This is a genomic window from Paraburkholderia humisilvae (genome assembly GCF_902859855.1).
GTDB classification, from domain to species: Bacteria; Pseudomonadota; Gammaproteobacteria; order Burkholderiales; family Burkholderiaceae; genus Paraburkholderia; species Paraburkholderia humisilvae.
Window position 1 is genome coordinate 1 of record NZ_CADIKH010000017.1, and the last position, 57,671, is coordinate 57,671.

Here is a 57,671-nt window from a genome sequence, read left to right on the forward strand (position 1 = left end):
GGCCCCAAGACCATCGTGCGCCGCCATCAAGCGCCCACACTTATCGACTGTGTATTGTTAAAGATCGCTTCACGCAAAAAGGCCGGATCGCTCAACCACCGCACCCCACCATCACCTTCCTGCGTGTCCGCCGCGCGTTGCAGCAGAGAAGCGAGATTATGCAGACTATCTCCCGCCTCGTCAACACCTATTTCGCTCGCGCTTAAAAACCACGTGCATCGCCATCCCAGACATATGCACCATCAAGGGCAGCAACCATAAGCCCTCGTTCACGAACGAAGACGCGAATAGTAGGCGAGCCAGCGCCATATGACAAGTCGATGACGCGGTATTTTTTCCTTTACCTAGCGGGCTGCGCCCGTCAGCACCGGAAGCGCAATAGCGTCCGCCATCGCGGCGTAGCCAGCGTCGTTAGGATGAATGTGATCCCCGCTGTCGAAGGTTCGACGCAGTTCTGACGGATGCGCCGGGTCGCGCAGCGCGGCGTCGAAATCGACGACGCCGTCATAGGCGCGGCCCGTCCTGATCCATTGGTTCACCGCAAGCCGGATACTCTCCCGCTGCGGCGGCAGCGCGGCCGGCGTCAGCGTCGCGCCAAGCACCCGGATACCACGCGCGTGCGCAGCGGCAATCACACGCTGATACCCGTCGATGAGGCTCGCGGCCGTCACCTGCGTATGCGGCGCGTCGCAGTCGAGTCCCATCCGCGGCGGCATTGACGCGAAGTTGATATCGTTGATGCCGATCAGCAGAATCACGGTCCTGACGCCCGGCCAATCGAGCACGTCCCGACGAAAGCGCGACTGAAGCGCGTCGCCATAGCAAGCCGAATCACTCAACAAACGGTTGCCGCTGATCCCGAGGTTGATCACCGCGATCGACCGGTCGCCCGCTTGCGTCACCCTGTGGGCGAACGCATCCGGCCAGCGGCGATTCTGATTCAGGCTCGAGCGCATGCCATCGGTGATCGAATCGCCAATCGCCGCAATAGTCGTCGCCGTCGGCGCCTCGACCATCAGCCCGGTTACCCAGACATACTGCGTGAAGCGCTGACGGTACGCGTCGTCGGACGCATCATCGGCGTGATTGCCTGGTACGGACACATAGTTGACCTGATTGGCCACGCGATGCCATGCGACCACCCGCTGCTCAGGCCCCATATAGGTGCTGATCGCATACGGCACGCCCGCAGCCACGGCGGCGCGGATGGCATCGCTATCCACTTCGGCGCCTGCCGGCACGACGACCGATATCTTTCCGCCGAAGCTGACGCGAGTGACGTTGTCTTGCGTTCTCGCACCCGACGTCGCTCGCGCTAGCGTCATTGCCTCGATCACGAGCGGCGTACGTCCGTACGCATTGCTGACATGCACGCGCACGGTGTCGCCGGACAGCGTCGGATAGACGATTTGCCGCACCGTGCGACCGGCGACGTCCGGCGCACGATACAGCGCCGGCAGTTGCGCAGCCTGCGGAATGGGCTGTAGTGCCGTCGCCCATGCGGTGACCCATTGACCGCCCGGTGACGTTTCGGCGGCAAAGGCCGAAGCCGGCCCCGTGAAGAGAAATGCAGCGCCACAGGCGATGGCCAACGTGCGAACGATCATGTTCATCACACAGCGGAGAGAAAAAAGAGCGCACATTGTGCACGAACTCATGCGACCAGATGGGGGCAATGCCCGGGCGAATTCATCGCATTCAGAGGGAGCTCCGCACCGCGGGCGTCACGTAGAGCCCCCACCTCATCGCGCGGCCGCCTACCTTTTTGATCGCCAGATACGCGCGACTCACGAGTGGGCGGCCATGCACCCACACCGTGCTGGCGAGTCAGGCAGCGGGCCTGTCTCGCACCCCCAGCCGCCTGATCGTACCGCGCGACTCATCTCCAAATTATTGATTTCATTGTGAAATTTTGTCTCCCCTCGAACCGGCGACGGCCACTGGAACGACGCGCCGGCGGCATGCTTGATACTCACCCGCAAAAATTTATTAACCGACCGGTCGGTTGGTTTATAATGCCGAACACAGCAACCCCCGCTCGCGAGCGCCCGCCATGTACACGCAATCCCTCGACATCCCTGGCAACGCGTTGCCGCAAGACCCCGCCGGCGCCTCGCCCGAACAACAGCGCTTTGACTCGGTGATCGCTGCGGACGGCAAGATCGAGCCGCAAGACTGGGTGCCCGATGCGTACCGCAAAACGCTCGTGCGGCAGATCTCGCAGCACGCGCACTCGGAGGTCGTCGGCATGCTGCCGGAAGGCAACTGGATCACCCGTGCGCCGAGCCTGAAGCGCAAGGCCATCCTGCTCGCGAAGGTGCAGGACGAAGCCGGCCACGGGCTTTATCTGTATAGCGCATGCGAAACGCTCGGCGTGTCGCGCGATCAGCTGATCGATGCGCTGCACGCCGGAAAAGCCAGGTACTCAAGCATCTTCAACTATCCGACGCCGAGCTGGGCGGACGTCGGCGTGATCGGCTGGCTCGTCGACGGCGCCGCGATCATGAACCAGATTCCGCTGTGCCGGTGCACGTACGGCCCCTACGCGCGCGCGATGATCCGCATCTGCAAGGAAGAGTCGTTCCATCAGCGGCAAGGCTTCGACGCGCTGCTCACGATGATGAAGGGAACCGACGCGCAGCGCGCGCTCGTGCAACAGGCGGTCAACCGCTGGTGGTGGCCGGTATTGATGATGTTCGGCCCAAGCGACAAGGACTCGGTGCATAGCAACCAGTCGGCGCAGTGGGGCATCAAACGGATTTCCAACGATGACTTGCGCCAGAAGTTCGTCGACGCAACCGTCGAGCAGGCGAAAGTGCTTGGCGTCACGCTGCCGGACGACCAGCTGAAATGGAACGAAGCGCGCGGCCACTATGACTACGGCGCGATCGACTGGGACGAGTTCTGGCGCGTGGTCAACGGCGACGGCCCGTGCAACCGGGAGCGGCTCGCGACGCGCGTGAAGGCGCACGACGACGGCGCGTGGGTGCGCGAAGCCGCGCTCGCGCACGCGGAAAAGCAGTGCCGGCGCGCGCCGCAACGGGCAGCGTGATGCTGTGGCGCGCGACAGCACAGCCACCGCATTCGACGCAAAGACGCATCAGCAACGAAGCATGGAAGCAAGGAGAGCGACGGTGAACAAGGAATGGCCAATTTGGGAAGTGTTCGTGCGCAGCAAGCAGGGGCTTGACCACAAGCATTGCGGCAGCCTGCACGCGGCGGACGCATCGATGGCGCTGCGCATGGCGCGCGACGTCTATACGCGACGCCAGGAAGGGGTGAGCATCTGGGTCGTGCCGTCGGCGGCGATCACGGCCTCCGCACCCGACGAAAAGGGCGAACTGTTCGAGCCGGCGGCCGACAAGATTTACCGTCACCCGACGTTCTTCACACTGCCCGACGAAGTCAACCACATGTGAGCGCACCGGACAGTGCAATCGACACGCGATATGAAAACCACGCCTGAACATCTCTCGTACGTGCTGCGGCTCGCCGATACAGCGTTGATTCTCGGCCAGCGCAACGCTGAGTGGTGCGGCCACGGCCCGGTACTCGAAGAGGACATTGCGCTCGCGAACATGAGCCTCGATCTGATCGGACAGGCGCGGCTGCTGTACACGCACGCGGCGTCGCTCGAACAGACGCTCACCGGTCGACTGCGCACCGAAGACGACTACGCGTACTGCCGCACCGAACGCGAATTTGCGAACTACACGCTCGTCGAGCTGCCGCACTACGGACCGCTCGCCGGCACCGCGCACGCGAACAAGGACTACGCGGTGACGATCGTGCGCAACTTCCTCTACTCGACGTTAATGGTGCATCTGTGGGCCGCGCTTGCCGCATCGTCCGATGCGCAGCTCGCGGCCATCGCGGCGAAGTCGATCAAGGAAGTGCGCTACCACGCGCATCACGCGCGCGAGTGGCTGGTTCGCTTCGGCGACGGCACTGACGAATCGCATCGCCGCGCGCAAGCCGCGCTCGACTATCTGATGCCGTACACGCGCGAGTTCTTCAGTGCCGATGCGATCGACGCAGCGGCCGCTGCTGCCGGCATCGGCCCGAACCCGGCGGAGCTCGAATCGGCGTGGCGCGCCGACGTACACGCGACGCTTGACGAAGCAACGCTCACGCTTGCCGAACCCGTCACGCATGTGAGCACGGGCAAGCACGGTGAGCATTCGGAACACATGGGCTACCTGCTCGCGGAAATGCAAAGCGTCGCGCGGCAGCACCCGGGCGCGACGTGGTAATCGCCGATCGAAGCGCACAGAAGCGCGCACAGCGGCGCGCACAACGACACAGGAAGCACCTCGATGACCCCCACCCACGCAAGCCGAATCGCCACCGACCCTGCACTGGCCCGCGCATGGACGGTGCTCGAGGCGGTACCCGATCCGGAAATTCCGGTCGTCTCAATCCGTGAACTGGGTATCTTGCGCGACGTGCGCCGCGCGACCGACGGCACGCTCGAGGTGGTCATTACGCCGACCTACTCCGGCTGCCCGGCGATGTCGCAAATCGCCGAGGACATCGGCCGCGCGCTCGACGCCGCGCAACTGACACCGCATCGAATCGAGACTGTGCTTGCGCCCGCATGGACCACCGACTGGATCGACGCACCCGCGCGGGAAAAGCTACGCGCGTACGGCATCGCCCCGCCCACCGGCCGATGCGCCGAAGGCAGCGCAAACGGCCACACTGACGCGCGCGAAAAAGTGATCCGCTTCGTTGCGCACACCCCAGTGACGCCCACCTGCCCCCGCTGCGGCTCCATGCACACCGAGCGTCTCGCGCAATTCGGCTCGACCGCCTGCAAGGCGCTCTACCGCTGCATCGACTGCCGCGAACCCTTCGACTATTTCAAACCCTACTGACATGGCCTCCTCGACCCCGCAATTCCACTCGCTGCGTATTCGGGAAGTCCGCCCCGAAACGGCCGACGCGGTCTCGGTCGCATTCGAAGTGCCGCGCGAATTACGCGAGCAGTATCGATTCACGCAGGGCCAATTCGTCACTCTGAAGGCGCACATCGACGGCGAGGAGACGCGCCGCTCGTATTCGATCTGCGTCGGCGTCACCGACTACGATCGTGATGGCGAGTTGCGCATCGGCATCAAGCGCGTGCGTGGCGGCCGCTTCTCGAACTTCGCGTTCGACATGCTGCAGGCCGGCCACACGATCGACGTGATGACACCCGACGGCCGCTTTTTCACGCATCTGAACGCGGAGCAAGGCCGGCAATACGTTGCGTTCGCAGGCGGCTCCGGCATCACGCCGGTGCTCGGCATCATCAAGACGACGCTCGAGGTGGAGCCGCGCAGCGCCTTCACGCTGATCTACGGCAATCGCAGTGCCGATTCGATCATGTTCGCCGAAGCGCTCGAAGACCTGAAAAACCGCTTCATGGATCGCTTCGTGCTGTATCACGTACTCTCGGACGACCTGCAGGACGTCGATCTGTTCAATGGCGTGCTCGACGAAGCAAAGTGTGCCGCGTTCCTTGCGGCGCTGGTGCCCGCGGCATCGATCGACGAAGCCTTCATTTGCGGACCCGCGCCGATGATGGACGCCGCCGAAGCAGCGCTTAAGGCCGCCGGGCTCGGCCAACAAAACATTCATGTCGAACGTTTCGGTTCGCCGCTGCCGCAAGCAGGCGTGCCGCCCGCCGATATCACCCGCGACACGCCGGCCGCCGACCTCGAAATCGTGCTCGACGGCAAGCGGCGCAAGCTGCGCCTGCCCTACGCGGGCCTGAGCCTCCTCGACGTCGGCCTGCGCGCCGGACTGGCGCTGCCTTACGCGTGCAAGGGCGGCGTCTGCTGCACGTGCCGCGCGAAAGTGCTGGAAGGCGAAGTCAAAATGGACAGGAACTACACGCTCGAAGCGCACGAAATTAACGATGGCTTCGTACTGACCTGCCAGTGCCATCCGGTGACGGACAAGGTGGTGGTGAGCTACGACGAACGGTAACGCCAGCACCACGCGGAACCCGTGCCGGAGCGCTTTCGGCACGAGCGCGATCCGCTTACACTAGGGCCGCTCGCGCACGGGTTGAACACGGCGCGCGAGCGGCCCTTTCAGCTTTCGAGACAACAACAACCATGGCCCGCACCCGAGCGCCCGACCACGAAACGCAACGCGATCAGATTCTCGACCTCGCCGCGGAAAAATTCGCGCAGACCAGCTACCCGAGCACGTCGATGGCGGATCTTGCCGCCGCAAGCGGTACGTCGAAAGCGCGCCTCTACCACTACTACGAGAGCAAGGAAGCGATCCTGTTCGATCTGCTCGACCGCTATACGAAGCGCTTGATGCTGATCATCGCCGAGGTCGAAGGGTCGAGTCAGCGGCGCGGGCTAACCGAACGCGAGGCATTCGCCGACCTGATCCGCGCGTTTCTCGCCGAATACGAAACGTCGCACAGCAAGCATGTCGCGCTACTCAACGACGTCAAATACCTGGACGAAGCGCAACGCGAAGTGATCCTGAACCGTCAGCGCGATGTGGTGGCCGCGTTCGCGCGCCAGCTTGCACGCGCGTATCCGGAGCGCGTCGCGCGCGACAACCAGACTGCGTTGACGATGATGGTGTTCGGCATGATCAACTGGACGTTTACGTGGCTCAAGCCGGGCGGCCGGATGGGATATCGGGAGTTCGCCGAGCAGGTGATCGATATGGTTGATCACGGACTGAGCGCGGCGCAGTGATATTGCATAGCAGCATGCAGCGTGGTTAATGCGCGACAGACTGACGCACGAATCGCGAACGCTCATTCTTAATTAAATTGTTAAAAATCAATTATTTGGGCGAATAGGATCCTCCGCGCCGGCTCGGACTAGTCTGAAATACGGGTTTTCCCCAGTGATGAATGTAGCTTTCAGCTAAAATCACTGCTGCGGCGCATCATGCCGCCGGATGAATAGGAGAACCCGCCATGAGCAAGACGACTGCCCGAGCCAAAGAGCCGATCGCGCTACCCGATCGCGTACTGAGCGCGGCCGGCCTTGCGCCCGTGCTGGTTCGGGAACTCAGCGAGAACGACCGCGAGCGCCTGCTGGCGCACTTTCTCTGCCTCGAAGAAGACGACCGGTTGCTGCGTTTCGGGCAGGTCGTGCCGGACCACGTGATCGAAAACTATGTCCGGACAATCGACTTCAACCGCGACACGGTCTTCGGCGTATTCAACCGTAAACTCGAACTGGTTGGCGTCGCGCACCTCGCGTACCTGCCGGCCGAAGACGGCCAGCGCACGGCTGAATTCGGCGTATCGGTGGTCGAAAGCGCGCGTGGCGAGGGCATCGGTACGAAGCTCTTCGAACGCGCGGCCATCCGCAGCCGCAACACCCATGTGTCGACGCTCTACATGCATTGCCTGTCGCGCAACAAGACAATGATGCATATCGCGAGGAAGGCGGGCATGAGGATCGAACACGCGTACGGTGAGGCCGACGCATACCTGACGCTCGCACCGGCCGATCAGTCCAGCATCCTCAAGGAAATGCTCGAAGAGCAGGCGGCCGCGTTCGACTACGCGCTCAAGCGCCAGGCGCAGCAGACGTCGACGTTGCTCGAATCGTTGCTCCCGGCGGCGGAGCTCGCTGCTTAAGCTGCTCGCTGCTTAGGGCGCGTGCCGCGCAGCGCCTGTCAAGCGAGCAAGGGCGGCCACGCCGCCCTATTCATTTCACTACGCATTTCACCGCGCATCTCACCTGATCGGTAGCGCAGTCGTTTCCTTGAACGTCTCCAGCGAGAAGCTCGACTTCACGTCGATCACCGACGGATGATGCAGCAGCACGTCCTGCACGAAGTGCGAAAAGTGCGCCATATCCGCGACTTGCACCCGCAGCAGGTAATCCATTTCCCCGGTCATCGCGTGGCATGCAACAACTTCAGGCCACGTCTGCACCGCCGCACGAAAGAGTTCCGAATGCGTCGCGCCCGCGCGCGCGTGGGCCGCATCGCCGCGTGCGCCGCCCGTTGGGCCGCCGCGCTTTTCGAGCCGCACGTTGACGAACGCAAGCAGGTCGAGACCGAGCTGCTGCGCGTCGAGCAGCGCAACATAGCCGCGAATCACACCGCTTTCCTCGAGCCGCCGAATCCGCCGCAAGCAAGGGCTCGGCGACAGATTGACCCGCTCCGCGATCTCCTGATTCGACAGCCTGCCCTCCTGCTGGAGGATTGCGAGAATACGGCGATCGATTGCATCCAATTCAATCAAAGCCATCTTCTGCCACCTTGGCGAGATTTGACGCTACGAAATAGCGAAAGCGTAGCCATCGACGATTAAATTCGCAAGCTTCCATCGCGGTCGGCCCGATACACTCGCGTCATGACATTCGCGCACCGGCGCGCCGCATTCTGGAGACACGCATGAAGGTCCAAACCTGGGACAATCCCGTCGGCACCGACGGCTTCGAGTTCATCGAATACACGGCCCCCGACCCCAAAGCGCTCGGCAAGCTGTTCGAACAGATGGGCTTTACCGCGATCGCGCGTCACCGGCACAAGGACGTCATGCTGTACCGCCAGGGTGGCATCAACTTCATCGTCAACGCGGAACCCGACTCGTTCGCGCAGCGCTTCGCACGCATGCACGGTCCGTCGATATGCGCCATTGCATTTCGCGTGCAGGACGCCGCGAAAGCGTATCGCCGTGCGCTCGAACTGGGCGCCTGGGGCTTTGACAACAAAACGGGTCCAATGGAGTTGAACATTCCCGCGATCAAGGGTGTCGGCGATTCACTGATCTATTTCGTCGACCGCTGGCGCGGCAAGAACGGCGCGACACCGGGCAGCATCGGCGACATCGGCATCTATGACGTCGATTTCGAGCCGATTGCCGGCGCCGATCCGAACCCGGCTGGCCACGGCCTGACGTACATCGACCATTTAACGCACAACGTGCACCGCGGCCGGATGCGCGAATGGGCCGAATTCTATGAGCGTCTTTTCAACTTTCGCGAGATTCGTTATTTCGACATCGAGGGCAAGGTCACGGGTGTGAAGTCCAAGGCGATGACCTCGCCATGCGGCAAAATCCGCATCCCGATCAACGAAGAAGGCTTGGAGACGGCCGGGCAGATTACCGAATATCTCGACGCGTACCACGGTGAAGGCATCCAGCACATCGCACTCGGCACGAACGATATCTATCGGACCGTCGACGGCCTGCGCGCGTCGAACATCGCGCTGCTCGATACGACCGATACCTACTACGAACTGGTCAACCGCCGTGTGCCGGATCACGGTGAGCCGCTCGAAGCACTACGCGAGCGCAAGATCCTGATCGACGGCGCACGCGACGATCTGCTGCTGCAGATCTTCACTGAAAATCAAATCGGACCGATCTTCTTCGAGATCATCCAGCGAAAGGGCAATCAGGGCTTCGGCGAGGGCAACTTCAAGGCGTTGTTCGAATCGATCGAACTGGATCAGATCCGCCGGGGCGTGGTGAGAAACGACGCGTAACAGAACGTACTACAAGAACGTACTACGAGAACCTACCGCGAGCACGTGGTGTGAGGACATACCACGGGCGCAACAGGCGAATGATGTCATTCGCCTGACGCTGTTCGCAACGACGCTCCAGAACGGTCCGACGCGGACGTCTTCGACACCGTTTGCGTTGCGCGAACCACACCGTTCGGCGCCGCATTCGATGCGGTTTGCGCGCTATTCGAGCGCACCGGCGCGCTCATCGCGAAAAATGCGGCTGAGACCATCAGGAAGGTCTGGACATGCTTGCTGTTCATGCTTGCTCCTCGTTCTGATTGCCTGCGCCGCGAAGCTCCGCCCGATGCGGAACGTTGCGGGAAAGCGCAGGTGCGGAGTTAGACAAGCGCTCGACCGCCGGTTCCGGACGCAGACGGCTTTTACAGCTTGTTACACCAGCGAACGACGCGTCATACAGGAGGTCATACCTGTATCGTCGTACGCGGTGTCCGGCAACCCGCATTCCGACACGGAAGACGCGATGCGGCGGGTTTTTCCGGGTGCTACCATCGGCTAAAACCCGTCATGATGGCGCCTTCGGCCAACGCATCCACAAGATGCCGCGGCCACCACACCGTTTTTGGTGATCCCAAAGCCGCTGGAGGAGTACACATAATGAATGCCCCACTGGACGCAGGCCAACGAGCGTCGCTCGAAGCCGCGTTATCGTCCGTCACGCTCGACGACAAATACACACTCGAACGCGGCCGCGCGTACATGAGCGGCATTCAGGCGCTCGTGCGGCTGCCGATGCTGCAGCAGGAGCGCGACAAGGCCGCCGGGCTCAACACAGCCGGCTTTATCTCCGGCTATCGCGGTTCGCCGCTCGGCGCCCTCGATCTCTCGCTATGGAAAGCGAAGAAGCATCTCGCCGCGCATCAGATCGTCTTTCAGCCGGGCGTCAACGAAGACCTGGCCGCGACCGCGGTCTGGGGCACACAGCAGGTCAATCTGTACCCGAGCGCCAAATACGACGGCGTATTTTCGATGTGGTACGGCAAGGGCCCCGGCGTCGACCGTTCGGGCGACGTATTCAAGCATGGGAATTCGGCGGGCTCGTCGCGGCACGGCGGCGTGCTGGTACTGGCGGGCGACGACCACGCGGCCAAATCGTCGACACTCGCGCATCAGTCCGAGCACATCTTCAAGGCCTGCGGGCTGCCGGTGCTGTTCCCGTCGAACGTGCAGGAATATCTCGACTTCGGCCTGCACGGCTGGGCAATGAGCCGTTATTCAGGGCTGTGGGTCGCGATGAAGTGTGTGACCGACGTCGTGGAATCGTCCGCGTCGGTCGATATCGACCCGCATCGCACGCAGATCATTTTGCCGACCGACTTCGCGATGCCCGACGGCGGTCTCAACATCCGCTGGCCCGACCCGCCGCTCGTGCAGGAAGCGCGGCTGCTCGACTACAAGTGGTACGCCGGCCTCGCGTATGTGCGCGCGAACAAACTGGATCGCGTCGAAATCGACTCGCCGCATGCGCGCTTTGGCATCATCACCGGCGGCAAAGCGTATCTCGATGTGCGGCAGGCGCTATGCGACCTCGGTCTCGACGACGAAACCTGCGCGCGCATCGGCATTCGGCTCTATAAGGTCGGCTGCGTGTGGCCGCTCGAAGCACAAGGCGCGCAAGCGTTCGCGCGTGGACTTCAGGAGATTCTGGTCGTCGAAGAGAAACGCCAGATTCTCGAATACGCGATCAAGGAAGAGCTGTATAACTGGCCCGACGCGCAGCGTCCGCGCGTGTTCGGCAAGTTCGACGAGAAAGACGGCGCAGGCGGAGAGTGGTCGGTGCCGATGGGCAACTGGCTGCTACCCGCGCACTATGAACTGTCGCCGGCGATCATCGCCAAAGCGATCGCCACGCGCCTCGACAAGTTCGATCTGCCATCCGATGTGCGTGCGCGTATCGCAGCGCGCATCGCCGTGATCGACGCGAAAGAAAAGGCGCTCGCGCGGCCGCGCGTCGAAGCCGAGCGCAAGCCGTGGTTCTGCTCCGGTTGCCCGCACAATACGTCCACCAATGTGCCCGAAGGCTCGCGCGCGATGGCCGGCATCGGCTGCCACTACATGACCGTATGGATGGACCGCAGCACCAGCACCTTCAGCCAGATGGGCGGTGAAGGCGTGGCATGGATCGGTCAGGCGCCGTTTACGAACGACAAACACGTGTTCGCGAATCTCGGCGACGGCACCTATTTCCATTCGGGGCTGCTCGCGATTCGCGCCGCGATCGCGTCGAAGGCGAACATCACCTACAAGATCCTGTACAACGACGCGGTCGCGATGACTGGCGGCCAGCCGGTCGACGGCACGCTAACCGTGCCGCAAATCACGCATCAGCTCGCGGCGGAAGGTGCGAAGAAAATCGTGATCGTCACCGACGAGCCGGACAAGTACACGGCGAACGTCGGGCTTGCGCCGGGCATCACCGTGCACCATCGCGACCTGCTCGACGACGTCCAGCGCGAACTGCGCGAGATCGAAGGCACGACGATCCTGATCTACGACCAGACTTGCGCGACCGAGAAGCGCCGCCGCCGCAAACGCGGCGCGTACCCGGACCCGGCAAAGCGCGTCGTGATCAATGAGGCGGTCTGCGAAGGCTGCGGCGATTGCTCGGTGCAGTCGAACTGCCTGTCGGTCGAGCCGCTCGAAACCGAATATGGCACGAAGCGGCAGATCAACCAGTCGACCTGCAATAAAGACTACTCGTGCCTGAAGGGCTTCTGCCCGAGCTTCGTGACCGTCGAAGGCGGCCAGCTACGCAAGCCGGCCGCAACCGGCGTCGCCGGCGATACGATGCCGCCGGTTCCGGAGCCCGACGTGCCCGCAATCGGCCAGCCATACGGCGTGCTCGTCACGGGCGTTGGCGGCACTGGTGTCGTGACGATCGGCGCGCTGCTCGGCATGGCCGCGCACCTCGAAAGCAAGGGTGTGACAGTGCTCGATGTCACCGGTCTCGCGCAAAAAGGCGGCGCGGTGATGAGCCATGTGCAGATCGCGAACCGGCCGGACGATATTCACGCCACGCGTATCGCGATGGGCGAAGCGCATCTCGTGATCGGCTGCGATGCAATCGTGACCGCCAGCGACGAGTGCGTGTCGCGGATGCAAAACGGCCGCACGCGCGTCGTCCTCAACAGCGCGCCGACGCCAACCGCGGCCTTCATCAAGAATCCGGACTGGCGCTTTCCTGGCGCCAGCACCGATGCGGATGTGCGCGCCGCGGCCGGCGACGACAATGTGTCGGCCGTCGATGCGAACCGCTTCGCGGTCGCGCTGCTGGGCGACGCGATCTATACGAATCCGTTCGTGCTCGGCTACGCGTGGCAGCGCGGCTGGCTGCCGCTCACGCATGCATCGCTGACGCGCGCGATCGAGCTCAACGCGGTGCAGGTCGAGAAAAACCTCGCTGCATTCGAATGGGGGCGCCGCGCCGCGCACGATCTGGCCGCGGTCCGCAAGCTCGCCGAATCGCAAGCACGCACGCCGGATACGGATACCGCGAACGGCAAGATCGTGTCGTTGCATACGCCCAAAGCGCTCGACACGCTCATCGACAAACGCGTGAAGTATCTGGCCGCGTACCAGAACGATGCCTATGCGGCGCGCTATCGCAAGCTGGTCGACGAGGTTCGCGCGGCTGAAACGGCGCTGGAGCCCGCTCCGGGCACCGCCGAGCCGTTGCCGCTCACCGAGGCGGTCGCGAGGAACCTGCACAAGTTGATGGCCTACAAGGACGAATACGAGGTCGCGCGCCTCTACACGGACCCGGCGTTTATCGAGAAGGTGAAGGCGAACTTCGAAGGCGACTGGAAGCTCAAGTTCCACCTTGCGCCGCCCGCGCTGTCGAAACAGGATGCGCATGGCCATCTGGTGAAAAAGCAGTACGGCCCGTGGATGCTCAGCGCAATGCATGCCCTCGCGAAATTGCGGTTCCTGCGCGGCACCGCGCTCGACGTGTTCGGCAAGACCGAAGAGCGTCGCACCGAGCGCGCGCTGATCGTCGAATATGAAGCGCTGGTGCGCGAGCTGATCGGTGGCCTCGCCGCTGGGCTCGCTGCGGACAAACGCGCGCTTGCCGTCGAACTGGCGAGCCTGCCCGACGGCATCCGCGGCTATGGCCATGTGAAGGAGAACAACCTGAAGGGCGTGCGCGCGAAATGGTCTCAGTTGCTCGCGAAATGGCGGGCGCCCGCGGGAGACCAGACGCGGCACGTCGCATAACCAGGCTGCGCGCGACGCGCTAGCTCTCGCCGGAGCACGCGCAAAAAGGGTCGCCTCGAATCATCCGAGGCGACCCTTCTCTTTTCAGCCCGGTATTCAGCGCGACGTCAGCCACGCAGCAACCGACGCAGGCGTCCGCGCGCTACGCTTACCTCGCAGCAGCCGCCTGCCGCACCGTCACGTTAGCCGACGCAACCGCCGTCATGTTAATGATGCGCCGCACGGTCGCGGCCGGCGTCAGGATATGCGCCGGCCTGTCGGCGCCGAGCAGGAACGGTCCGACCGTCACGCCGTCGCCGCCGATCATCTTCAGCAGGTTGTACGTGATGTTCGCCGCTTCGACGTTCGGCATAATCAGCAGGTTCGCTTCACCGGACAGCTTCGTGCCGGGGAACGCCGCCTTGCGCACAGCCTCGGACAGCGCCGCGTCGCCGTGCATCTCGCCGTCCACTTCGAGATTCGGCGCGCGTTCGGCAATCAGCTTGCGCGCGGCCGCCATCCGTTGCGACGATGACGAAGGCGAACTGCCGAAGTTCGAGCTCGACAGCAGCGCCACCTTCGGCGTGATGCCGAACTTCTCGATCTCCCGCGCCGCCAGCAGCGTCATATCGGCGAGTTCTTCCGCAGTCGGGCATTCATTGACATAGGTGTCGCAGATAAACAGATTGCGGCCCGGCAGCATCAGCAGGTTCATCGCCGCGAAGTTGCGCACGTTCTCGGCCTTGCCGAGCACCTGGTCGATGAACTTCAGATGCGTGTGGTACTGGTCGATCATCCCGCAGATCATCCCGTCCGCCTCGCCCAGACGCACGAGAATCGCGCCGATCAACGTATTGAACTTGCGCATCGCGGCCTTCGCGACTTCGGGCGTGACCCCTTCGCGCGCGCCGATCTCGTGGTACGCCTGCCAGCACTTCTGATAGCGCGGATCGTCTTCCGGATTGACGATTTCGAAATCCTCGCCGCACTTCAGCTTCGAGCCCATCTTCCTCAGGCGCATCTCGACCACCGCCGGACGCCCGATGATGATCGGCCGCGCGATCTTCTCGAGCAGCACGAACTGCGCGGCACGCAGCACGCGCTCGTCTTCCCCCTCCGCGAACACGATGCGAGCCGGCTGCGCCTTCGCGGCGGCGAACACCGGCCGCATCACGAAGCCCGTGCGATACACCGTCGCGCCGAGTTCCTCGCGATAGGCGTCCATATCCTTGATCGGACGGGTCGCGACGCCCGAATCCATCGCGGCCTGCGCGACCGCCGGCGCGATCTTGATGATCAGACGCGGGTCGAACGGCTTCGGAATCAGATAGTCGGGGCCAAATTCGAGCGAGTGGCCTTCGTACGCTTTCGCGACCTCGTCGCCCTGATCGGTCTCTTCCGCGAGTTCCGCGATCGCGCGCACGCACGCGAGCTTCATCTCCTCGGTGATCGTCGTTGCACCGACGTCGAGCGCGCCGCGAAAGATAAACGGAAAGCACAGCACATTGTTGACCTGGTTCGGATAGTCCGAACGCCCGGTCGCGACAATGCAGTCCGGCCTCACCCGTTTCGCTTCTTCCGGACGGATTTCCGGCTCCGGGTTCGCCAGCGCGAGAATCAGCGGCTGCGGGCCCATCTCCTTCACCATCTCCGGCTTCAGCACGCCGGCACTCGAGCAGCCGAGGAATACGTCGGCGCCCTTGATCGCATCGGCCAGCGTGCGCGCATCGGTATGCGCGACGTAGCGCGCCTTCGACGGATCAAGGTTGTCACGCCCTTCGTGGATCACGCCCTTCGAGTCGGTGACGAGAATGTTTTCCTTCGCGAGGCCGAGATTCACCAGCAGATCGAGACACGCGATCGCCGCGGCGCCTGCACCCGAGCAGACGAGCTTCACCTTCGCGAGTTGCTTGCCCACCACCTTCAGACCGTTCAGAATCGCCGCTGACGCGATGATCGCGGTGCCGTGCTGGTCGTCATGGAAGACTGGAATTTTCATCCGCTCGCGCAGCTTCTTCTCAATATAGAAGCACTCGGGTGCCTTGATGTCTTCGAGGTTGATGCCGCCCAACGTCGGCTCGAGCATCGCGATCGCTTCGACAAGCTTGTCGGGATCGGACTCGTTCAGCTCGATATCGAACACGTCGATGCCCGCGAACTTCTTGAAGAGACACCCTTTGCCCTCCATCACCGGCTTCGCGGCAAGCGGGCCGATATTGCCGAGACCGAGCACCGCGGTCCCATTCGTGACGACGCCGACCAGATTGCCGCGCGATGTGTATTTCTGCGCGTCGAGCGGTTCGTCGTAAATGGCCATGCACGCGGCCGCGACACCCGGCGAATAGGCAAGCGACAGATCGAGCTGATTCGACAGCGGCTTCGTTGGCGTGACCGAGATCTTGCCTGGTCGAGGATTCTGGTGATAGGCGAGAGCGCTTTGCTTCAGTTGTTCGTCCATTTTTTTGACCTGCAACAGGAGGACTTCAATAAGGATCGGACCCGGCTCGATCAACCGGCTACGGCATCTCCATCGATCGTACGGATGGTCGATCGCGCCGCTTCGCGCGTGCGCCGGATCAGTGCGACAGCATGGAACCTGCTGCGGGAAGATGGACAGCGCGAGCGTGAACGAGGTATCGCGAGCGATTTCGGGTCGGTTAGTGTACCCCGTACGGATGACGAATCGTCGAGGCCACGTGGGATAGCATCGCGAATGTTGGCGCCGCTTGTCACGCTGCAGTGCGAAACGAGCGCCGCGTATCACGCGCATGCTGCGCATCGCGCTCCCGGCGAGCGACCGTTGTTCTTCGACACACCTGTGCACAATGAAGGGCACGACCGCCCGCAGCGGCCCGATCGCGAACATCCCGCGCCAGCCGGCGATGCAGAATGCCGACAGCCGGGCGGCGGTCAGCGTGCGTTCGCTGTGTCGTCGGGCGGACCGTAATCGGGTAAAATCGCGGGTTACGCGCAACAGTCCCAGCCCGCCGGCTGCGCCGGTCGCAGCTCGCGGGGCATATGGAAAGCCCGCGGAAGACCCACGGAAAACCCGCAACATCCGCTCGCTGCGCGGTTGGGCGCGACGCCCGCCCTCCCGATTATTCGTGCATCACATCCAAGGACCGCCCATGACAGGCTTCGATCGCCAGACGATCTCCGACACGACCGCCCGAATGCTGCTCGAAGTTCAGGCCGTGCATTTCAACGCTGAAAAACCGTATATCTTCACGTCCGGCTGGGCGAGCCCGGTGTATATCGACTGCCGCAAGCTGATTTCGTATCCGCGCTTGCGCCGCGGCCTGATGGACATGGCCGAAACGATCATTTTGCGCGACGTCGGCTATGAGCAGATTGACGCGGTCGCGGGCGGCGAAACCGCCGGCATCCCGTTTGCCGCATGGATCTCGGACCGTCTGATGGTGCCGATGCAATACGTGCGCAAGAAGCCGAAGGGCTTCGGCCGCAACGCGCAAATCGAAGGTTTGCTGACCGAAGGCCAGCGCGTGCTGCTCGTCGAGGACCTGACCACCGACAGCCGCAGCAAGATCAACTTCATCAACGCACTGCGCACCGCGGGCGCGAAGGTGAACCACTGCTTCGTGCTGTTCCACTACAACATCTTCAAGGAAAGCGTGTCGGTGCTGAAAGACATCGACGTCGATCTGCACGCGCTCGCGACCTGGTGGGATGTGCTGCGCGTCGCGAAGGAAGCCGGCTACTTCGAAACGAAAACGCTCGATGAAGTGGAGAAGTTCCTGCATGCGCCGGCGGAGTGGTCAGCGGCGCATGGCGGAGCGACGGCCGCGCCGCAATAACACCGTTTCAGCACACTGAACTGCGCGTCGCTCGCGTCTGACAGAACAATTCGAGCATCGTTGCTTCAACTAAAAAGCCGCACATCGTCGTGATGCGCGGCTTTTTTGCTAGCTAACGTCCGCGCGCGAACGCCAACCGCGTAACGACCACCCGGCGTCAGGCGACGCTCATCAGGATTCGTCCGCCGCTGTCCCTGCTTCGCCAGACTCACTCATTTCGCCCGGCGCATAGGACGACAGATTCATCAAGCCGTTGCTTTGTGCGTAATGGAACAGCTCGGAATCTCGCTCGAGGCCGAGCTTGCGCATCGCCGTATTCTTTTGCGTACTGATCGTCTTAATGCTGCGGCTTAACTGTTCGGAAATTTCCTTGATCGTCATGCCCGACACAAACAGCCGCACGACTTCGAGTTCGCGCTTCGACAGAATGACTTCATCGTTCTTTCCGCCCGCGTTCATGCGCAGTGTTTCCAGCGCCGCCTTCACTGACGGGCTCATGTATTCGAGATTGCGCCCGACGTGTTGCACCGCAAGGCCGATATGACTGAGATCGTCGGCTTTGTTGACGACCGAAATCACGCCGAGCTCACTCAACCGCTTCAATAACGCCGCGTTCTCGAGCATCGTTAGCACGACGATCGGCAAGTTCGGAAAATTGCGTCGCAGATAGCCGATCAGCGGCAACCCGTCGCCATATTGCCCGCCGGGCATCGCGAGATCCGTCACCAGCACATCGCATGGGACGGTTTGCAGCACTTTCACGAGTTCTGTCGATTGACGCGCGCGCGCCACGACCTGAATGCCCGGGAATTTGAGCAACGCCTGCTCGGCGCCAAACAAAATCACCGGATGGTCGTCGGCTACGACGACCTTGATTGGATTTTGCATTGCGCTCCCTTCGCCTGATAACCCACGCTCCGAAACCTCAGCCATCCAACTATTCTTTAGTTCTAAATGTATCGGTCTGCCGCCGCCCCAACAGCGATGCAAGTGTCCGACTATAGCCGATTTCACCCCATTACTGGCCGTCTGTATGGTAAGAACAGGCTCGCACAAACGTAATGTTAGACTCGATTCGCGTTCACGGTGCAAAACGGGGACAATATCATCGTAGTCGGTCCGCCCTTTGCCCCGTGGCTTTGCATAGGACCGGAGCAGGCGCTGAAGCCCCCACTCCGGTCGACCAGGAGAATCGGCACATGCGTATGCGCTGCTCGAACGTTCGACTCTCTACGTTTCGATTCTTTGCAAACTTTCACGCATTTCAGTTTCATGCCGTGTTGATTGCCCTTGCGGCAAGTCTGATGTGGCACAGCGCGCGGGTCGGCGCACAGCCGGCCTTCACCGTGTCGAGCAGCAGCGTGAAGGCAGGCGGCACCGTCAGCGAAGCGCAAGTCTTCAACAAGGACGATTGCAAAGGCGCAAACCGTTCGCCGCAACTGTCGTGGCGCGATCCGCCGGCCGGCACCCGCAGCTTCGCGGTCACCCTCTACGACATCGACGCGCCGGGCCGCGGCTGGTGGCACTGGGCGGTAATCGGCATTCCGGCTAACGTCAATCAATTACCGGAAGACGCCAGCGCGTCCGGCTATCTCGCGAAGCTCGGTGCGATTGAAGCGCGCAACGACTTCGACGTCGATGGCTATGGCGGCCCGTGCCCGCCCCCGGGCAAGCCGCACCGCTACGTGATTACGGTCTACGCGCTCAACACCACCGACCTGCGGCTCGGCCCGGGACGGCCCGCACTGATGTTCGATCACGAAATCAGCGTGGCGGCCATCGGTTCGGCACGCATGACCGTCACGTACGGACGTTGATGCGGCTTGCGTGAATCAGGCTTTTTCATGCTGCACTGCGCACGCAGCGCGCAACCAGTCTTAAAATAGCGATCCGACGTCCGATGGACATCCCGAGGACACCGGAACGCGCCCCGTTCCACCCAGCAAGCGAGATTGAGATGAGCACGAAAGTTTTTGTCGACGGACAGGAAGGCACGACCGGCCTGAAAATCTTCGAATATCTGTCGCAACGCGGCGACGTGGAAGTTATTCGCATCGACGAAGCGAAGCGCAAAGATCTCGACGAACGCCGCCGTCTCATCAACGCATCGGACGTGACGTTCCTGTGTCTGCCGGACGTCGCATCGCGCGAATCGGCGTCGCTGGTCGACAACGACCGGACCGTGCTGATCGACGCGAGCACCGCCTTTCGCACGCACGCCGACTGGGCCTACGGCCTGCCGGAGCTGACCCGCGCGCAGCGCGAGCGTGTGCGCCATTCAAAACGGATCGCCGTGCCCGGCTGCCACGCATCGGCCTTTGTGCTCGCGATGCGCCCGCTGGTCGAAGCCGGCGTCGTCACGCCGGACTTTGCCGCGCACAGCTATTCGCTGACCGGCTACAGCGGCGGCGGCAAGAAAATGATCGCCGAGTACGAAGCAGGCGGTAACGCGAAGCTCGATAGCCCGCGGCCCTACGCGCTCGGCCTCGTGCACAAGCATCTGCCGGAGATGGCCGCGCACACGGGCCTGAAATCCGCGCCGGTGTTCACGCCGATCGTCGGCGGTTTCTACAAGGGGCTCGCGGTCACCAGCTATTTTTCGCCGTCGCAGCTCGCCAAACGCGTGACGCCGCAAGACGTGCAGGCCCTTTTCGCCGAGTACTACCGGGGCGAAGCGTTCGTGCGCGTCGCGCCGTTCAATGCGGACGAAAACCTCGACAGCGGCTTCTTCGACGTCCAGGCGAACAACGATACCAATCGCGTCGACCTGTTCGTGTTCGGCAACGACGAGCGTTTCGTCACCGTTTCGCGCCTCGACAACCTTGGCAAAGGCGCATCGGGTGCGGCGATTCAATGCATGAATCTCGCGATCGGCGCGGATGAAGGCAGCGGGTTGAAAGGGTAAGCGGGTAAGCGGGTAAGCGCACGACGGGACGACGCATCGCATCGTCTCGCTCGGTAGCAAAAGAAGGCTGGCTCGAAACGCCAGCCTTTTTCTTTTCCGACCTCAGGCGAAAAAAAAGCCCGCCGAGGTGGCGGGCTGAATCCATATCAGAGGAGACATGGAGGAGACAAGAACCACTATAGCAAAAATATTGGTGCGACGCAACAACTTCGATCATCTGCCGTTTCTCTGTTGCTCATCGGCCACAGCGGGCTGCGAGGCCCATCCCGCAAGGTTCCGGCCTATCCATTTTTGTGCTTTGCGTCATACGCGAAGCATCATTCTCTTATAACGGACAGTCGGTCGCGGCAAGCGCCGCGACCGGCGCCGCGCGCGGGGTCGCCGAGCCTGCGGCGCAGCGGGCGAACAGCTGACGGCCGACGGCCAACGCTCGGCTATCGGCCCGCACGGCGCGCCGCGACCTGGCCCAGCACCGCGAAGTCCTTGTCGCCATCGCCATGCGCGATCGCATCGAGCAGGCTATCGCGTACGACGCTCGCAACCGGCATCGGCGTCATCACGGACTCCGCCGCGGCGAGCGCAAGCCGTACGTCCTTCATTCCGAGCCGCGCCTTGAAGAGCGCCGGTTCGTAGCGCTGTTCGGCAATCATCTTGCCGTAGCCTTGATAGACGACGCCCTGAAACAGACCGCTCGTGATCACATCAAGGAAATCCTGCATCGCGACGCCGTGACCCGCCAGCATCGCCGCCGCCTCGCCGAGCGATTCCACCGCCGAGCCGATCAGGAAATTCGTCGCGAGCTTCATCACGTTCGCCTGTTGCGCGAGCGAGCCGATTCGCCATGTCTTCTGGCCGATCGCGTCGAACACCGGTTGCACGCGGTCGATCGCTTCGGCAGGCCCGGCGGCGACGATCGTCAGCTTGCCGGCCGCGGCGGCATCGGGCCGCCCCATCACCGGCGCGGCGACGTAGTTGAGGCCACGCTGCGCGTGCGCATGCGCGAGTTCCTCGGCAAGCGTCACGGAAATCGTCGCCATGTTCACGTGGATCTGCCCGCGCGGCGCCTGTTCGAGCAAGGGCGCATCGATCACTTCGCGCACCGCCGCATCGTCGGCCAGCATCGAGAACACCGCGTCGCCGGTGAATGCCTCCGCGACCGATCCAACCACTTGCGCGCCTGCGTCGACGAGACGTTGCGCACGCTCCGGCGAGCGATTCCACACGCGAACCTGATGTCCTGCTTTCAAAATGTTTGCGGCCATCGCGGTGCCCATTTCGCCGATGCCGATAAAACCGATATCCATCTATCGCTCCTGTTCAACGGAACCGGAAGTAAAACACATGCGCACGGCACGTGCAGAAACTTGCCGACGGCGAGACCGTGCGCAAATGCGATACTGAACACATGGTCACCGCCACTTTTCGCTTCTACGAGGAACTGAACGACTTCCTGGCCCGGCCGCTGCGCCAGCAATCGTTTAGCTGCGTCTGCGCGCGCGATGCGACCACCAAGCACATGATCGAAGCCCTCGGAGTGCCGCATACCGAAGTCGAGCTGATTCTCGTGAACGGTGAATCGGTGGGCTTCGACCATCCGCTGCGGGACGGCGACCGCGTCGCCGTCTATCCGAAATTCGAAGCACTCGATATTCAGCCGCTGCTGCGCGTGCGCGAGCGGCCGCTGCGCGTGATGCGCTTTATCGCCGATGCGCATTTGGGCGGTCTTGCCCAACTGCTGCGGCTCGCGGGTTTCGACACGCTCTACGATAACCACTACGAGGACGCGCGCATCGAGGCGCTCGCACTCGACGAGAACCGCATCGTGCTCACGCGCGACCGCGAGCTACTGAAGCGTCGCACGATCACGCATGGCTGCTATGTGCGCACACTCAAGCCCGAAGCGCAACTCCGCGAAGTCTTCGGCAGGCTCGATCTGGCCGGCAGTGCTCGCCCTTTCCGTTTGTGCGTCACGTGCAACGCGCCCCTGCGACGCATTTCGAAGGACGAAGCAACAGGCCGCGCACCGGACGGTGTACTCGAGCGGCATACGCAATTCGTCACCTGCGATGTGTGCCGGCGCGTGTTCTGGGAAGGGTCGCACTGGAGACGCATGCGAGCATTGATGGACAGCGTGGCGGGCGACGGAAGCGGAATCGGGCCCGTGCCGGCAATCGGCATAGGGCCGCCTGCGAATCCGCCCGGCATGCGGTCCGCACCGGACGATTCGGAAAGTTGAGGTGAGAAGAGACGGACACGGCACGGCCCGCCCGGGCAGTCAGCTCACGGATGCGTTGCCGGAGCGCTTTGCACGGCTTTTGTCTTCACGCAATCGTCGCACGATTAGTCACTCTCACGCGTTTCGGGCTCTTCGTCGAAGATTTGATACTTGCGCATCTTCTCCCATAGCACCTTGCGGCTGATGCCGAGATGCTGTGCGGTGTCCTGGCGACGCCAACCGTTCGCGCCCAACGCGGTCAGCACGCGGTTGCGCTCGTTCATGTCCCATTTGCTGCGGTCGGTCACCGCTTCCGCCGCGTTCTCCACCGGCGTCTGCTGACCTTCGCGCGCGAGCGTCAGCACGCGCTGCAATCGCACTGGGTCCCACGCGCCGATCTGCCGCACCGTCACGCCGATCCGTTCAGCGAGATTGCGCAGTTCGCGAACATTGCCGGGGAAGTACGTGTCCGCCACCGCATCGGCGAGCCAGTACGGGATGTCGGGTAACTGCGCGAGCCGCTCGGCGCCGATCGTCGACGCGATGAACGCCTTGAAGATCGCAATCTTGTCAGCCGCACCACGCTCTTCGAGCGACGGAATGCGCAGTTCGATCACGGCCAGCCGGTAGTAGAGATCGGCACGGAACGCGTTGTCCTTGACGAGCCTCTGCAGATTCCGGTTGGTCGCCGCAACCAGCCGGAGGTCGAGCTTGACCGACGCGATCGCCCCGACCCGGGTCACGGCGCCATCCTCGAGCACGCGCAGCAGCTTCACCTGCTGGTAGAGCGGCAGGTCGCCAATCTCGTCGAGAAAGAGCGTCCCGCCGTCCGCTTGCTCGAAGTAGCCTTTGTGCGCGGCGGCCGCGCCGGTAAACGAGCCCTTCGCGTGCCCGAAGAACATCGATTCGAACAGTCCCTCCGGGATGGCGCCGCAGTTCACCGCGACAAACGGCCCAAGGCCGTAGCGCGAGTGTTTTTCGTGCAGCAGCCGCGCGATGCGCTCCTTGCCGACACCGGTCTCGCCGTGCAGCAGCACACTGGTGTCGCAATCGGCGAAGGTGTCCACTTCGCGCAGCAGCATCTGCATCGACTCGGAGCTCGCGACGAGCGCGGTCGACTCGAGCGTCCGCGCGCCGTGCGCGCGCAGCTGCACGACGAGCTTGCCGACCATGCCGCGCAGCTCCGCACAGGTGAAGTCGAGCGGCAGGATGTGCGAATAGGTGGGCGGATAGGTCGCCGGATCGCGATCGCGCGGCGCAGCGCCGACCCAGATCACGGGAATGCCGTGCGCGGCCTGCCAGTCGGCCGGCATCAATGCGCCCGTGTCGATCGCCGATACGCTGACGATCGCAAGCGACGGTCGCGCGGCAAGCCGCTGCGGAGACGGGACGGTGCCGTCGGCGCGGATCACTTCGACGTCGAAGATCGCCATGCAGCGGGCGATGCGGTCGATGATGTCCGCCTTGCCTTCCCAAACGTAAAGGTCGACTTCGTCGATGTGGGCGGGGGTTCTCATTGGCGAGGAGTTAGTTGACGAGTTGTGCTTCACCGCAGGAAAGCGCGATGTCATGAACCGTGGCGACGCCGACCTGGACGCCGAGCGCCTGCAGGAGCGGCACGAGCAGCGTGTCGAGCTGGTTCAGCGCGGGCGTGAGCGCATTGATGGCGGTGGTCAGCACCGGCGAAAGCCCGGCGTACAGGCCGAGTTTGCCCAGCCGAAAGTTGCCGCCGAGCACCGTCAGATAGATCGCGTTCGGCAACTGCGCGGCCAACTGGGTGGCCAGACCGGCCGTCGCGGAGCCAAGCGCGTTGGTATTGACCGACTGATAGTCGTCGCTGTTGCCCGGCTGTGCGTCGAAGCCGAGCGTCGGCGGCGGATCCGTTGACGCCTGTTGCAGCGCCAACGATAAGCCCTGAGTCGGCGTCGCCGGCGGCAGGCTGCCGACCGACAGGCCGATCAACGGCGGCAGACCGAGGATCGGCAGCGGATTGACGCTGGCCACCGTCGCCGGCAGCGCGCAGCTGGACGGCTGCGTGTTGTTCGCTACATTCGCGGCTGCGGCATCGCTGACGCACAACGACGCGACGCCCCATTGCAGCGCGATCGTGCTGCTGCTCGTCAGTTTGGACGCTGTACATTGCGTGCTTTGCAGCGATGCGGTCGCATTCGCCACTTCGATGTAAAGCGGCAGGTTCAGCAGTTTGATCGACGCAAGCAGCGGCACGTTGATGTTGGCAATGCCGAGGTTCACATACAGCCGCACCTGTGCGGCATGCGCGCTCGTGCGCGGATTGCCGTCGGCATCGAGGCCCGCTTCGCCGACCGCGATCACCGGCGGCTGGATCACCACCAGCTGCGCGCTGACATTCGCAAGCGCTCCGAGGTTGAGTGCCGGCGCGACGTTCACCGCGAACGTGCCGTTCGCGATCTCGGCGGCGAACAGCAGCGCGTCGAGCGCGCTGATCCGGGCCGACAGCGCGCCTTGCGGGTCGGCGAGGCCGACCGCCAGGAGCCCGTTCGCCGTCGCGCTATTGCCAAGGTTGAGCGTCAGATCGGGGGGCACAGATGCCGCGATCGTGCCCAGCGCACTCGCGACATCCGCGCTGACGGTGCCGTTCGCGTCGAGCGCGGTTGCCATCGCGTGTACGAGATCGGCGACGGTGACGTTCATGTTCAGCAGTTGATCGATCGACCCGGCGTTGAGCGCGGCGGCAAGGTCGCCGAGCTTCAGCTGTGCAGCCGCCAGATTCTGATAAGTGACAATGCCAAGCGCGAGGTTCGTCCCGAGCAGACTGTTCAGAAGACCGTTGAGCACGCCATTGGACAGCGTCGCCGCGCTGGTCGCGAGCGAGAACGTGGCGACATCCACCGCCTTCGCCGTCGCGCTTGCGCGAACGGTACGCGACGGCCCGACAAAAAGATAGGGAACGTCCCGCGAAACGTCCACCTGCACCGCGTTGAGCGGCGCGCCGGACGGATTGAAGGCCGGTGCGTCCCAGCGGCCGCACGTGACCGCGATCGTCGCATCCGGCGGCAGGTCATTGCCGGATGCGTTGAAGGTTGCCGCGTCGGTTGCGCCCTTGCACCCCGCTGGGCCGCCGATCGACTGCGCGCCCGCGGAGGCGGCCATGTCGGCGGTTCGCTGCAACTGCCGGCGCACGAGAAACACATTGCCGACATCGAGCACGCCCAGCGCCGCGACGGCAACGGCAAGCCACAGCGCGGCGGTCGCCGCGACCGCGCCACGCTGCCGCGCCCGCGCGCGGTGCGATGCCCGAACCGGAAGAATGGGAACGTGCATATCAGTTCTGCGCACCGCCGCTATTCGTATAGTCGACATGCAACTGATTGCCGGTGTAACCGGTGTCGATCGACGAGCCGAACGAAGCGGGAATCTTCGTTCTGAACGACTCGAGGTAGCGCTGGTACGCAAGCGTGGCCTCCGCGCCGAGCATCGTCTGGGCCGGCGCCGCTTCGCGGCCGCTGCGCTGCAGGTCGAGCCAGCTCAGCGTGGCGTGACCGACTTCGCTGGCGTGCGGCGCGTGCGCGTCGGCGGCTAGCGCCGCGGGTGCCACGGCGCTCGCGCCCGGCTGGGTCTGCGCGGCAGCGGACTGCACGGCGCCGCAAGCCAGCGCAACCGCGCACGCGGCCAGCGCGACGCAAACCAGCGGACTGCGACAAGCGCTCTGCCTCATGAATAACGCCCGCCCGCCGGCACGTTCCACTGCGTCGACAGCCTTGGCACCGCTCACACCGCGCACCACGCCTGCGATCATGTTCATCTCCCGAAATCTCTGCGTCATTGCGCGAACCGCTGCAGCAGCGGCGCCACGGGTTCGCTCTCGTGCGCACTGGCGACCGGCTGCGCGCGAGCGTCCTGTGCGGAGGACCGCGCATGGCTCGCCGCGATCCGCACCCGCGCCGTCTCGTCGCGAATCCGCGCGCGCACCTCGGGCGACAGCTTCTGAGCGTCGATCAGCGCCTGCGCCTGCTCGTCTTGTCCATCCGCGCTCAGATACAGCACGACATTGGCGACGATCTTCGGATTGCGGCTGTCGAGTTCGACAGCCTTCAGCAGTGGCACGCGCGCCCCCAGAATATCGCCGGCGCGCAGTCGCGCATAACCGAGGTCGGACAGCGTCGCCGCATCGGTCGGCGCGAGCTGTACCGCCTGCTCGAGCTGGCCCGCTGCAGCAGCGAAATCGCCCGCCGCGCCGGCCAGCAGGCCGAGTCCGCGATACGCGCGTGCGGCAAGCGGCGTTGTCAGCAACTGCCGGTACGCGTCCGCGCTCGCGGCCGGCTGGCCGGTCGCACGCAGCGCGTCCGCACGCAGCAGAATCGAATCGGGCGTCGCACCGGATTGCCTGTCGTATGCGTCGATATGAGCGAGCGACGCGTAATAGAGCCCCTGAGCCTGCATCCGATCGATCAGTGCGAGGTACATGCCGGGCGTGTCGGGGGCCGGCTCCCGCTGAGTCTGTTGCAGCTCCGCTGCGCGTTCGGCCTGCGGCCCGACCCCGTAGCCGGCCGGACTGACCGAGCACGCGCCGCACAGCACGCACGCGAGTCCCACCAGCGCGCAGCGCGCCGCTCCCGCGAACGCATTTTTCATTCGACAACTCATGATCATTTTCCTTGGCGATGCTGAGAGTAAGCATGTTGCGACAGCGAATGCAGCACTGCGAGCACGCCCGGCCCCGCGGTCACAATCAGAAGCGCAGGAAGCAGCGTGACGATCATCACGCCGGTCATCTTCACGGTCAGGCGTCCGATTTTTTCGCGCATCAACGCGCGACGCCCTTCGCGCAGCCGGTCGCCGAACTGCCTGAGCGGCTCCTGGACCGCTCCGCCATGACGGTCGACCTGGATCAGCAACCGCACGATCGCCCGCAGGTCGTCGTTTTCGAAGCTCGACGCAAGGCGCTGCAGCGACTGCTCGCGCGTGCGACCCGCGACGAACTGGCGCTGTGCGATTTCCAGTTCACCGCACAGCACCGGCAGCATGCGGCGAAAGTCGTTGATCGTGACCTGCAGACTCTGGTCGAGCGATAACCCGACGCCCTGCAGCAGACGCAGCAGATCGATCAGCACCGGCAGTTCGTCGACGACCGCTTCGCGCCGCGCCACCGCGCGCCGCTTCACGAAAATCTTGGGCAGCATGAAGCCGCACACCAGCGCGACAAGCAGCACCGCCAGATAACGCGGGCCGGCGACACGACCGTCCGCGCACACGGCCGCGACGGCCGGCAGCACGCACGCGCAGCCGAGCCGCGCAATCAGAAAGAGACCGCGCGCCCGCGCGTCGACGAAACCACACTGCTCGAGCAGGCGCCGGTCTTCGTTTGCGACGATCAGGCGCCCAGCCCGCGTATCGAGCCAGCCGATGCCGATTCGTGCCGCGCGTTCGAGCGCACCGCGGGCCGGTCGCGCGCGCGGCCCCGCAACGGTTGCGGAAGCAACGGTCTGCGCCGCGTGCCGTTCGAGCGCACCGGCAAGCGTGCGCGCGCTGCGCTGCCCGGACGCAATGCGCCGCAGCAGCGAGCCGGCCAGCAGCAGCATCGCCAACGCGGCGAGCACGAGCGCGACAACGGCGATCCGGTCGGGTGCCATACTCACTTCCTCAGCCGCGCGAGCCGATACAGCAGCAGCACGCCGACCGACTGCAGCCCGAACGCGGCATAGACGAGTTCGCGTCCGGTGCTGTCGTGCCACATCGACGCGAAGTAGCGCGGGTTCGACAGGATCAGGAACCCACCGATGCCGATCGGCAAAAGCGCAAGCACCCACGACGACAGCCGCGTCTCCGCCGACATCGCCGACAGCTCGCGCTCGGCCTGTTCGAGATCGCGCATGAACGTGGCCATCCGGTCGAGCATCGTGTCGGCGCGGCCTCCATACTTGACCGATAGGCGCAGCACGGAGCCGACCATTTCGAATTCGCTGACGCGATAAAGCTCGCTGGCGTGCTGCAACGCGTGGTCGATCTCGACCCCGGTGCGCAGCATCCGCGATACGTGATCGAGGCACTCGCGCAACGGCGCCTCGGCGACCTGCACGGCTGACTGGAAAGCGGCCGGCACGCTGTTGCCGAGCACGACGAGCCGCACGATGCCGTCGAGAAACGACGGCAATTGCCGCACGATGCGCCGGCGCCGCGTGCGCGTGCGCCACGCCAGCAGCACATACAGCGCGACACCGCAGACGACGAGTGTCGCGCCCGCCGCAAACGGACCACCGAAAGCGGCCGCGAGCATGCTCAGCAGCATCCCGCACAGGACGGCGGCAAAGAGCGGTGCGCGCAGATCGGCGAGGCCGGCACGGCTCAACGTGCCGTGAAGCGCGCCGGCCGCCGTCGTCATCAGCGTCTTCCAGCGCCCGCGCCGCCTCGCACGGCCAGTTGCATGTGCGGTCGCGCTACGCGGCGCATGCGGGCCAGTGCCGCCGGCTCGCCGGACGGCCGCGGCGTCGGTAGCCGCGCCGCGCGCCGCGGCGCCGGCGATATGGCTGTCGATGAAACGCTCCGTGCTGCTGCGTTCGCTACGCTGCACACCACGCCGCGCGAACCATAGCGCCGCTGCCGCGCACAACAGCGCGAGCGCGGCAGCGAGCTGCGCAGCGCTAGACATTGAAGCCCCCTTTTCCACCAAAGCCGCCACCAAAGCCACCGCCGGGACCACCCTCGAACCCGCCGGCCTGATCGCCGAACGCGCTGCCGAAGCCGCCGCCCTGCGTGGCGCCCAGGTTCTGCCTGAAGCGCGCGAGTTTCGGCGAATGCGGATGAATACCGAGCGACGTCCAGCGGTCGATCTCCTCGCCTTCGGGTGTCGTCGCCGGCTCGTAGCGGTACAGCTCCTGGGTGGCGATTAGCGTGTCCGACATCCCCGTGACTTCGGTCACCGACAGAATCCGCCGCCGCCCGTTCGACAGCCGGCCGATCTGCACGATAAAGTCGATCGCATTTGCGATCTGCCGCCGCAAACTCGACTCCGCGCCCTGGAAGCCCGCAAAACCGGCCAGCATCTCGAGCCGGTACAGGCACTCGCGCGGCGAGCTCGCGTGCACGGTGCCCATCGAGCCGTCGTGACCCGTGTTCATCGCCTGCAGCATCTCGAGCACCTCGCCGCCGCGCACCTCGCCGACGATGATGCGGTCCGGCCGCATCCGCAGCGTATTGCGCAGCAGATCGCGAATCGTCACGAGACCGGTGCCGTCGAAACCGCCCGGCCGGCTCTCGAGCCGCACGACGTGCGGATGATTCAGCGACAGCTCGGCGGTGTCTTCGATCGTCACGACGCGTTCGCGCTCGGGAATGTGAAACGCCAGTGCATTGAGCAGCGACGTCTTGCCCGAACTCGTGCCGCCCGACACAAGCACATTGCAGCGCGCCTCCACCGCGGCTTCGAGCAGCGCGCCGATTTCCGCGTTATAGGTGCCGTTGCCGAGCAGATCGTCGGGGCGCAGCGGATCCTTGCGGAACTTGCGGATCGATAGCACGGGCCCGTCGATCGACAGCGGCTCGATCACCACATTCACGCGTCCGCCGTCCGGCAGCCGGGCGTCAACCATCGGATTCGATTCGTCGAGTCTCCGCCCGATCGGCGCGAGAATGCGCCGCACGATGCGCAGCAGATGCGCGTTGTCGACGAAGCGCACCGGAATCTTCGCCAGCATCCCGTGGCGCGAGACATACACGTCGTTGTAGCCGTTGACGAGGATGTCCTCGACCGTCGGATCGTTGAGCAGATCCTCGATCGGGCCGAAGCCCGCAAGTTCCTTGGTCAGCGCTTCGGCAATCGACCTCACTTCGCTTTCGTTGATCGGAATCCGCCGCAGCCGCACAAAGGCGTCCATTTCCATATCGACGAACTGATTGATTGCGTTGCGCGACCAGCGGCCGAACTCGGCGCCCAGTTCCTCGATGCGTGTGAGCAGATGCTCGTGCGCCGCATTCTTGATGTCCTGGAACTGCTGGCTATGAGCGAAGGCCGGCGCGTCGTCGGCAAATTCAAGGTCTTTTGCCATCGTCTATCACCACTTGCTCGAGGTTGGAATAAGGCGCCGGAGCGCGCCGAACACGTTTGCAGCGGCCGTCGAGCCAGCTGGCGCATGCGCGCCGCCGCGCGGCGCGTGGTTCGGACCGTCTGCCGCGCCGCGCGCGCCCGGTGCATCTTCCAGCCTCGCGGCGAGCGCATCGAGCGCCCGCACATACGGATCGCGCGGCGCCGCATCGACCAGCAACTGCCCCTGGTTCGCCGCGCGGCCGAGCGCGACGCGCCGATCCGGCAGATTCGCCAGCCATTCGATACCGAGTCGCTGCGCGATCTGCTGTGCATCGAGCCCGAGTTCGCCTTCGTAGCGGCCGACGATGAGTCGCAGCTTGTGTCGCAGCCGCTCGAAATCGGGCACCGCGCCGCGCAGCGCGTCGAGCATCTGCGCGGCCGATACGATCGACGCGACGCATTGGTCGCAAACCAGCCACGTTTCATCGGCGGCCTCGACGGCGTTCGCGATGAACTCGCTATTCGGAAAGCCGCCGAGATCGACGATCTGCTGATCGAAAAATGCGCGCAGCCGGTTCAGAAGACCGATCAACGCGGCACACGACACCTGGCGCAACTCGGCGAGGTCCGGCGGCAGTGCGATCACCGCGAGACCGCCCCCATGATGCGACAACGCGGTATGCACGAAGGTCTGGTCGAAGCGGCGCAGATTGCGCACCGCGTCGACCAGATGAAGTTCGCTTTGCATATCGAGCAATAGCGTGCCGTCGCCGGCAGGCAGGCCGAGATCGAATAGCAGCGCCTCGCGGCGGTGCGCGGCGCCGCGCCGCTGCAATTGCACCGCGAGATGGGCCGCGAGCGTGCTCACACCGACCCCGGCGCGTGCGCCGAGCAGCACGGTGAGCCGCCCTTGGCGCCTCACCGGCGCGACGATGCTGTCGATCACCTTGCGCACGATCGCGTGCGCGTCGTGGGGCGCCGCCGCCAGGTCGATGAAGTCGCGCACGCCCGCGCGCAGCGCGGCGAGCGCACTGTCCGGCTCGGCGAGCGTGCCGACCGCGACCACCGGCAGCTCCGGCGACGCCGTGCGCGCGGCCTGTACCGCCGCGCTCGCCGCTGCGCCATGGCCTCCGGAAAAATCGACGAACACGAGCGGCGGATTGACCACCGCAATCCGCTGCGCGAACACTGCCGGCTCGAGCGCCACCTGTTCGAGCGTCCCGGCTTCGGCAAGCGCGCCGGCAAGCCACTGTGCGTGCCGCTCGACACCCGAAGCAAACACGAAATATTCCGCGGCCGGGTGTTCAGTCAAGCCATTGACTCTTGTGTTCATCGTGCACCTTCCTTTGCGATCCCTGCCGGCCGAACCCCCGCCGCCGCGGGTGTGTGCAACATGTCGCATCACACAGCAGCGCGCGGCCCGGCATCGCGACCGGCATGACTACGCGCTTGCGTGTCTACTTCGAAAAACCCGGCGCCGCATCCGTCGACAACGCGCCACCCAGCAATGAACGCCATACCGGCCCGTCGCGCTGCTCGGAACGCGCGCCCGGCGTATCGGGCAGCGCCGCGCCTTTGGCGAGCGGCGACACCAGATGCGGCGTCACGACGATCACCAGTTCCTTGTCGTTCTGCTGATAGTCAAGCTGCTTGAAGAACGCGCCGATCACCGGCAGGTCGCCCAGCAACGGCACCTTGTTGACGTTCGACGAGGTCTCGCGATCGATCAGCCCGCCGATCACGAAGCTTTCGCCATCGCCGAGTTCGACCGTCGTGTCGGCGCGCCGCGTCGTGATCGCCGGCACCGAGATACCGTTGACTGTCACCGCGTGAACAAAGTCCAGCTGGCTCGCTTCAGGCGCAACCTTCAGCGCGATCCGCTCTGGGCTCAGCACGGTCGGCGTCAGCGTCAGCCCGACGCCATAGGGCTTGTATTCGATCGACGTCGTGCCGAGCGCCTCTGGCACTGGCACTGGAATTTCACCGCCCGCGAGAAAACTCGCGCTCTGCCCGGACAGCGCAACGAGGGTCGGCTCAGCCAGCACGCGCGCGAGGTTATTGCTTTCCAGCACGCTCAGGTTCGCGAACAGGTCATGCGTGAGCGAACCGAACACGAGATTGAATGCGGACGAAATCGGCATGGTCGACTGGATCTGCACGCCGCCCGGACCGAGCGACGCGGATGTCAGCGACGATGGTGCGAACGACCCGAACGAGAAGCCGTTGTTCTGCTTGAAGAAGTTGAAACCGATCTGCTTGAGCACCGCGCGGCTGAATTCGACAACCCGTACGTCGACCTGCACGACCGGCCGCGCGGCGACAGTCGACACGTCGATCACGACGCCGCTCCTGCCGTCCTTGTCCTGTTGCGAGGCGCCGCTCCCGGTACGATCGGCCGCATGGTTGACCGCCTCGCTCGCCGCGGCAAGCGCACGCTGATGAGCTTCCATCGAAGCGGCGCTGCCCGAGATCACCGCATCGCCGCCGAGCACCGACACCGTGCCCGTATCGCCGCCGAGCAATGCCTGCGCCGCCGGCGTCACGACGCTGACCGCGATCGTTTCAGGCGTGTCGTTGCCGCGTTCCCACAGCATCACACGTGTCGTGCCCGCGCCCTTGCCGACCAGCAGCACGCCACCGCGTCGATTACCCTTGACGATCAGCACATCGGCCACCGACGGATCGCCTACCGCGACGCGCTGCAGCGAGCGGCCCTGCGCAAGCAGGCGCTGCTCGCCGACCGCCAGCTCGAGCGGCGCGGCATCGGTTGCCGATGCACGCGCGGCAGCCGACGCCGCGCGGCCTGTCCCCGGCGCGCCGAACACCAGCCCGGCGCACAGGCTTGCCGCGATGCTCACGGCAAGAAGGTGGTTTTTCATATTCGTCACGAACACGTACCGCTCTGCATATCCCGCCCTGCGCACACGCGCGACAAGGCGCCCCGAACCTCACGCGGCCCGCACGCGCATGAAGACGCCAGCAGGCGCTTCATCCCGCCCGAAGCCGCTCACCACGCAACGGTTTGCGTGCGCCCTCCCCGTATCACTTCAATATCGTGGCGCGCCCCCGCGACGATCCGCGCGGGCGCGGGCGTGCTGTCAGGCTTGACCGGCACCGCTGGTTTGCCCACTGCGTCACCCGATAACTGGTCGAGCGCGATGCCAGCAGCCGCACGCGTCGATGCGGACCCATCCGCCGCGGAGCCGGCGGCTGTCTTCAGCACGCCAACGAACGCGGGCAGCGCGGTGGCGTCGACCACCTCCGTGTCGCGCGGATTGCGCAGCGCAAGCACGAGCCGGCCCGCTCCTTCGGCGAGCGTCAATCGGTCGACGTCGGCAACCGGCACCGCTAGCACCGCCGTGCGCGCGGCCGCATTGGTCTGCGTGCCCGACTGCTCGCCGTCGCCGTTGCCGAACGCGACCACACGCATGCGCGACAGCAGCAGGCGCGCCTGGGTGCGCTCGACTTCGGCCGTGGCGCCGATCGCGCCATCGCGCTTCAACGTAAAAAACACGTCGACGAAATTGCCGGGCCGCAGCCGGTTCCCGACCGCGTTGCTTTCGTCGACGCGCACCGCCACCGCACGCTCGCCGGGTTCGATACGTTCCGCGAGTCCGGACGACAGTTGCGCATCGAGCACCGGCACCTGCACGCCGATCTCGGACACGGGAATCCGCCCAGCAAGCAGCGACGGATCGCTGAACGCGCCGGCCGGATTGATCGGCAAACGCTCGACGTGCAGCGCATCGGCGGCAATCGGCTGGCCGGCCGGCAATGGACGCGTCGTCACGACCACCGGAAAGCCTGCTTGCGCAACCGGTACGGCCGGCCGCACGGGCGGCGGCCGGTGCGCGAGCATCCACGCGAACAGGCCGAGCAGCAGTGCCGCGCCGAACAGAAGACCCGCGATGATCCGGTTCAGGTTCTGCATGATGGATAAGCAGCACGATTGATCGGCAACGCGCCGCACATGCGGCGGCATGCAGGCAGATGTGGCACAACCGATGACGCATGCGCCGCATACAGGAAGGTCTCACGTGTCACAGCAAATACCCCGGGTTGAGCTGAATCATCGCCGTGCTCGTCAACTGCGCGGGCAGCACGACGTCGAGCAGCGGCACCGGCGGCACCAGCGGGCGCGCCGCATAGTTGTAGTTGAGCGTGACGCTCACGCATTGCATCGTCGCGTCGTAGGTGCACGGGTTCGGCGTTGCGACGCAACTCGAACTCGCCGCGAGCCAGTTCTCCATTCCGGTCGCCGCCGCACAAGCGGCCGCCACCCGTTTCGCGAGCGCGTCCGCGACCGTGTCCGCCTGCTGGAAGTTGAGCGCCGCTCGCGCGCCCTCTTCGGCGGCAAGCGTCAGACTCTGCTGCGCGACGAAAATCAGACTGAACGTCACGATCGCGTAGAAGATGATGAAGAAAAGCGGAAACAGCAGCGCGAACTCCACCGCAGCCACGCCGCGCTCGCGGCGCGCGGGCAAAGCGCAAAGGTGCCGTGCGCAACAGACCGTCGTCATGGCGCCGCGCCTCCGGGCATGTGTACGACGAGGCAGATCCACGCGGCCGCGCTCAGACACGTCGCATAGGGTGTCGCCCGATAGCCGTGCAACTCGAAGGTCGGTGTGCCACGCCGGATGAGCGCCGCGACGCGCGTGCGCGTCGCGATCAGCACGCCCGCTGCATGCACGCTGGCGAGGAGGCTCGCTATCAGCCACAGTTCGGGCAGCAGTCGCAGGCCACACCATGCACCAAGCACGGCAAAAACTTTCACGTCCGCCGCCCCCATCACGCGCAGCGCGAAGAAGGGCAGTAGTGCGGCAAGCCCGGCGGCAGCGCCGAGCAGTGCGGGCCCCGCTGCGACGCCGAACGGCGCACGCGCGGTCAACGCGCTGGCCAACGCCACGGCCAGACCAGCCAGCACCAGAACATTTCGCACACGCCTGCCGCGAAGATCGCAGACGGCAACCGCCGCCGTCCAGACGATAAATAGCACGCGCTCGACCAGAACCATCGTCATAGAAAATCCGCCAGGCGAATCGAACGTTGTGGCCGCAACGACGCAGCCCACCGCCAGTCTCGTCACACGTGCAGAGGCCGCGCGAACGTCACACCGACGTTCGCGCTTCCAGGCTTCTATCTGGTTTGCCGTTCTGCCGGCGAGGACTACTTCACGACAATGCGGTCAGAATGCTCTGGAAGATCGTCTCGAGCTGGTTACCAATCTGCCCAACCGTTGTGGCAATGACGACTGCGATTAATCCGGCGATCAAGCCATACTCGATCGCGGTGACCCCGTCGCTTTCTCTCAGGAACTTCCCCATCAACATTTTCATTTTGGCCCTCGTGAATTATTGGCGTTTCAATTCATTTCACATAAACATCTATTAGCGATACGAACGAAGTTGCTCTCTCAACATCGTTGTGCACATTGCTTGTGCGTCCGCTTTCAAACAGCCTCTACTTTTCCTGCCAACACCCTGTCATTCGCGTGCGGTGTTTTCGATAGCACCTCCACGATGCCATCGCGAAGCGTGCCCCGTTTATAGCGCGGTCATTTTGGATAATAGATCGCTTGAACCACGATTTGCAACATCGTTGCGCACGCATCAAGTTTTCATAAGGGCATAACGGCAGTGTCACAGTGCGCGCATATGCAGTTAAACCCTGGCCCGGAGTGAATTCATTAATCGTGCATCCGGCAAATCATTTAAACCATCCATTACGCAATCGCGTTACGCCGGCGCGCGTAACGCGCGCGTGAATCGTTACGTTACGCCGGTGCGCAACGCATATTCGCGCGCATGTCTCGCTGCCCGTCCGATGGCGTTGCACATGCGCGCTTGCATGCCGCGGCGCACGCCAAACGTTTTACACCCCTAATCAATCGCCCTGCGGGGCCTGGTGGCACACCTGTTGCAGTAACAGGCGCTCAGCAGCACCCACAACACACGCGAATCCGAGGGCGATATGAAGACCACGACCATCAGCAATACGCTACACACCACACTGCTTGCCGCAGCCGTCGCTGCACTGCTTTCGCTCGGCGCCTGCGGCGGCTCAGGCACGTTGAGTCACGGCACCGGTGGCAGCGGCAGCGGGGGTGGCGGCGATACGACAGGCACCGGCGGCAATCCCAATGGAACCAGCGGCACCCCATCCGGCGGCGGCGATAGCAACGTCGGCGGCGGTAACTCGCCGAATCCGACACCGTCGCCCAATCCCACACCGTCGCCGACTCCGACGCCGGCTGCGGCGAATCAGGTGGGCGCAGTGGTCGGGAATACCGGCGGCGCCGTGTCCGATGTCGGCAATACGGTTTCAGGCATTGGCAGCGCGATCGGTTCGCAGACGCTGCCGGTCGTCAGCCCGCAGACGACTCAGGCATTGGGCGACGTCGTGCAGAATGCCGGCCATGCCGTCACGACGCTCGGCAACGGCATCGCACAAGGACTCGGACAACTCGGCGCGAGCAAGGACCCGGTCGGCACCACGGTGTCGAGTCTCGGCGGCGTCGTGAGCGACGCGGGCAAGACGGTGACAAGCGGCGGCAATCTCGTGACGAGCCTCGGCAGCGGACCGCTTGCACCGCTCGCCCCTGTCACGTCGGTAGTCGGCGGCGCAGTCGGCGGCGTCGGAACGGGCGTAACGAATCTCGGCACCACGCTCGGCGGCACACTGTCGTCGGCGCCGGTGCAGCAGGTCACACAACAGGTGAGCGCCGTGATCACGCCGATCACGTCGACGGTCGCCGCGACGACGCAGACGGTCGGCGATACCACCGGTCTCGGGAAGCCGCTCAACAACCTGCTGACTACCGTCGGAGGCACGCTCGTCAAGACGGGCGGCGCGCTCGGTACGACGAGCGGCAATAACCCGCTCACTGTCGGGCTTGGCGATGTCGTGGCCGATACCGGCAAGACCGTGATCGCGACCGGCGGCTTGCTGACGAACGGCGCGAACGGCCCGACCAATCCGCTCGCACCACTCACCGGGGCGCTCGGCGGATTGACCGGCGGCGCAGGAGGCGGCAGTGCGAACGGCACGCCCGGTCCCGTGGCGGGTCTTGTCGGTGGCGTATTGGGTCTGCCGGGCAAGACACCGGGCTCGAGCGGCGGTGCTGGCGCCGGCAATGCGGGCAACGCAGGCGGCGGTTCGAACGGCGGCAAGGGCCTGCTCGGCGCGGTGGCCGGACTGGTGCCGGCGATCGCCGGCAATGTGTCGGTCGCGGTCACGCCTCAGGCGAGCGCCGGCGGCGCGAGCCACGCGAGTCCGCCGAGCCCGTCGGCCCCAGGCGGCGGCACGAAAGCGGGCAACGGCCCGAATCCGTTAGCAGGACTCACGTCCGCAGTGGGCGGCCTGCTCGGCGGCCTTGCGCCCGCGGCACGCAAGTAACACGTCTACGATCACACGCGCTGCGTCGAGCGGAGCGTGTGACGCTGCTTCAGTGCGCCGTTCGAAGAACGATCGGCAGCCGCTCGCAGCGCAAGCGAAGCGACGGCGCTCGATAAGCCTGCAGCGCCGGTTCGCTCGCGCGGCATAGGCAACAAAACAAGATCGACCAACGAGTAGAACAATCATGAGAACGGGGAAAATACAATGGGCGCTGCTCGTTGGAGCGGCGCTCGCGAGCACGGGCCACGCGCAAACGCGGCCCGCCGTCAGTGGCAACCCAATGGACGCGCTTCCGCAAATCAACGCGCCGGACAGGCCGAACGTCACGGTGCAAGTCGAAACGCAGACGCCGCCGCTACAGCAACTGCTCGCACGGCATCTGACGCCATCGAAGATCGAGGTCGAGGGCGTCAGGTCGATTCCATTCGACGATGTTGCAAGGCGCTTCACACCGCTCGTCGGCAAGGACGTCACCATCGGCCAGTTGATCGAGGTCGCCGACGGGGTCACGAAGCTCTATCAGGAACGCGGCTATGCGCTGTCATTCGCGTTCATACCTGCGCAGACATTCGAAGACGGTGTGGTGCGTGTGACGGTCGTCGAAGGCTATGTTGCGCAGATCAAGCTGACCGGCAACGCCGGCGCGCTCGAGCAGCGCATCCGCGCGCTCGCCGCGCACATCAGCGCGGACCGGCCGCTACGGCGCGCGACCTTCGAACGCTACATCAACCTGATGGGCCGCCTGCCGGGCATCAAGGTCGGCGCCAACGTGCCGCCGCCGCAGAACACCGACGGTGCGACGACGCTCGAACTCACCGTCGAACACAAGCCGTTCGACGTCAGCACCGGCATCGACTTCAACCGTCCGGGCGTGCAGGGTCTCGTGACGGTTGCGACAAACGGGCTGACGCCGCTCGGCGAACAGTTGAGCGTATCCGCACTGCTGCCGAAGGGACGCGACAACGTCACTTACGTCGCCGCGCACGGTGGCTTGCCGATCGGCAGCGACGGCGTCGCGGCCGCGATCGATGCGTCGCATTACCGCGGCAATCCGACAGATAATCCCGGCCTGCCAGCCAATATCCAGCGTACGGTGATCAACGACAAGCTCGGCGCGTCGTTGACGTGGCCGGTCATTCTATCGAATACGCGCAATCTGACCGGCTCGTTGACCGGCTATGCGTCGCATGACGAAGACCGTTATCACGACGAGGACACAGGCGCACAGATCGGCTTGCGTTCGCAGATACGCGTGCTGCAATTGCAGGCCGACTATGCGCAAGCGGACGGCAGCACAGTGCGCAAGGCAAGCATCAACATCGCGAAAGCATTCGACATTCTGGGTGCATCGAAAGCCGGCGACTCGAATGTGCCCGGCACGACGACGCAGAACCCCGCATCGATCACGTTCGTGCGTACCGGCGCCAGTGTTTCGCAAAGCGATCAGTGGCCGCTCGGCATCGGCACGACGATCGCCGCGACCGGCCAGTACAGCCCGGACTCGCTGCCGACCTCCGAACAGATCTCGTTCGGCGCGCAACGCTTCGCACTCGGCTATCAGCCGGGCGAAACGTCGGGCGATTCCGGCTGGGGCGCGTCGTTCGAACTGAACCGCGCGTTCGCACCCGGCTTGAGCTGGCTGCGCACGATTACGCCTTACGTGTCGTTCGATATCGCGCGCGTGTACCTGCACGCGGGCACGCCGGCGCCGTCCCGTCTGTCATCGATTGCGCTTGGCCTGCGGATTTCCGACGCAAAGTACTACAGCCTGGATCTGTCGGTCGCGAAAGCGGTGGGGGATGCGCCGATCGAGAGCCCGTCGCGCAGCCCACGGATCAATGCGACGTTTTCCTACCAGCTGAACTAGATGGCGCGTGGTGCGCCAGCCGGTTCGCCTGACCCTTATCGTTCGTGCCGGCCGCCAAGGCTGCCGATGACACGTTGAACTGTATTTCCCCAGTGACCGGCCGCCTTCGCGACGCTTTCAGGCCCGATCGCGCATTCCATTATCATGTCGACTTACCGCGTCATTCACAGCGCCATGCCGCGCTGCGTCGATCCGCTTCGCACTGCTTCGTACAACCGCTTCGCTACGAGAACGCTTCCGCTTGAAAACCACGACTCGACAACACCTGCGCGCCAATCTGCTCATGCTGATTGCCGCGATCATCTGGGGCTCGGCCTTCGTTGCGCAACGCCTGAGCCTCGATACAATCGGGCCGTTTCTGTTTACCGGCCTGCGCTTTCTGCTCGGCGCTGGCGTCGTGCTGCTGTTGCTTGCATGCATGCGGCCGCTGATCGCGGCAAAATCGCAGGCTGCACGCGCGCAGACCTTGTCGCCGAATCGCGCCGTGCTGATGCGTGACGGCGCATTGCTTGGCCTGCTCCTCGCCGCGGCAATTTCTCTGCAGCAGATTGGTCTGCAGTACACGAAAGTCGCTAACGCCGGCTTTATCAGTTCGTTGTACGTGGTGATCGTGCCGCTGATGGGCGTCGTACTGCGCCATCAAACCGCGCTCGGCACCTGGCTTGGCGCGGCGCTGGCCGCCATCGGCATGTACTTTCTGAGCGTCGATGAGCACTTCTCGATGCTATACGGCGACTGGTATCAACTGGCCGGCGCTCTGGTGATTTCCGCCCAAGTTGTGCTCGTCGGGAAATTCGCGCGCCGGCAGGATCCACTCGTGCTCGCGCTCGTCCAGTTCGTTGCATGTGGACTGATCTGCAGTGCGATCGCCCTTGCGTGTGAACCGATCCGTGTCGCCGACATCGTGCGCGCCGCACCGACCATTTTGTATGGCGGCGCGCTGTCGGTCGGCGTCGCATACACGATTCAGGTGGTCGCGCAGAAAGACGCGGCGCCTGCGCATGCAGCGGTGATCTTCAGCATGGAAGGCGTATTCGCCGCGCTTGCCGGCTGGCTCGTGCTCGGTGAAACGCTAACGGCGCGCGCGACGTTCGGCTGCGGTCTGATGCTGATCGGGCTGATCGTCTGCCAGGTGTTGCCGATATGGCATGGCCGCAGGCAAGCTGCATCGTCCGGCTGTGAGAGCGTTTCCTGAGCCGCGCCAGACGCGATCGATGGATCTCGATAGCCCAGATGAACAACCGATCCGTGAGCACAAGGCCGCGCAGTACTGAGGCAGGCATCGCACCTTCCGGCGAGCCGCCGCTGCGCAACCGCTGCGCAGCCGCTTGCGCGACCCGGTCTGTGCGCCCCCCGTTATGCGGCTTCAGCGACAAATCGTTCGGGCAAGCGTCTCGGCCTGTCGATGGTCGGTGGAAACACGCACCAGAAACCATCGCTATGCCTGAAAAAGAAGAGCGCGCGCAACCCATCGGCTGACAGCGTTTCGACGCGAACGTAACGTGTACCGTCACTGCGTGTGCGGCTGAACTCCGTGACCCGCACCGGTCTCGACGGCACCGGCGCCAGCCACTTATCAACCAGGAAACGCAGCGACTGCTCGCCGGCCGCTCTCACGACGTCCTCCAGCTCGGTTTGTCCCGGATCTCTTCCCGAGCGGTGTCCGGACTATCCCGTTCGTCCTCTTCTGCTTCTAGTTCCGCCAGTTCCATCTCACGGATCACTGCGGCGGCTCGCAAGGCCCTGCAGTTGGTCGAATGTCGGATATCGGAAAGCAACCGAACCATTTGTCGTGCTGTTCTGCGTTTCATTGCACACCCCCGCACTGCACAAAAGACTTGATAAAGCACTTTAACTTTATGCCTGGATTACCCGCCGCTGTATAGTTTTTGACGAAATAGCAACAGTCGGTTTTCAATTAATCGGTATCGGGCTCCAGTGCGATCACTGTGCGCTCGCGAGACTGCACAGGTCTGTGCGCTGGCAACCGCAGCGGCAAAGGTACTTCAGACAAAAAACGACGTGACTGGCATCCAATATGCTGTAACGGGCGATCAAAAGTCACTGACGCGCCCACGACGGAAACGGATCGTCGAACGCGAGCCAGCCATCCACGCCGAGTGAGAGTTCGTCATCCCCGAGCAGGCAGGCATCGAACCGGGCTCTGAGTGCGGCCTCGTTCATGTTCGTCCCGATCAGCACGAGTTCCTGCTGACGATCGCCGAAGGGGGCCTGCGAGCGGCGCCTGATGATATCCAGCGCCTCCGGGCTTTCCGGCCACATCGCTTTGGGCACCGCGGCCCACCAGGTTCCCGCGCGCTGGTGACGCGAGATGGCCCCCGCCTGCGACCATTCGCCGACCAGATCGTGACGTGACGCCAGCCAGAAATATCCCTTCGAACGGACGACGCCGGGCCACTCCTGTTGAATCCAGTCGAACAGGCGCCGCGGATGAAAGGGCCGACGTGCGCGATAGACGAAACTCGTGATCCCATACTGCTCGCTCTCCGGGATATGCTCGCCGCGCATCTCCTTGAGCCAGCCCGGTGCTTGCGCCGCCGCGTCGAAATCGAAGAGACCGGTGTTCAGAATGCGCTCGACCGGCACACGCCCAAAGTGGCTTTCGATGATCTGCGCACGCGCGTTCAGCGCGCGCAACACGCCCTTGATACGCTCGAGATCCGACGCGCTAATCAGGTCGGTCTTGTTCAGCACGATCACATCGCAGAACTCGACCTGCTCGGTGAGCAGATCGACGACCGTGCGCTGGTCCTCGTCACCCATCGTTTCGCCGCGGTCGGCGAGAAAATCATGCGAGCCGTAATCGCGCGCAAAGTTGTACGCATCGACCACCGTGACCATCGTATCGAGCTGCGCGATATCGGACAGGCTGTGGCCTTCTTCATCGCGAAAGGTGAAGGTCTCGGCCACCGGCAACGGTTCCGAAATGCCGGTCGATTCGATCAACAGGTAGTCGAAGCGCCGCTCTTTCGCGAGGCGCTGGATCTCGACCAGCAAGTCTTCCCGCAGCGTGCAGCAGATGCAGCCATTGCTCATCTCGACCAGCTTCTCGTCGATATGCGAGAGCTGACTGCCATCGCGCACGAGCTGCGCATCGATATTGACTTCCGACATGTCATTGACGATGACGGCCACGCGTTTGCCTTCGCGATTATTCAGAACGTGATTGAGCAGCGTGGTCTTGCCGGCGCCTAGAAAGCCGGACAGCACTGTGACGGGAAGCTTGTTCATGGATCTCTCGTGCAAAGGGTTCATTGAAAAGACAAAGCCAGTTACCCAATCCACGAATGTTATAATATAACAATCAATCCATGCAAAGCCGCGCACAAGGCAAGCGCGCAAGCTATGACACGCTATTGCGCTCGCCGTCTTGCATTCAACGCTTGCCCGCGCCGTGCGGCACGGGTCGAGCCCCGCCTACTCCGCCGCTAATCGAACAATCGCGCGGCGATCCCGGCGACATGCTTGCCCTGGTAGCGCGCAATATCGAGTTCATTTTTGCTGGGTTGCCGGCTGCCGTCTGTCGCCGCAAGCGTCGTCGCACCGTACGGCGAACCGCCGCTGATTTCTTCCATGTTGACGAGCCCCGCACACGCATACGGCACGCCGACAATCACCATCCCATGGTGCAGCAAGGTTGAATGAAACGACGTGATGGTGGTTTCCTGCCCACCGTGCTGCGTTCCCGTCGACGCGAACACGCTGCCGATCTTGCCGACCAGTGCGCCCTTCACCCAGAGGGCGCCGGTCATATCGAGGAACTGGCGCATCTGGCCCGCCATGTTGCCGAAACGAGTCGGCGTGCCGAAGATGATCGCATCGTAGTTCGGCAGCTCGTCCTGGGTCGCGAGCGGCGCTTTCTGGTCGAGCTTCACACCAATCTTCGCAGCCATGTCCGGGGAGATTGTTTCGGGCACGCGCTTGATGTCGACGGCCGTCGACGCGCCCGCCGAACGTGCGCCTTCTGCGACGGCGTCGGCCATCTGTTCGATGTGTCCGTACATCGAGTAATAGAGCACCAGAATTTTTGCCATTTCACTCTCCGGGATGAGGCGACGCGCGGCATGGCGGCGCGCGCGTCGGCCAGTTCGATGGAAGACTTCGGACGTCCCGTGCGGCTGTGCAACCGGGCGAGCAAGGACAATGGAAAACAGCAAACAGCGCCAGATGCCATGCAAGAAGCAGCAGCCTGACCGCGCGAGAACTTTTAAAGTGATAGCACTGACAGGCAGCTAAACAAGGTCATTCTTGTGACTTTCGTCTTATCCGGGCGTGGCAAGCCGCCGCGCATACGGATGTAATAGTCACGCAAGGCCGTGCGGGTTCAGATCAGATAGAACGCGCTGGCAATGATCGAGCCGAACAGTGCCCATTTGACGATGTAATAGGTGGGGCGATGCCACGCCTTGATCTTCTTGCCGACCCGGCGAATCGCGTAGACATATTTGAACACCCGGTTCAGCACACCGGTGCGGTCGCCCGCCGCGTTCGGCGACATCGCCGCACGCATCAGCGTGTGCGACACGAAGCGATTGACCGCGGCCGCCCAACGGAACCGCATCGGCCGCTCGATATCGCAGAAGAGCACGATGCGCGACACGTTCGTGTCGTTCTTCGCGTAGTGGATGTAGGTCTCGTCGAAGATCACCTGCTCGCCATCGCGCCAGTAGTACTGCTGGCCGTCGACATCGATATAGCACTTCGGGTCTGCGGGCGTCACGAGTCCGAGGTGATAGCGCACCGACCCCGCGTACGGGTCGCGATGGCGCACGAGGCTTGCGCCCGGCGGCAGCTGTGCAAACATCGCAGCCTTCACCGACGGAATGCCTTGCAACAGCTTCGTCGTGAACGGACACAGCGACTCCGCGGACGGATGCGGCGTGTCGTACCACTTCAGATAGAAACGCCGCCAGCCGGTCTTGAAGAACGAATTGAAACCGATGTCGGAGAAATCGGGCGCCGCGCTGATCTTCTGCGATGCATCGACCGCGAGCGCCTCCTCACGGATGGTTTGCCAGTGGGCGCGCAACGGCTCGAGTTCAGGAAACCACGACGACTCGATATATGGCCGCGCCTTGATAGGCGACAGCAGATAACACCAGATGTTGATCGGCGCGAGAAACGTCGAGTGGTCGGACAACTGGCGCCAGAATCTGAACCGCTGGGTGCCGCGATTGAACACATAGGCCGCGCTCATAACGAACCATGCAAGGACAATCCACCGCATTGTGACTCCGGTATTTTTTTCCTTAATGAGATTGTCAGAAAGTCTAGCGGAGATGCGAATTGGATGCATGTACGTTCGCTAACTACAAGACTTGCAACGGGAAATGGGTGCGCGGCGGCAGGCGGGCTGCGCAGGCAACAGAAGGTCACCGGCCGCTCGATCGCATTCCAGCGATCACGGTCCGGCGCGTAGGCGGTGGGTCGAGCGGTGGGTTTGAAGGAAACCCCGCGGGCGGGAGAGCCAGCTCAACGCCGCCCGCGAGGTGAAGGTGAAAGATAAAACGCGCGGCTCGCCGCCGCGCCGCCGCTCAGAACCCTGCGGCCAGCCCGTCACGGCGGCTGTCGCTCGCCGCGACGTAGCCGCGCTCCGGCTCATCGCGATCGAGCCTCCAGATGTACTGGCCCGAACCGAAGTCCATATACGGATCGTCGAACGACTTGATCTGGTGGCCTCGCTGCTCCAGTCCGCGCACGCACTGCGCATCGAGCGTCGACTCGACATCGATCGTGAAGTCGCGATTCACCTTCCAGCGCGGCGCATCGCACGCGGCCTGCGGTTGCTGGCCGTAGTCGAGCATCCGCACGATCGACTGCAGATGACCTTGCGGCTGCATATCGCCGCCCATCACGCCGAAGCTCATCACCGCCTCGTCGCGGCCGTTCACCTGCTGCGTGAGGAACGCCGGGATGATCGTATGGAACGGCCGCTTGCCGGCTTCGACGACGTTCGGCGACTTCGGATCCATCGAAAAGCCGCAGCCGCGGTTCTGCATCGACAGGCCGTAGTCCGGCACGACGACGCCTGAGCCGAAGCCCATATAGTTCGACTGGATAAAGCTCACCATCATGCCGCTCTCATCGGCCGCCGACATATAGATCGTGCCGCCCGCCTTCGGCATGCCGAAATCGAAGTGCGTCGCGCGCTGCGGATCGATCAGCTTGGCGCGCGACTTCAGGTACGCATCGTCGAGCATCTGTTCGGGCGTCACTTCCATCGAACGCGGGTCGGCCACATAACGATAGATATCGGCGAATGCGAGCTTCATCGCTTCGATCTGCAAATGCTGCGATTCGACGTTGTCCACTTGCAGCGACGCGACGTCGAACTGTTCGAGAATGCCGAGCGCGATCAGCGCCGCGATGCCCTGCCCGTTCGGCGGAATCTCGTGCACCTTGTAGCCGCGATAGGTCTTCGAGATCGGTTCAACCCAGTCGGCGCGATAGTCGCGCAGGTCGGCCGCTGTCATCGCGCCGCCATGCTCGCGCGCGAACGCGGCGATGCGCTCGGCGATTTCGCCTTCGTAGTACGCGCGCGGACCCTGTTCGGCAAGCAGCCGCAGCGTCTTCGCGTGACCCGGGTAGCGAATCAGCTCGCTCACTTCAGGCGCACGGCCGCGCGGCATGAAAGTCTGCGCGTAGCCCGGCTGGTCTCTCAGCTCCGGCACCGCGGCCGCCCACTTGTGCGCGACCACGCTCGCCACCGCATGGCCGCGTTCGCAGATCTCGATCGCCGGCTCCATCAGGTCGGCAAACGGCAGCTTGCCGAACTTCTTATGCAGCGCTTCCCAGCCGGCGATCACGCCCGGCACGGTCACGGTGTCCCAGCCGCGCTTCGGCTGGATCGCGACGCCGTTCTCTTCACCATACTTGCGCTTGAAGTAATCGACACTCCATGCGGCCGGCGCGGTGCCCGATGCATTGAGACCATGCAACTGGTTGCCGTCCCAGACGAGTGCGAACGCGTCGCCGCCGAGCCCGCACGACACGGGCTCGACCGCCGTCAGCACCGCGGCGGCGGCGATCGCCGCATCGACTGCATTGCCGCCTTTCCACAGCATCCGCAAGCCGGCCTGCGCGGCAAGTGGATGCGATGTCGAGACGATGTTGCGCGCGAACACAGGCAGGCGCTGCGTCGGATAAGGGTTCTGCCAGTTAAAACGTGTCATGAAAAACTCAAGCGGATGAAAGTAATGAAAGAGGCCAGCGACGCAACACTACGACTCGCGCGGATCGAGCGCATCGCGCAATCCGTCGCCTAGCAGGTTAAAACCTAGCACAGCGAGGAAAATCGCGACGCCGGGGAAGACCGACAACCATGGCGCCTGGCTCACGAAATCTTTCGCGGTGTTCAGCATCGATCCCCACGATGGCGCCGGCGGCAACTGCCCCAGACCGAGAAACGACAGGCTGGCTTCGGCGATGATCGCGGTCGCGATCGTCAGGCTCGCCTGCACGATGATCGGCGGCAGCACGTTCGGCAGGATATAACGCACGATGATCCGCGTATGACCAAGACCGATCGCGCGCGCCCCTTCGACATACTCCTCCGCCTTCACCGCGAGCGCCTGGCCGCGCGTGAGGCGCACGAAGCGCGGCATCGCCGAGATACCAATCGCGGCCATCGCATTCGTCAGGCTAGGGCCGAGGAACGCAGCCAGTGCGATCGCAAGAATCAGGAATGGAATCGACAGCAGCGCATCCGCGATGCGCGAAATCACGCCGTCGATCAGCTTGCCGAAATAGCCGGCCAGCAAGCCGAGCGGCAGACCGATCGCGACCGCGATGCATACCGACACAACGCCCGCCAGCAGCGACGCTCGCGCGCCATAGAGCAGACGGCTGAACACGTCGCGGCCGAGCTCGTCGGTGCCGAACCAGTGCGCGGCCGACGGCGGTTGCCGCACCGTCAGAAAGCTCGCCTGCACCGGGTCGTAATGCGAGAGCCACGGCGCGAACAGCGCCATGCAAACCGTGAGCAGCACGAGCGCGGCGCCGAACACCGCCGCGCGATTGCGCATGAACTTGATGAGTCCGCGGCGCTTGCGGCGCGGCAGCGGCGCCGCCCCGGCAGCGCGGGCAGCGGGCGACGGCGGACGGACAGGAGCGGCGGGCGTAGCCATCAGCTGTGCCTCATTCGGGGATTGAGCACGATATACAGCACATCGGCGCACAGATTGACGACGATAAACGACAGCGCGGTGACAAGCACGACGCCTTGCACGACCGCATAGTCGCGATTGAACACCGCATCGACAATCAACTTGCCGAAGCCCGGAATCGTGAACACCTGCTCGGTGAGCACCGCGCCTGCGAGCAGTTCGCCGAACAGCAGCGCGAGCACGGTGACGATCGGAATCAGCGCATTGCGAAAGCCGTGCTTGACGACCACGGTCGTGCGCAACAGCCCTTTCGCGCGTGCCGTGCGGATGTAGTCGGTGCGCAGCACGCTCAACATCGCGCTGCGCGTATGCCGCATCAGTTGCGCACCGAGCGCGGCGCCCAGCACGAACGCGGGCATCAACATCGTCTTGATGCTGAGCCAGAAATCCTCGCTGGGCGGCACATACCCGGACGACGGCAGCAGATGCCAGCGCACCGACACGAGAAAGATCAGCATGATGCCGAGCCAGAAGTTCGGGATCGACATACCCGACAGCGCGAAGATGTTCGCGCCGTAGTCGAGCGGGCCGCCCCGGCTCGCGGCGGAAATCACCCCCGCCGGAATGCCGATGCCGATCGCGAAGATCATCCCCATCACCGCAAGCTGGATCGTCACCGGCAGCTTTTGCGCGATTAGCGACGTGACCGGCACATCGGTGCGCAGCGACGCGCCGAGATTGCCGTGCAGCACGTCCTTGACCCACAGGATGTACTGGGTCGGCACCGGCTGGTCGAGGTGATATTTGACGCGCAGCGCCGCGATCAGCTGCGGGTCCTGATCTTCGCCGGCCATCGCCATCACCGGGTCGCCGGGCAACAGTTTCTGCAGGCCGAAAATCAGCATCGACACCAGAATCAAGGTCGGCACCGCGACCAGCAGACGATTGGCGATGATCCTCAACATGATGCTTCAGCCCTTGATGCTGACGCCGGACAGGCGAATCAGGCCGTCCGGATAAGGCGTGAAGCCTTGCACCTTCTTCGACAGCACGAACGGCCACGGCTGCACGTAGATGTACAGGATCGGATCTTCATCGGCGAGGATTTTCGCGGCGCCGTCGTACTGCGCCTTGCGGTCCGCGACGTTCAGCTTCACGCGCGCGGCGTCGAGCAGCTTGTCGACTTCCGCATTGCAGTACTTGCCATAGTTCAGATTGCCCGCGCAGGTGTTGAACTGATGCAGGTTGCCGTCCGGATCGACGCGGCCCGACCAGCCGTTGTACATCGCCTGGAAGTCGCCGTTGTGCGCGGCGTTCAGTTCGGCCGCGTAGTCGGTCGGGCGCAGCTTCAGATTGAAGCCGGCCTCGCCGACCATCGCCTGCAGCATCTGCACGATCTGGCCCGACACCGTGTTGTTCGGGTACGTGAACTCGATATCGACATGTTCGTGGCCAGCCGCCTTCAGCAGCGCCTTCGCCTTCGCCACGTCGCGATGCGTGAGCGGCAGCGACGCGTCGAAATACGGGCTCGACTTCGGCAGCGCCTGGTTGGCCGGCGTGAAAATGCCCGCGCCGACCACCTGGTTGATCGCGTCGCGGTCGATCGCGAGATCGAATGCTTCGCGCACACGCTTGTCGCGCAATGCCGGATTCACCCGCGAGCCGTTGTTGAGGTTGAACGTAATGTTATAGAAGCCGAGGCCCGCGATCGACACGAGCTGCAGGTTCGCGTCGCCCTTCACCGCGCTCACATCCGACGGCGCGACCCGCTCGAGCATATCGAGCGACCCCGAACGCAGATTCGCCAGCCGCACGGTCGCATCCGGAATCGGCAGGAACGTCACGCGCTGCAGCGGATACTTCGCGGCATTCCAGTAGCCGTCGAATTTTTCGAGCACGACGCGATCGTTCTGCACGCGCTGCACGAACTTGTACGGACCGGAGCAGACCGGATGCGACGCGACGCTCGCCGGGTCCGCGAAGGTCTTCGGCGACAGCATCATGCCCGCGCGATCGGACAGCGTCGCGAGCAGCGCAGCGTCCGGCTGCTTGAGCACCAGCGACACCGTGTCGTTGTCGACCACGGCGACATGATCGATCGACGCGAGCTCGCTCTTGCGATTGCTGGTCGGCAGCGTCATGTCGCGCTCGATGTTCGCCTTCACGGCCGCCGCGTTGAACGGCTCGCCGTCGTGGAATTTGACGCCCTGGCGCAGCTTGAAGGTGAGCGTCTTGCCATGGGCGCTGGTCGTCCACGAGGTCGCGAGCATCGGCACGATTTTCAGATCCGGCGTGATGTCGACGAGCGAGTTGCACAACGACGCGAACACGATGCGGTCGACAAACTGCACGCTGCGCGCAGGATCGAGCGAGCCGATGTCGTCCTGCAGGCCGATCCGGATCTGACTGGTCTGCGCCATCGCGGCGGACGCGCTCAGCGCGAGCGCCGCGGCAATCAACATTCTTCGCATGCGGTCTTTCCTTTCTTTCCCGGTTCAATAAATCGGTGTGGTGTCAGTTTTTCCTGCGCGACCGGCGCGTGATTGCGCTGCATCACCCGGCCGCGCTTGTCGCCTGCGCGGCCTGGCGTTCGCGATAGATCGCGAGGCGCTCGGTCAGCTTCGTGCTGACGCGCGCGGCGAGCGGCGCGCCGCCGCCCGCGTTCTGGATCTCGCGCCAGAAGTGACACGCGACGCGCCGTCCGTCCGCGAGCGTTTCGCTGGCCGGCCGCTCCTGCGAGCACAGCGGCCTCGCGTGAGGGCAACGCGGATGAAACCGGCAGCCCGGCGGCGGCGCGGTCGGGCTCGGCAGGTCGCCGCTCAACGCCGCTCGCGTGCGCCGCTCGTGCGGGTTGCTGACCGGAATCGCGCCCAGCAGCGCCTGCGTGTACGGATGCAGCGGCGTGTCGAATAGCGCATCGACGTCGGCGAGTTCGACGATCTCGCCGAGATACATCACCGCGACGCGGTCGCTCATATGGCGGATCACCGCGAGATCGTGCGCGACCATGATCAGCGTGAGGCCGAGATCCTGCTTCAGCGTCTCGAGCAGGTTGATCACCTGCGCCTGCACGGATACGTCGAGCGCCGACACCGGTTCATCGCCGACAATCAGTTTGGGTTCGCCCGCCAGCGCGCGCGCAATGCCGATCCGCTGCCGCTGGCCGCCGGAAAACTCATGCGGATAGCGATCGGCGTAAGCCGGCTGCAACCCGACCGTGCGCAGCAATTGCGCAACACGCTCGCGACGCTCGGCGCCGTTGCGCGCGAGCCTGTGCAGCGCGACCGGCTCGCCGACGATCTGCCCGACGGTCATGCCCGGATTCAACGACGCGAACGGGTCCTGGAAGATCAGCTGCATCTCGCGGCGCAGCCGCTGCATCGGCGCGCCATGCAGATGCGTGATGTCGCGCCCCTGGTACAGCACGCGGCCTTGCGTCGAATCGATCAGCCGCAGCAGCAGCCGGCCGAGCGTCGACTTGCCGCAGCCGGATTCGCCGACGATCGCGAAGGTTTCGCCGGCCTCGACCGCGAACGACACGTCGTTGACCGCGTACACAACCGGCGTGCGCGTGAACAGATGACGGGCACCGCCGAAGTGCCTGGTCAGCGCGCGCGCTTCGATGATCGGCGCACGCGGTACGCCGACACCGACAGCGTGCGACGGATCGGACCTGTCTGTCATGCAACCTCCTTGCGCATCGGCGCGGCCTGATACTGCCCCGCGCCGGGCGCGGACTGCTCGACCGGTGCGAGCCAGCACGCGACGCGATGCACGCCCGCAATCGGCTGATCGGGCGGCGCCGCGTCGATACAGCGCTGCGCGGCGAACGGACAACGTGGCGCAAAGCGGCAGCCATCGGGCATCTGTTCAGGAGACGGCACCGAGCCGCGAATCGTCGCGAGCGACCCTTCGCGCTTGCCGGTCGACGGAATCGCGCCCATCAGTCCGATCGTGTACGGATGCTGCGGATCGTCGAACAGATCGGCGACCGTGCCGTATTCGACGATGCGGCCCGCGTACATCACCGCGACATGATCCGCGACCTCCGCGACGACACCGAGGTCGTGCGTGATCAGCACCATCGCGGTACCGGTCTCGGCCTGCAGGTTTCGGATCAGCGCGAGCACCTGCGCCTGAATTGTCACGTCGAGCGCGGTGGTCGGTTCGTCCGCGATCAGCAGGCGCGGCCGGTTCGCGAGGGCCATCGCGATCATCACGCGCTGGCGCATACCGCCGGACAGTTGATGCGGGTACGCGTCGAGCCGCGTTTCCGGCGCCGGAATGCGCACGAGCCGCAGCATCTCGAGCGCCTGCGCACGCGCCTCGGCGCGATCGACGCCGCGATGCCGGCGGACGCTTTCGCCAATCTGCTCGCCCACCGTAAACGCGGGGTTGAGCGACGTCATCGGCTCCTGAAAGATCATCGACAACCGGTTGCCGCGAATATCGGCGAGTTCGCGTTCGGTCAGCGTAAAGAGGTCCTTGCCGTCGAACACCGCGGTGCCCGACACGCGTTGCGCGGGCGGACTGGCGAGCAGCCCCATCAGCGCGAGCGACGTAACGCTTTTGCCGCAGCCCGATTCGCCGACGATGCACAGGGTTTCGCCGCTGCCGACGGCAAACGACACGTTGTCGACGAGATTCGGCATCGCGGCCGAGCGCGAAAACTTCAATGAAAAGCCACTGACCTCGAGTACCGGTCGGCGCTCGGTGTCGCTCATGCTGTGACACTCCCTACGTGCTGGTCGTCCTCGAACGCTATTAAGCGTCGATTGAAACGCAGATTATGAAGTGCGCCACTCGACAGAAAATATTAATATTTCTTGCTGATACTTAAGCTTTTCTTGAGCAAGACCATGCCTACGCTGCGGATGTTGAAAACGTTTCGGGCGGTCGCGCGAACCGGGTCGTTCGCGGCGGCAGCCGAGAAAGTGGCGCTGACGCAGGCTGCGGTCAGCCTGCAGATGCGCGGGCTCGAACAGGCGCTCGGCCGGCAATTATTCGACCGCAGCGGACGGCAAATCGTATTGAGCCGCGACGGCCAGCAGATCTGGCCGAAGGTCGAGCAGATTCTCGATCTGCTCGACGAGCTTGACGCCGACCCGGCGGATTCGATGGTCGGTCCGTTGACGATCGGCGCGGTGGTGTCGGTGATTGGCGCGCTGTCGCTGGTCGTCGCGAATCTGAAGACCGCGCACCCGCAACTCGACGTGAAGCTGCTATCGGCGCGCTCCGATGAGCTTGCGGCATTGGTCGAGGCGGGCGACGTCGACATCGCGGCCGTGGTTGCGCGCGCGGATGCGACGCTGCCCGACACGCTCAAGTGGACCACGCTGTACAGCGAGCCGCTGATGCTGGTCGTCAGCAGCGAGATTGCCGATAACGACCCGCAGCGCATTCTGCGTAGCCACGGCTTTCTGCGTTTCGACCGACGCGTGCGGACTGGGCGCGTCGTCGAACAGGCGCTGCAAAAGGCGGGGTTGAGCGTCAACGAATACCTGGAGCTCAACTCGATCGAGACGATCGTCGCGCTGGTGCGCGAAAACGTCGGTGTCGCGGTGCTGCCGCTGCTGCATCGGGGCAACTGGCGCAACGATTCGTCGCTGCGCGTGCTGTCGATTGCGAATCCGCCGATGCTGCGTACGGTCGGGATGATTCAGCGCGCGTCGTATGACCGGCCGGGGATCACGCAGGCGATCATCGATACGCTGCATGGGTGAGCGTCCTCCGGCCCGGCGCGACCGCATTGACGCGCGCTGGTATCTGCCGCTTCAAGCTGTCCATGCAAGCTTAAGATCGTTCGGTGTGACGGTCCCTGAAACGTCGCACCGTGAAGACCAGCAGCCACAGCATCAGGCCGGTGAGTGTCCACGATATCGAGGCAACGATCACGGTCGCCATGTTTTCAGCGTCCTCCGGGTTGTATTCCTGTCCCAAACCGGTAACGCGGATAGCGAACATGGTCGAATCGTGAAGCCAATCGGGCATAGGTGCGGGCCATTGAAGATAGACGTTCGCGATCGACCTTCCAATGACGAACGTCAGCAGGATGAACAGACCAATACGCATTGCCCGTTTCATCGCACGTCCACGATTCCGTATGCCTTGTCATTCGTACCAGGCACAGGAACGTCAGGTGGCCGAGAGCGCAGATGACGTTCAAGCCTGTCAAACTCGGCACCGGATTGCACGGTAATACATCCTTCGCTAAGTCTTAGCTGACCTTCCGGATGCAGACGAAACGCACCTCGTTTGACATCGTTGATAAACGTTGAGTCACCTGTCCGTTCATTCCAGAGCATGAACCACCTGGAGCGGTCGGTCGTGAAAGGGTCATAGGACGAAACCAGATCATAGAACCATCCTAAACGGCCCCCGGAACGCCGGTCGAGGAGATAGCATCTTCCCGGCGGGATTGGCCCGATCTTTTCCATAGCAACAGCCTGCGGATTGTCACGCCCATCCTTTTGCCCTGAATAGGCTGCAATGCCGCCAAAGCCCGAGCAATAGAGTGTTGAGGTCGGCTCGTTGTTTAGCCTGAAAGTGCACTGTACTGGCATTGTCCGGCCTCTTCATACAGTGCGCCGTGCATCGGCAAACAACAGGTTGCCATCATGATCGTTCCACGCGATTTCACCATATCGCACGTCAACAATTTTGAAGTGCGTCCGGTGTGCGTAGTGATGCTCCCTTATGTTTAACAGTCCTGGCGAGATTGACGCGATCCTTATGTTCTTCATGGACATCTCCTGTTTGAAAAAGGTCAAGTTCAGTCGAGACCGATTTCTAGCAGGTCGCCATGGATCACTTGTAAAAAAATCTTGCGATCTATCGCGTATATGCGTGTCGTGTCGTGATTCCGCGTGGCGTCACGCCGATACCGGCATACACGCGCAATCCAAGGGCGTCATCCATCGTCAGCCGACTGCTCGCTAACGACGTGCCGACCGCCCGGACAAATGGCGTGTCGATCCTCAAACGGTTCCTATCGTGCGTGGGCGAACTCGCGCCGAAGATCGTGAAGTGCGATGCCTGAACGTAAGGCTCAATGCGCGACGGGCGTCGGCACCTCATGCGCACGGCGAATCGCGACCGACGGCACCAGCATCGCGAGCAGCAGTACCGCGATCGACACCACCAGCACCACCGCAAACGTCAGATGCAGCGACTGCTGCAACGCGAGCCGCACCCCCAGATCCGCGCTGCCCAGTTTGTTCGCGGACGCATCGAGCGCCGCGCGCAGTTGATCCGGCGTCACCGCGCCGATCTTCTTCGCATGCGCCAGCCCGAAGTTGAACACCGCGCCGAACAGCGTCGCGCCGAGCGTGCTGCCCAGATTGCGCGAGAACAGATTCGACGCGGTCGCCGCGCCGCGCTGACCGGCCACGACGATTTCCTGTATCAGCACCAGCGCGGCCGTCGCCGCCAGCCCCATGCCAAAGCCCATCACCAGCGAACCGGATGCGGCCATCACCGGCACACTGTCCATCCCCATCAGTGCGAATACCGCGCCGCCGGCCGGAATAAACACGCTGCCGACCACGAGAATCGAGCGCAGGTTGTAGCGCCGGAACAGGCGCGCGGAGATCGTCGCACCGACCGGCCAGCCGACCATCATCACTGTCAGCGCCATCCCGGCCACCACCGGCGAGCGTTGCAACACGCCTTGCACGTAAATCGGCAGAAAGGTCGTGACGCCCATCAGCACCATGCCGGTCAGCAGCGTCGACGCGTTGGTCGCAGCGACCGGCCGGCGCCCCCACAGCGCAAACGAAATCATCGGCTCGGGCGCGCGCCGCTCCTGCATCACGAACAGCACGGACGCCACCGCGCAAACCGCGCACGCGTAGAGCGCACGTTCGCCTTCGGAGGCGCCCGCGTCGGTCAGCGCGATCATCAGCGCCGCGACCGCGACGGTGAAGAGCGCCGCGCCGGTGATATCGATCGACCGACGCTGACGCCCCGGTTTCTCGTGCAGGAACGCGATAAACCCCGCCATTGCCGCGAGCCCGATTGGCACGTTCATCCAGAAGATCCACGCCCATGACAGGTCGCGGATGATCAAACCGCCGACCATCGGCCCGACCACCGCCGAGACGGCCCAGACACTCGCGAGATAGCCCTGCACCTTGCCGCGCTCGTGCGCCGGATAGAGATCGCCGACGATCGTCATCGCGACCGGCTGGATCGCACCAGCGCCGATCCCCTGGATCAGCCGGAACGCGATCATCGCCGGCATCGACCACGCGAAGCCGGCCAGCACGGAGCCCGCGAGAAAGATCGCGATGCCGACCAGCATCACCGGCTTGCGTCCGAACAGATCGGCGAGCTTGCCGAACACGACGGTCATCGCGGTCTGCGCAAGTAGAAACGATGAAAAGACCCAGCTATAGAGATTGAGTCCGCCTAGCTGCGTTGCGATCTGCGGCATGGCGGTGGAGACGATCGTCATTTCGATCGCGATCATGGCCGTCGATGCCATGACCGATGCAATAACGAGCGCACGTCCGGAACTGCGCGATTCGGGCATTTAACGTGTAGGGAAATTCGAGTGCGGGGACAGATGATGCGAAGTGACTTCGCTTCGCTGCAAGAGCCGCATTCTGCCAGCCCGTGACGATTCGTGCTGGCGGTCGGCTCGCCGCGTACCGCCGCTCAAATGGAGATTAAAGATATCTTTAATGAAGTCGTAAACAATCTGGAAGCTTCGGCGACGCGCAGGCGCTTGATTACCGACATCGACAACGGGGAGCCATCATGAGAATTGCAGGCCGGCAGTACTTCGAAAACTTGCGCAACGTGCTGGTCGCGAAGAAACAGTTGCAGGACAAGGGCTCGAAACCCGGCGCGGACGATGGCGTCGTCACGACGCAAGACATCAGGAAAGGGACCTTGTTCGGGGTTCTCTGGCCCGATTCCCAGTCTGGCCAGACGGCGGGCCAGACAACGAGCCACGCATCCCGGCACACAAGCGGTCACAAGCCGGTGCAGCCAGCGTCACCCAGTCCGGCCGATAACGGCACGAGCAAACCGTCCGATTCACAAATCGATATCTACGTTTGAGGACCGCCGCGCACGGCGCAGCACGTGCGGGTCTGCTTGCGTCACGCGCAGCCGGCTATCATCCGCGGCGCCGCTTTGGGTTTTGCATGGCGTTGATACAGCGCGAGCGGCGCGGCGAGAAACGACGCGAGCAGCAACCCCGCTGCCTCGTGCGCCTGCGTGTACCAGCCTTCGACATGCGTCAGGTTCATCGTCCCGACGCAGCGCCCGTCATACGCGACCGGAATATTCAGAATCGAGCCGAGCCCCATACCGGTAATCACCGCATGATCGTCGAACGCGGCGCGAATGCCGTCCGGGTCGGTCGCCCGAAACGGCCGCAGGTTCTCAAGCGTGTGCCCGGCCCACACGCTGCCGCGCTTCTTCTTGCGCCCGCCTAGCGGATAAACCGTCGGCATGTTCGTGTACAGGCGTTCGACCTCGTAACGCTCAGTGTCGAACGACATGATCGTGAATAGCTTGCAGCCCAGCGATTCGCAAGCGACCGCGTAGACTTCGCGAAAAATCGCCTCGGGCTGCTGGGCGACGCGCAGCGCAAGCGCGAGCCGTGACAGGTCGTTCAGTTCGAGCGGG

At 63.9% G+C, this 57,671-nt stretch carries 53 protein-coding genes (1 of these 53 running past the window's edge); 20 read left to right on the forward strand and 33 right to left on the reverse strand.

The annotated features are described in order from the left end of the window. Positions 1-206: hypothetical protein (locus tag HV796_RS43400; protein ID WP_217477942.1), on the forward strand; the 206-nt coding region annotated here is incomplete at its 5' end. 138 nt (positions 207-344) lie between these two features. On the opposite strand, the gene HV796_RS18905 is transcribed toward HV796_RS43400, so the two are convergent. Beyond that, positions 345-1,607: an SGNH/GDSL hydrolase family protein gene (locus HV796_RS18905; protein ID WP_175228172.1), complete on the reverse strand. Its 1,263-nt coding sequence runs from the start codon at positions 1,605-1,607 to the stop codon at positions 345-347. A gap of 446 nt (positions 1,608-2,053) precedes the next feature. Here HV796_RS18905 and paaA point away from each other — a divergent pair, with 446 nt between their 5' ends. From paaA to HV796_RS18940, 7 genes are all read left to right on the forward strand, one after another. Beyond that, positions 2,054-3,052: a 1,2-phenylacetyl-CoA epoxidase subunit PaaA gene (gene paaA / locus HV796_RS18910; protein WP_175228027.1), complete on the forward strand. Its 999-nt coding sequence runs from the start codon at positions 2,054-2,056 to the stop codon at positions 3,050-3,052. An 82-nt stretch (positions 3,053-3,134) separates the two neighbouring features. Next, complete coding sequence (paaB, locus tag HV796_RS18915; protein WP_175228028.1) at positions 3,135-3,419, forward strand: 1,2-phenylacetyl-CoA epoxidase subunit PaaB; 285 nt, start codon at positions 3,135-3,137, stop codon at positions 3,417-3,419. Between the two features lie 30 nt (positions 3,420-3,449). Then, on the forward strand, positions 3,450-4,253 hold the full coding sequence (gene paaC, locus HV796_RS18920) for a 1,2-phenylacetyl-CoA epoxidase subunit PaaC (protein ID WP_175228029.1): 804 nt from the start codon (positions 3,450-3,452) through the stop codon (positions 4,251-4,253). 63 nt (positions 4,254-4,316) lie between these two features. Beyond that, entirely contained in the window at positions 4,317-4,877 is a 561-nt protein-coding gene (gene paaD / locus HV796_RS18925; protein ID WP_175228030.1) for a 1,2-phenylacetyl-CoA epoxidase subunit PaaD, read from the forward strand. Between the two features lies 1 nt (position 4,878). Beyond that, a complete protein-coding gene (paaE, locus tag HV796_RS18930) occupies positions 4,879-5,973 on the forward strand; it encodes a 1,2-phenylacetyl-CoA epoxidase subunit PaaE (protein ID WP_175228031.1) in 1,095 nt (364 codons plus the stop codon). Between the two features lie 131 nt (positions 5,974-6,104). Continuing rightward, a complete protein-coding gene (locus HV796_RS18935; protein ID WP_175228032.1) occupies positions 6,105-6,710 on the forward strand; it encodes a TetR/AcrR family transcriptional regulator in 606 nt (201 codons plus the stop codon). A gap of 227 nt (positions 6,711-6,937) precedes the next feature. Further along, positions 6,938-7,609, forward strand: coding sequence for a GNAT family N-acetyltransferase (locus HV796_RS18940; RefSeq protein ID WP_175228033.1), 672 nt, complete (start codon positions 6,938-6,940; stop codon positions 7,607-7,609). A gap of 99 nt (positions 7,610-7,708) precedes the next feature. Here HV796_RS18940 and HV796_RS18945 read toward each other — a convergent pair whose 3' ends face one another. Next, positions 7,709-8,227, reverse strand: a complete 519-nt coding sequence (locus HV796_RS18945; protein WP_175228034.1) for an Lrp/AsnC family transcriptional regulator — start codon at positions 8,225-8,227, stop codon at positions 7,709-7,711. A 146-nt stretch (positions 8,228-8,373) separates the two neighbouring features. Here HV796_RS18945 and hppD point away from each other — a divergent pair, with 146 nt between their 5' ends. Next, entirely contained in the window at positions 8,374-9,471 is a 1,098-nt protein-coding gene (gene hppD / locus HV796_RS18950; RefSeq protein WP_175228035.1) for a 4-hydroxyphenylpyruvate dioxygenase, read from the forward strand. An 86-nt stretch (positions 9,472-9,557) separates the two neighbouring features. Here the strand turns inward: hppD and HV796_RS18955 are convergent, their stop codons facing one another. Beyond that, positions 9,558-9,755 carry a hypothetical protein gene (locus HV796_RS18955; protein WP_175228026.1) on the reverse strand — a complete coding sequence of 66 codons (198 nt, stop codon included), beginning with the start codon at positions 9,753-9,755 and terminating at the stop codon, positions 9,558-9,560. 355 nt (positions 9,756-10,110) lie between these two features. Between HV796_RS18955 and HV796_RS18960 the strand changes: the two genes are divergently transcribed. Further along, positions 10,111-13,728 carry an indolepyruvate ferredoxin oxidoreductase family protein gene (locus HV796_RS18960; RefSeq protein ID WP_175228036.1) on the forward strand — a complete coding sequence of 1,206 codons (3,618 nt, stop codon included), beginning with the start codon at positions 10,111-10,113 and terminating at the stop codon, positions 13,726-13,728. Positions 13,729-13,876: 148 nt separating this feature from the next. On the opposite strand, the gene HV796_RS18965 is transcribed toward HV796_RS18960, so the two are convergent. Continuing rightward, on the reverse strand, positions 13,877-16,165 hold the full coding sequence (locus HV796_RS18965) for an NADP-dependent malic enzyme (protein ID WP_175228037.1): 2,289 nt from the start codon (positions 16,163-16,165) through the stop codon (positions 13,877-13,879). Positions 16,166-16,420: 255 nt separating this feature from the next. Between HV796_RS18965 and HV796_RS18970 the strand changes: the two genes are divergently transcribed. Further along, positions 16,421-16,654: a hypothetical protein gene (locus HV796_RS18970; RefSeq protein WP_175228038.1), complete on the forward strand. Its 234-nt coding sequence runs from the start codon at positions 16,421-16,423 to the stop codon at positions 16,652-16,654. A gap of 181 nt (positions 16,655-16,835) precedes the next feature. Beyond that, positions 16,836-17,522, forward strand: a complete 687-nt coding sequence (locus HV796_RS18975) for an orotate phosphoribosyltransferase (protein ID WP_175228039.1) — start codon at positions 16,836-16,838, stop codon at positions 17,520-17,522. Between the two features lie 171 nt (positions 17,523-17,693). Here the strand turns inward: HV796_RS18975 and HV796_RS18980 are convergent, their stop codons facing one another. Continuing rightward, a complete protein-coding gene (locus tag HV796_RS18980; RefSeq protein WP_175228040.1) occupies positions 17,694-18,410 on the reverse strand; it encodes a response regulator in 717 nt (238 codons plus the stop codon). Between the two features lie 416 nt (positions 18,411-18,826). Between HV796_RS18980 and HV796_RS18985 the strand changes: the two genes are divergently transcribed. Together HV796_RS18985 and argC are read left to right on the forward strand one after the other, a co-directional pair. After that, a complete protein-coding gene (locus HV796_RS18985) occupies positions 18,827-19,339 on the forward strand; it encodes a YbhB/YbcL family Raf kinase inhibitor-like protein (protein WP_246355928.1) in 513 nt (170 codons plus the stop codon). Positions 19,340-19,479: 140 nt separating this feature from the next. After that, positions 19,480-20,427 (forward strand): N-acetyl-gamma-glutamyl-phosphate reductase, encoded by a 948-nt coding sequence (gene argC, locus HV796_RS18990; RefSeq protein WP_175228042.1) that lies wholly within the window; start codon positions 19,480-19,482, stop codon positions 20,425-20,427. A 434-nt stretch (positions 20,428-20,861) separates the two neighbouring features. On the opposite strand, the gene HV796_RS18995 is transcribed toward argC, so the two are convergent. Beyond that, positions 20,862-21,731, reverse strand: coding sequence for an NAD(P)-dependent oxidoreductase (locus HV796_RS18995; protein WP_175228043.1), 870 nt, complete (start codon positions 21,729-21,731; stop codon positions 20,862-20,864). 101 nt (positions 21,732-21,832) lie between these two features. Between HV796_RS18995 and HV796_RS19000 the strand changes: the two genes are divergently transcribed. Further along, entirely contained in the window at positions 21,833-22,663 is an 831-nt protein-coding gene (locus tag HV796_RS19000) for a Mut7-C RNAse domain-containing protein (protein WP_175228173.1), read from the forward strand. A gap of 104 nt (positions 22,664-22,767) precedes the next feature. Here the strand turns inward: HV796_RS19000 and HV796_RS19005 are convergent, their stop codons facing one another. From HV796_RS19005 to HV796_RS19065, 13 genes are all read right to left on the reverse strand, one after another. Further along, entirely contained in the window at positions 22,768-24,159 is a 1,392-nt protein-coding gene (locus HV796_RS19005) for a sigma 54-interacting transcriptional regulator (RefSeq protein ID WP_175228044.1), read from the reverse strand. A 10-nt stretch (positions 24,160-24,169) separates the two neighbouring features. Further along, positions 24,170-25,945, reverse strand: coding sequence for a TadG family pilus assembly protein (locus tag HV796_RS19010; protein ID WP_175228045.1), 1,776 nt, complete (start codon positions 25,943-25,945; stop codon positions 24,170-24,172). Between the two features lies 1 nt (position 25,946). Further along, the gene (locus HV796_RS19015; RefSeq protein WP_246355929.1) at positions 25,947-26,420 is read right to left on the reverse strand and encodes a DUF3613 domain-containing protein; all 474 of its coding nucleotides are present in this window, start codon (positions 26,418-26,420) and stop codon (positions 25,947-25,949) included. 23 nt (positions 26,421-26,443) lie between these two features. After that, positions 26,444-27,256: a tetratricopeptide repeat protein gene (locus HV796_RS19020; protein WP_175228046.1), complete on the reverse strand. Its 813-nt coding sequence runs from the start codon at positions 27,254-27,256 to the stop codon at positions 26,444-26,446. Between the two features lie 14 nt (positions 27,257-27,270). Further along, positions 27,271-28,254, reverse strand: a complete 984-nt coding sequence (locus tag HV796_RS19025; RefSeq protein ID WP_175228047.1) for a type II secretion system F family protein — start codon at positions 28,252-28,254, stop codon at positions 27,271-27,273. Positions 28,255-28,256: 2 nt separating this feature from the next. After that, positions 28,257-29,270: a type II secretion system F family protein gene (locus HV796_RS19030; protein ID WP_175228048.1), complete on the reverse strand. Its 1,014-nt coding sequence runs from the start codon at positions 29,268-29,270 to the stop codon at positions 28,257-28,259. After that, positions 29,263-30,666 carry a TadA family conjugal transfer-associated ATPase gene (locus HV796_RS19035; RefSeq protein WP_175228049.1) on the reverse strand — a complete coding sequence of 468 codons (1,404 nt, stop codon included), beginning with the start codon at positions 30,664-30,666 and terminating at the stop codon, positions 29,263-29,265. Before HV796_RS19035 ends, HV796_RS19030 begins: the two co-directional genes overlap by 8 nt. Positions 30,667-30,672: 6 nt before the next feature. After that, entirely contained in the window at positions 30,673-31,977 is a 1,305-nt protein-coding gene (locus HV796_RS19040) for a fimbrial protein (RefSeq protein ID WP_175228050.1), read from the reverse strand. 124 nt (positions 31,978-32,101) lie between these two features. Further along, positions 32,102-33,523 carry a type II and III secretion system protein family protein gene (locus HV796_RS19045; protein ID WP_175228051.1) on the reverse strand — a complete coding sequence of 474 codons (1,422 nt, stop codon included), beginning with the start codon at positions 33,521-33,523 and terminating at the stop codon, positions 32,102-32,104. A 128-nt stretch (positions 33,524-33,651) separates the two neighbouring features. Beyond that, a complete protein-coding gene (gene cpaB / locus HV796_RS19050) occupies positions 33,652-34,578 on the reverse strand; it encodes a Flp pilus assembly protein CpaB (RefSeq protein ID WP_175228175.1) in 927 nt (308 codons plus the stop codon). A gap of 106 nt (positions 34,579-34,684) precedes the next feature. Beyond that, positions 34,685-35,164 (reverse strand): TadE/TadG family type IV pilus assembly protein, encoded by a 480-nt coding sequence (locus tag HV796_RS19055; RefSeq protein WP_175228052.1) that lies wholly within the window; start codon positions 35,162-35,164, stop codon positions 34,685-34,687. After that, entirely contained in the window at positions 35,161-35,658 is a 498-nt protein-coding gene (locus HV796_RS19060; protein ID WP_175228176.1) for an A24 family peptidase, read from the reverse strand. Before HV796_RS19060 ends, HV796_RS19055 begins: the two co-directional genes overlap by 4 nt. Positions 35,659-35,815: 157 nt before the next feature. Then, positions 35,816-35,980 carry a Flp family type IVb pilin gene (locus tag HV796_RS19065; protein ID WP_175228053.1) on the reverse strand — a complete coding sequence of 55 codons (165 nt, stop codon included), beginning with the start codon at positions 35,978-35,980 and terminating at the stop codon, positions 35,816-35,818. 634 nt (positions 35,981-36,614) lie between these two features. Here HV796_RS19065 and HV796_RS19070 point away from each other — a divergent pair. The 3 genes from HV796_RS19070 (at position 36,615) to HV796_RS19080 (ending at position 41,101) form a co-directional block, all read left to right on the forward strand. Further along, positions 36,615-38,039 (forward strand): collagen-like triple helix repeat-containing protein, encoded by a 1,425-nt coding sequence (locus HV796_RS19070; protein WP_175228054.1) that lies wholly within the window; start codon positions 36,615-36,617, stop codon positions 38,037-38,039. Positions 38,040-38,223: 184 nt separating this feature from the next. Next, positions 38,224-39,906, forward strand: a complete 1,683-nt coding sequence (locus HV796_RS19075; RefSeq protein ID WP_175228055.1) for a ShlB/FhaC/HecB family hemolysin secretion/activation protein — start codon at positions 38,224-38,226, stop codon at positions 39,904-39,906. Positions 39,907-40,147: 241 nt separating this feature from the next. Further along, positions 40,148-41,101: a DMT family transporter gene (locus HV796_RS19080; RefSeq protein WP_175228056.1), complete on the forward strand. Its 954-nt coding sequence runs from the start codon at positions 40,148-40,150 to the stop codon at positions 41,099-41,101. Between the two features lie 161 nt (positions 41,102-41,262). Here HV796_RS19080 and HV796_RS19085 read toward each other — a convergent pair whose 3' ends face one another. From HV796_RS19085 to HV796_RS19130, 10 genes are all read right to left on the reverse strand, one after another. Then, the gene (locus HV796_RS19085; RefSeq protein ID WP_175228057.1) at positions 41,263-41,523 is read right to left on the reverse strand and encodes a hypothetical protein; all 261 of its coding nucleotides are present in this window, start codon (positions 41,521-41,523) and stop codon (positions 41,263-41,265) included. Positions 41,524-41,967: 444 nt separating this feature from the next. After that, entirely contained in the window at positions 41,968-43,158 is a 1,191-nt protein-coding gene (gene zigA / locus HV796_RS19090) for a zinc metallochaperone GTPase ZigA (protein WP_175228058.1), read from the reverse strand. A gap of 197 nt (positions 43,159-43,355) precedes the next feature. Further along, complete coding sequence (wrbA, locus tag HV796_RS19095) at positions 43,356-43,961, reverse strand: NAD(P)H:quinone oxidoreductase (RefSeq protein ID WP_175228059.1); 606 nt, start codon at positions 43,959-43,961, stop codon at positions 43,356-43,358. A gap of 290 nt (positions 43,962-44,251) precedes the next feature. After that, the gene (locus tag HV796_RS19100; RefSeq protein ID WP_175228060.1) at positions 44,252-45,154 is read right to left on the reverse strand and encodes an aspartyl/asparaginyl beta-hydroxylase domain-containing protein; all 903 of its coding nucleotides are present in this window, start codon (positions 45,152-45,154) and stop codon (positions 44,252-44,254) included. 307 nt (positions 45,155-45,461) lie between these two features. After that, the gene (locus HV796_RS19105; protein WP_175228061.1) at positions 45,462-47,099 is read right to left on the reverse strand and encodes a gamma-glutamyltransferase family protein; all 1,638 of its coding nucleotides are present in this window, start codon (positions 47,097-47,099) and stop codon (positions 45,462-45,464) included. A gap of 48 nt (positions 47,100-47,147) precedes the next feature. After that, complete coding sequence (locus HV796_RS19110; protein WP_217477943.1) at positions 47,148-48,053, reverse strand: ABC transporter permease; 906 nt, start codon at positions 48,051-48,053, stop codon at positions 47,148-47,150. Further along, positions 48,053-48,997, reverse strand: coding sequence for an ABC transporter permease (locus tag HV796_RS19115; RefSeq protein WP_175228062.1), 945 nt, complete (start codon positions 48,995-48,997; stop codon positions 48,053-48,055). Before HV796_RS19115 ends, HV796_RS19110 begins: the two co-directional genes overlap by 1 nt. 6 nt (positions 48,998-49,003) lie before the next feature. Continuing rightward, a complete protein-coding gene (locus tag HV796_RS19120) occupies positions 49,004-50,503 on the reverse strand; it encodes an ABC transporter substrate-binding protein (protein ID WP_175228063.1) in 1,500 nt (499 codons plus the stop codon). Positions 50,504-50,585: 82 nt separating this feature from the next. Further along, positions 50,586-51,716, reverse strand: coding sequence for an ABC transporter ATP-binding protein (locus HV796_RS19125; protein ID WP_175228064.1), 1,131 nt, complete (start codon positions 51,714-51,716; stop codon positions 50,586-50,588). Then, a complete protein-coding gene (locus HV796_RS19130) occupies positions 51,713-52,756 on the reverse strand; it encodes an ABC transporter ATP-binding protein (RefSeq protein WP_175228065.1) in 1,044 nt (347 codons plus the stop codon). Before HV796_RS19130 ends, HV796_RS19125 begins: the two co-directional genes overlap by 4 nt. 135 nt (positions 52,757-52,891) lie before the next feature. Here HV796_RS19130 and HV796_RS19135 point away from each other — a divergent pair, with 135 nt between their 5' ends. Continuing rightward, positions 52,892-53,755 (forward strand): LysR family transcriptional regulator, encoded by an 864-nt coding sequence (locus HV796_RS19135; protein ID WP_175228066.1) that lies wholly within the window; start codon positions 52,892-52,894, stop codon positions 53,753-53,755. A gap of 70 nt (positions 53,756-53,825) precedes the next feature. On the opposite strand, the gene HV796_RS19140 is transcribed toward HV796_RS19135, so the two are convergent. The 3 genes from HV796_RS19140 to HV796_RS19150 all read right to left on the reverse strand — a co-directional run bounded on the left by HV796_RS19140 (position 53,826) and on the right by HV796_RS19150 (position 56,565). Beyond that, the gene (locus tag HV796_RS19140; protein WP_175228067.1) at positions 53,826-54,104 is read right to left on the reverse strand and encodes a hypothetical protein; all 279 of its coding nucleotides are present in this window, start codon (positions 54,102-54,104) and stop codon (positions 53,826-53,828) included. Between the two features lie 8 nt (positions 54,105-54,112). Then, the gene (locus HV796_RS19145) at positions 54,113-54,595 is read right to left on the reverse strand and encodes a DUF2778 domain-containing protein (protein WP_175228068.1); all 483 of its coding nucleotides are present in this window, start codon (positions 54,593-54,595) and stop codon (positions 54,113-54,115) included. A gap of 485 nt (positions 54,596-55,080) precedes the next feature. Continuing rightward, positions 55,081-56,565: an MDR family MFS transporter gene (locus HV796_RS19150; RefSeq protein WP_377693182.1), complete on the reverse strand. Its 1,485-nt coding sequence runs from the start codon at positions 56,563-56,565 to the stop codon at positions 55,081-55,083. A 227-nt stretch (positions 56,566-56,792) separates the two neighbouring features. On the opposite strand from HV796_RS19150, the gene HV796_RS19160 reads away from it, so the two are divergent. Further along, on the forward strand, positions 56,793-57,098 hold the full coding sequence (locus HV796_RS19160; protein WP_175228071.1) for a hypothetical protein: 306 nt from the start codon (positions 56,793-56,795) through the stop codon (positions 57,096-57,098). 41 nt (positions 57,099-57,139) lie between these two features. Here HV796_RS19160 and HV796_RS19165 read toward each other — a convergent pair whose 3' ends face one another. Then, positions 57,140-57,671, reverse strand: the 3' portion of a protein-coding gene (locus HV796_RS19165) for a GAF domain-containing protein (protein ID WP_175228072.1). The gene runs 17 nt beyond the window's last position; only the last 532 of its 549 coding nucleotides appear in the window; its start codon lies off the right edge, out of view — the gene reads right to left on this strand; the stop codon is at positions 57,140-57,142.

Excerpts from the sequence above, each read along its gene's own strand:
- HV796_RS18905 (WP_175228172.1), bottom strand. The coding sequence starts at position 1,607 with ATGATCGTTCGCACGTTGGCCATCGCCTGTGGCGCTGCATTTCTCTTC.
- paaA (WP_175228027.1), top strand. The coding sequence starts at position 2,054 with ATGTACACGCAATCCCTCGACATCCCTGGCAACGCGTTGCCGCAAGAC.
- paaC (WP_175228029.1), top strand. The coding sequence starts at position 3,450 with ATGAAAACCACGCCTGAACATCTCTCGTACGTGCTGCGGCTCGCCGAT.
- paaD (WP_175228030.1), top strand. The coding sequence starts at position 4,317 with ATGACCCCCACCCACGCAAGCCGAATCGCCACCGACCCTGCACTGGCC.
- paaE (WP_175228031.1), top strand. The coding sequence starts at position 4,879 with ATGGCCTCCTCGACCCCGCAATTCCACTCGCTGCGTATTCGGGAAGTC.
- HV796_RS18935 (WP_175228032.1), top strand. The coding sequence starts at position 6,105 with ATGGCCCGCACCCGAGCGCCCGACCACGAAACGCAACGCGATCAGATT.
- HV796_RS18940 (WP_175228033.1), top strand. The coding sequence starts at position 6,938 with ATGAGCAAGACGACTGCCCGAGCCAAAGAGCCGATCGCGCTACCCGAT.
- HV796_RS18945 (WP_175228034.1), bottom strand. The coding sequence starts at position 8,227 with ATGGCTTTGATTGAATTGGATGCAATCGATCGCCGTATTCTCGCAATC.
- hppD (WP_175228035.1), top strand. The coding sequence starts at position 8,374 with ATGAAGGTCCAAACCTGGGACAATCCCGTCGGCACCGACGGCTTCGAG.
- HV796_RS18955 (WP_175228026.1), bottom strand. The coding sequence starts at position 9,755 with ATGAACAGCAAGCATGTCCAGACCTTCCTGATGGTCTCAGCCGCATTT.
- HV796_RS18960 (WP_175228036.1), top strand. The coding sequence starts at position 10,111 with ATGAATGCCCCACTGGACGCAGGCCAACGAGCGTCGCTCGAAGCCGCG.
- HV796_RS18965 (WP_175228037.1), bottom strand. The coding sequence starts at position 16,165 with ATGGACGAACAACTGAAGCAAAGCGCTCTCGCCTATCACCAGAATCCT.
- HV796_RS18970 (WP_175228038.1), top strand. The coding sequence starts at position 16,421 with ATGTTGGCGCCGCTTGTCACGCTGCAGTGCGAAACGAGCGCCGCGTAT.
- HV796_RS18975 (WP_175228039.1), top strand. The coding sequence starts at position 16,836 with ATGACAGGCTTCGATCGCCAGACGATCTCCGACACGACCGCCCGAATG.
- HV796_RS18980 (WP_175228040.1), bottom strand. The coding sequence starts at position 18,410 with ATGCAAAATCCAATCAAGGTCGTCGTAGCCGACGACCATCCGGTGATT.
- HV796_RS18985 (WP_246355928.1), top strand. The coding sequence starts at position 18,827 with ATGTGGCACAGCGCGCGGGTCGGCGCACAGCCGGCCTTCACCGTGTCG.
- argC (WP_175228042.1), top strand. The coding sequence starts at position 19,480 with ATGAGCACGAAAGTTTTTGTCGACGGACAGGAAGGCACGACCGGCCTG.
- HV796_RS18995 (WP_175228043.1), bottom strand. The coding sequence starts at position 21,731 with ATGGATATCGGTTTTATCGGCATCGGCGAAATGGGCACCGCGATGGCC.
- HV796_RS19000 (WP_175228173.1), top strand. The coding sequence starts at position 21,833 with ATGGTCACCGCCACTTTTCGCTTCTACGAGGAACTGAACGACTTCCTG.
- HV796_RS19005 (WP_175228044.1), bottom strand. The coding sequence starts at position 24,159 with ATGAGAACCCCCGCCCACATCGACGAAGTCGACCTTTACGTTTGGGAA.
- HV796_RS19010 (WP_175228045.1), bottom strand. The coding sequence starts at position 25,945 with ATGCACGTTCCCATTCTTCCGGTTCGGGCATCGCACCGCGCGCGGGCG.
- HV796_RS19015 (WP_246355929.1), bottom strand. The coding sequence starts at position 26,420 with ATGATCGCAGGCGTGGTGCGCGGTGTGAGCGGTGCCAAGGCTGTCGAC.
- HV796_RS19020 (WP_175228046.1), bottom strand. The coding sequence starts at position 27,256 with ATGAAAAATGCGTTCGCGGGAGCGGCGCGCTGCGCGCTGGTGGGACTC.
- HV796_RS19025 (WP_175228047.1), bottom strand. The coding sequence starts at position 28,254 with ATGGCACCCGACCGGATCGCCGTTGTCGCGCTCGTGCTCGCCGCGTTG.
- HV796_RS19030 (WP_175228048.1), bottom strand. The coding sequence starts at position 29,270 with ATGTCTAGCGCTGCGCAGCTCGCTGCCGCGCTCGCGCTGTTGTGCGCG.
- HV796_RS19035 (WP_175228049.1), bottom strand. The coding sequence starts at position 30,666 with ATGGCAAAAGACCTTGAATTTGCCGACGACGCGCCGGCCTTCGCTCAT.
- HV796_RS19040 (WP_175228050.1), bottom strand. The coding sequence starts at position 31,977 with ATGAACACAAGAGTCAATGGCTTGACTGAACACCCGGCCGCGGAATAT.
- HV796_RS19045 (WP_175228051.1), bottom strand. The coding sequence starts at position 33,523 with ATGAAAAACCACCTTCTTGCCGTGAGCATCGCGGCAAGCCTGTGCGCC.
- HV796_RS19055 (WP_175228052.1), bottom strand. The coding sequence starts at position 35,164 with ATGACGACGGTCTGTTGCGCACGGCACCTTTGCGCTTTGCCCGCGCGC.
- HV796_RS19060 (WP_175228176.1), bottom strand. The coding sequence starts at position 35,658 with ATGGTTCTGGTCGAGCGCGTGCTATTTATCGTCTGGACGGCGGCGGTT.
- HV796_RS19065 (WP_175228053.1), bottom strand. The coding sequence starts at position 35,980 with ATGAAAATGTTGATGGGGAAGTTCCTGAGAGAAAGCGACGGGGTCACC.
- HV796_RS19070 (WP_175228054.1), top strand. The coding sequence starts at position 36,615 with ATGAAGACCACGACCATCAGCAATACGCTACACACCACACTGCTTGCC.
- HV796_RS19075 (WP_175228055.1), top strand. The coding sequence starts at position 38,224 with ATGAGAACGGGGAAAATACAATGGGCGCTGCTCGTTGGAGCGGCGCTC.
- zigA (WP_175228058.1), bottom strand. The coding sequence starts at position 43,158 with ATGAACAAGCTTCCCGTCACAGTGCTGTCCGGCTTTCTAGGCGCCGGC.
- wrbA (WP_175228059.1), bottom strand. The coding sequence starts at position 43,961 with ATGGCAAAAATTCTGGTGCTCTATTACTCGATGTACGGACACATCGAA.
- HV796_RS19100 (WP_175228060.1), bottom strand. The coding sequence starts at position 45,154 with ATGCGGTGGATTGTCCTTGCATGGTTCGTTATGAGCGCGGCCTATGTG.
- HV796_RS19105 (WP_175228061.1), bottom strand. The coding sequence starts at position 47,099 with ATGACACGTTTTAACTGGCAGAACCCTTATCCGACGCAGCGCCTGCCT.
- HV796_RS19110 (WP_217477943.1), bottom strand. The coding sequence starts at position 48,053 with ATGGCTACGCCCGCCGCTCCTGTCCGTCCGCCGTCGCCCGCTGCCCGC.
- HV796_RS19115 (WP_175228062.1), bottom strand. The coding sequence starts at position 48,997 with ATGTTGAGGATCATCGCCAATCGTCTGCTGGTCGCGGTGCCGACCTTG.
- HV796_RS19120 (WP_175228063.1), bottom strand. The coding sequence starts at position 50,503 with ATGCGAAGAATGTTGATTGCCGCGGCGCTCGCGCTGAGCGCGTCCGCC.
- HV796_RS19125 (WP_175228064.1), bottom strand. The coding sequence starts at position 51,716 with ATGACAGACAGGTCCGATCCGTCGCACGCTGTCGGTGTCGGCGTACCG.
- HV796_RS19130 (WP_175228065.1), bottom strand. The coding sequence starts at position 52,756 with ATGAGCGACACCGAGCGCCGACCGGTACTCGAGGTCAGTGGCTTTTCA.
- HV796_RS19135 (WP_175228066.1), top strand. The coding sequence starts at position 52,892 with ATGCCTACGCTGCGGATGTTGAAAACGTTTCGGGCGGTCGCGCGAACC.
- HV796_RS19140 (WP_175228067.1), bottom strand. The coding sequence starts at position 54,104 with ATGCGTATTGGTCTGTTCATCCTGCTGACGTTCGTCATTGGAAGGTCG.
- HV796_RS19145 (WP_175228068.1), bottom strand. The coding sequence starts at position 54,595 with ATGCCAGTACAGTGCACTTTCAGGCTAAACAACGAGCCGACCTCAACA.
- HV796_RS19150 (WP_377693182.1), bottom strand. The coding sequence starts at position 56,565 with ATGCCCGAATCGCGCAGTTCCGGACGTGCGCTCGTTATTGCATCGGTC.
- HV796_RS19160 (WP_175228071.1), top strand. The coding sequence starts at position 56,793 with ATGAGAATTGCAGGCCGGCAGTACTTCGAAAACTTGCGCAACGTGCTG.